Annotated in this window: 65 protein-coding genes, 2 pseudogenes and 2 other annotated features (2 of these 69 cut by a window edge); of the genes and pseudogenes, 17 read left to right on the forward strand and 50 right to left on the reverse strand. The window is 36.8% G+C overall.

What is annotated here, in order from left to right; translation table 11 throughout:
- The 23 genes from era to gpr form a co-directional block, all read right to left on the reverse strand.
- A protein-coding gene (era, locus tag AZF08_RS03105) for a GTPase Era (RefSeq protein WP_033672584.1) crosses the window boundary here: on the reverse strand, positions 1-799 show its 5' portion. 107 nt of this gene lie to the left of the window's left edge; 799 of the gene's 906 nt are visible here — the first part of the coding sequence; the start codon lies at positions 797-799; its stop codon lies beyond the left edge, outside the window.
- On the reverse strand, positions 792-1,190 hold the full coding sequence (locus AZF08_RS03110; RefSeq protein WP_033672585.1) for a cytidine deaminase: 399 nt from the start codon (positions 1,188-1,190) through the stop codon (positions 792-794). The genes era and AZF08_RS03110 overlap by 8 nt, the downstream gene beginning before the upstream one ends.
- A 103-nt stretch (positions 1,191-1,293) precedes the next feature.
- On the reverse strand, positions 1,294-1,647 hold the full coding sequence (locus AZF08_RS03115) for a diacylglycerol kinase family protein (protein ID WP_033672586.1): 354 nt from the start codon (positions 1,645-1,647) through the stop codon (positions 1,294-1,296).
- Positions 1,644-2,114: an rRNA maturation RNase YbeY gene (gene ybeY, locus AZF08_RS03120; RefSeq protein ID WP_033672587.1), complete on the reverse strand. Its 471-nt coding sequence runs from the start codon at positions 2,112-2,114 to the stop codon at positions 1,644-1,646. The genes AZF08_RS03115 and ybeY overlap by 4 nt, the downstream gene beginning before the upstream one ends.
- Positions 2,111-4,255, reverse strand: a complete 2,145-nt coding sequence (locus AZF08_RS03125) for an HD family phosphohydrolase (protein ID WP_033672588.1) — start codon at positions 4,253-4,255, stop codon at positions 2,111-2,113. Before AZF08_RS03125 ends, ybeY begins: the two co-directional genes overlap by 4 nt.
- A gap of 248 nt (positions 4,256-4,503) precedes the next feature.
- Positions 4,504-5,463 (reverse strand): PhoH family protein, encoded by a 960-nt coding sequence (locus tag AZF08_RS03130; protein ID WP_033672589.1) that lies wholly within the window; start codon positions 5,461-5,463, stop codon positions 4,504-4,506.
- Between the two features lie 3 nt (positions 5,464-5,466).
- Positions 5,467-6,666, reverse strand: a complete 1,200-nt coding sequence (gene yqfD, locus AZF08_RS03135) for a sporulation protein YqfD (protein WP_033672590.1) — start codon at positions 6,664-6,666, stop codon at positions 5,467-5,469.
- Positions 6,667-6,785: 119 nt separating this feature from the next.
- Entirely contained in the window at positions 6,786-7,079 is a 294-nt protein-coding gene (gene yqfC, locus AZF08_RS03140; protein WP_033672591.1) for a sporulation protein YqfC, read from the reverse strand.
- Between the two features lie 108 nt (positions 7,080-7,187).
- On the reverse strand, positions 7,188-7,631 hold the full coding sequence (locus AZF08_RS03145; protein WP_033672593.1) for a GatB/YqeY domain-containing protein: 444 nt from the start codon (positions 7,629-7,631) through the stop codon (positions 7,188-7,190).
- Between the two features lie 15 nt (positions 7,632-7,646).
- Entirely contained in the window at positions 7,647-7,820 is a 174-nt protein-coding gene (gene rpsU, locus AZF08_RS03150; protein WP_000048061.1) for a 30S ribosomal protein S21, read from the reverse strand.
- 300 nt (positions 7,821-8,120) lie between these two features.
- Positions 8,121-8,786: a deoxyribose-phosphate aldolase gene (gene deoC / locus AZF08_RS03155; protein WP_033672594.1), complete on the reverse strand. Its 666-nt coding sequence runs from the start codon at positions 8,784-8,786 to the stop codon at positions 8,121-8,123.
- 144 nt (positions 8,787-8,930) lie between these two features.
- Positions 8,931-10,283, reverse strand: coding sequence for a tRNA (N(6)-L-threonylcarbamoyladenosine(37)-C(2))-methylthiotransferase MtaB (gene mtaB / locus AZF08_RS03160; protein WP_033672595.1), 1,353 nt, complete (start codon positions 10,281-10,283; stop codon positions 8,931-8,933).
- Positions 10,284-10,289: 6 nt separating this feature from the next.
- Entirely contained in the window at positions 10,290-11,039 is a 750-nt protein-coding gene (locus AZF08_RS03165; RefSeq protein ID WP_033672596.1) for a 16S rRNA (uracil(1498)-N(3))-methyltransferase, read from the reverse strand.
- A gap of 146 nt (positions 11,040-11,185) precedes the next feature.
- Positions 11,186-12,124, reverse strand: coding sequence for a 50S ribosomal protein L11 methyltransferase (prmA, locus tag AZF08_RS03170; RefSeq protein WP_033672597.1), 939 nt, complete (start codon positions 12,122-12,124; stop codon positions 11,186-11,188).
- A gap of 28 nt (positions 12,125-12,152) precedes the next feature.
- A complete protein-coding gene (gene dnaJ / locus AZF08_RS03175; protein WP_033672599.1) occupies positions 12,153-13,256 on the reverse strand; it encodes a molecular chaperone DnaJ in 1,104 nt (367 codons plus the stop codon).
- 220 nt (positions 13,257-13,476) lie between these two features.
- Positions 13,477-15,315 (reverse strand): chaperone protein DnaK, encoded by a 1,839-nt coding sequence (gene dnaK / locus AZF08_RS03180; protein ID WP_033672600.1) that lies wholly within the window; start codon positions 15,313-15,315, stop codon positions 13,477-13,479.
- Positions 15,316-15,341: 26 nt separating this feature from the next.
- Positions 15,342-15,908, reverse strand: a complete 567-nt coding sequence (gene grpE, locus AZF08_RS03185) for a nucleotide exchange factor GrpE (RefSeq protein ID WP_033672601.1) — start codon at positions 15,906-15,908, stop codon at positions 15,342-15,344.
- Positions 15,909-16,017: 109 nt separating this feature from the next.
- Complete coding sequence (hrcA, locus tag AZF08_RS03190) at positions 16,018-17,049, reverse strand: heat-inducible transcriptional repressor HrcA (protein ID WP_033672602.1); 1,032 nt, start codon at positions 17,047-17,049, stop codon at positions 16,018-16,020.
- Between the two features lie 133 nt (positions 17,050-17,182).
- On the reverse strand, positions 17,183-18,322 hold the full coding sequence (hemW, locus tag AZF08_RS03195; protein WP_033672604.1) for a radical SAM family heme chaperone HemW: 1,140 nt from the start codon (positions 18,320-18,322) through the stop codon (positions 17,183-17,185).
- Between the two features lie 51 nt (positions 18,323-18,373).
- Entirely contained in the window at positions 18,374-18,748 is a 375-nt protein-coding gene (locus AZF08_RS03200; protein ID WP_033672607.1) for a winged helix-turn-helix transcriptional regulator, read from the reverse strand.
- 144 nt (positions 18,749-18,892) lie between these two features.
- Positions 18,893-20,716, reverse strand: a complete 1,824-nt coding sequence (gene lepA, locus AZF08_RS03205) for an elongation factor 4 (protein ID WP_033672609.1) — start codon at positions 20,714-20,716, stop codon at positions 18,893-18,895.
- Between the two features lie 198 nt (positions 20,717-20,914).
- Entirely contained in the window at positions 20,915-21,268 is a 354-nt protein-coding gene (locus AZF08_RS03210) for a YqxA family protein (RefSeq protein ID WP_033672612.1), read from the reverse strand.
- A gap of 18 nt (positions 21,269-21,286) precedes the next feature.
- Positions 21,287-22,390, reverse strand: a complete 1,104-nt coding sequence (gene gpr, locus AZF08_RS03215; RefSeq protein ID WP_033672615.1) for a GPR endopeptidase — start codon at positions 22,388-22,390, stop codon at positions 21,287-21,289.
- Positions 22,391-22,571: 181 nt separating this feature from the next.
- Here gpr and rpsT point away from each other — a divergent pair, with 181 nt between their 5' ends.
- Complete coding sequence (rpsT, locus tag AZF08_RS03220) at positions 22,572-22,829, forward strand: 30S ribosomal protein S20 (protein WP_017150760.1); 258 nt, start codon at positions 22,572-22,574, stop codon at positions 22,827-22,829.
- A gap of 99 nt (positions 22,830-22,928) precedes the next feature.
- Here rpsT and holA read toward each other — a convergent pair whose 3' ends face one another.
- A complete protein-coding gene (holA, locus tag AZF08_RS03225; RefSeq protein WP_033672616.1) occupies positions 22,929-23,942 on the reverse strand; it encodes a DNA polymerase III subunit delta in 1,014 nt (337 codons plus the stop codon).
- 352 nt (positions 23,943-24,294) lie between these two features.
- Here holA and AZF08_RS03230 point away from each other — a divergent pair, with 352 nt between their 5' ends.
- Entirely contained in the window at positions 24,295-24,429 is a 135-nt protein-coding gene (locus tag AZF08_RS03230; RefSeq protein WP_001001652.1) for a YqzM family protein, read from the forward strand.
- Between the two features lie 32 nt (positions 24,430-24,461).
- On the opposite strand, the gene AZF08_RS03235 is transcribed toward AZF08_RS03230, so the two are convergent.
- From AZF08_RS03235 to AZF08_RS03245, 3 genes are all read right to left on the reverse strand, one after another.
- Positions 24,462-26,786 carry a DNA internalization-related competence protein ComEC/Rec2 gene (locus tag AZF08_RS03235; RefSeq protein ID WP_033672619.1) on the reverse strand — a complete coding sequence of 775 codons (2,325 nt, stop codon included), beginning with the start codon at positions 26,784-26,786 and terminating at the stop codon, positions 24,462-24,464.
- Between the two features lie 172 nt (positions 26,787-26,958).
- The gene (locus AZF08_RS03240) at positions 26,959-27,516 is read right to left on the reverse strand and encodes a ComE operon protein 2 (RefSeq protein WP_033672620.1); all 558 of its coding nucleotides are present in this window, start codon (positions 27,514-27,516) and stop codon (positions 26,959-26,961) included.
- 62 nt (positions 27,517-27,578) lie between these two features.
- The gene (locus AZF08_RS03245) at positions 27,579-28,178 is read right to left on the reverse strand and encodes a helix-hairpin-helix domain-containing protein (RefSeq protein WP_033672621.1); all 600 of its coding nucleotides are present in this window, start codon (positions 28,176-28,178) and stop codon (positions 27,579-27,581) included.
- A gap of 78 nt (positions 28,179-28,256) precedes the next feature.
- Between AZF08_RS03245 and comER the strand changes: the two genes are divergently transcribed.
- Positions 28,257-29,084, forward strand: a complete 828-nt coding sequence (gene comER / locus AZF08_RS03250; RefSeq protein ID WP_033672622.1) for a late competence protein ComER — start codon at positions 28,257-28,259, stop codon at positions 29,082-29,084.
- 171 nt (positions 29,085-29,255) lie between these two features.
- Here the strand turns inward: comER and AZF08_RS03255 are convergent, their stop codons facing one another.
- The 8 genes from AZF08_RS03255 to AZF08_RS03290 all read right to left on the reverse strand — a co-directional run bounded on the left by AZF08_RS03255 (position 29,256) and on the right by AZF08_RS03290 (position 34,436).
- Positions 29,256-30,005, reverse strand: coding sequence for a class I SAM-dependent DNA methyltransferase (locus AZF08_RS03255; protein ID WP_033672623.1), 750 nt, complete (start codon positions 30,003-30,005; stop codon positions 29,256-29,258).
- The gene (gene rsfS, locus AZF08_RS03260) at positions 30,005-30,358 is read right to left on the reverse strand and encodes a ribosome silencing factor (protein WP_033672624.1); all 354 of its coding nucleotides are present in this window, start codon (positions 30,356-30,358) and stop codon (positions 30,005-30,007) included. The genes AZF08_RS03255 and rsfS overlap by 1 nt, the downstream gene beginning before the upstream one ends.
- Positions 30,355-30,924 carry a bis(5'-nucleosyl)-tetraphosphatase (symmetrical) YqeK gene (gene yqeK / locus AZF08_RS03265; protein ID WP_033672625.1) on the reverse strand — a complete coding sequence of 190 codons (570 nt, stop codon included), beginning with the start codon at positions 30,922-30,924 and terminating at the stop codon, positions 30,355-30,357. The genes rsfS and yqeK overlap by 4 nt, the downstream gene beginning before the upstream one ends.
- Positions 30,914-31,483 carry a nicotinate-nucleotide adenylyltransferase gene (locus tag AZF08_RS03270; protein WP_033672626.1) on the reverse strand — a complete coding sequence of 190 codons (570 nt, stop codon included), beginning with the start codon at positions 31,481-31,483 and terminating at the stop codon, positions 30,914-30,916. The genes yqeK and AZF08_RS03270 overlap by 11 nt, the downstream gene beginning before the upstream one ends.
- Positions 31,484-31,666: 183 nt before the next feature.
- Positions 31,667-31,960 (reverse strand): ribosome assembly RNA-binding protein YhbY, encoded by a 294-nt coding sequence (gene yhbY / locus AZF08_RS03275; protein ID WP_033672628.1) that lies wholly within the window; start codon positions 31,958-31,960, stop codon positions 31,667-31,669.
- Positions 31,961-31,964: 4 nt separating this feature from the next.
- Positions 31,965-32,798 (reverse strand): shikimate dehydrogenase, encoded by an 834-nt coding sequence (gene aroE / locus AZF08_RS03280; RefSeq protein WP_033672629.1) that lies wholly within the window; start codon positions 32,796-32,798, stop codon positions 31,965-31,967.
- A 15-nt stretch (positions 32,799-32,813) separates the two neighbouring features.
- A complete protein-coding gene (gene yqeH, locus AZF08_RS03285; protein ID WP_033672630.1) occupies positions 32,814-33,920 on the reverse strand; it encodes a ribosome biogenesis GTPase YqeH in 1,107 nt (368 codons plus the stop codon).
- 3 nt (positions 33,921-33,923) lie between these two features.
- Positions 33,924-34,436: a YqeG family HAD IIIA-type phosphatase gene (locus AZF08_RS03290; RefSeq protein ID WP_033672631.1), complete on the reverse strand. Its 513-nt coding sequence runs from the start codon at positions 34,434-34,436 to the stop codon at positions 33,924-33,926.
- A gap of 243 nt (positions 34,437-34,679) precedes the next feature.
- Between AZF08_RS03290 and sda the strand changes: the two genes are divergently transcribed.
- Entirely contained in the window at positions 34,680-34,835 is a 156-nt protein-coding gene (sda, locus tag AZF08_RS03295) for a sporulation histidine kinase inhibitor Sda (RefSeq protein ID WP_000850094.1), read from the forward strand.
- Between the two features lie 148 nt (positions 34,836-34,983).
- Here the strand turns inward: sda and AZF08_RS03300 are convergent, their stop codons facing one another.
- Together AZF08_RS03300 and sigK are read right to left on the reverse strand one after the other, a co-directional pair.
- Positions 34,984-35,781 (reverse strand): phosphatidylserine decarboxylase, encoded by a 798-nt coding sequence (locus AZF08_RS03300; protein WP_033672632.1) that lies wholly within the window; start codon positions 35,779-35,781, stop codon positions 34,984-34,986.
- Between the two features lie 304 nt (positions 35,782-36,085).
- Positions 36,086-36,799 carry an RNA polymerase sporulation sigma factor SigK gene (gene sigK, locus AZF08_RS03305; RefSeq protein WP_033672633.1) on the reverse strand — a complete coding sequence of 238 codons (714 nt, stop codon included), beginning with the start codon at positions 36,797-36,799 and terminating at the stop codon, positions 36,086-36,088.
- A 285-nt stretch (positions 36,800-37,084) separates the two neighbouring features.
- Here sigK and AZF08_RS03315 point away from each other — a divergent pair, with 285 nt between their 5' ends.
- Entirely contained in the window at positions 37,085-37,309 is a 225-nt protein-coding gene (locus tag AZF08_RS03315) for a hypothetical protein (protein WP_033672635.1), read from the forward strand.
- 86 nt (positions 37,310-37,395) lie between these two features.
- On the opposite strand, the gene AZF08_RS03320 is transcribed toward AZF08_RS03315, so the two are convergent.
- Positions 37,396-38,892 (reverse strand): YcdB/YcdC domain-containing protein, encoded by a 1,497-nt coding sequence (locus AZF08_RS03320; protein WP_033672636.1) that lies wholly within the window; start codon positions 38,890-38,892, stop codon positions 37,396-37,398.
- Positions 38,893-38,988: 96 nt separating this feature from the next.
- Positions 38,989-39,138, reverse strand: a complete 150-nt coding sequence (gene rpmG, locus AZF08_RS03325; RefSeq protein WP_001265617.1) for a 50S ribosomal protein L33 — start codon at positions 39,136-39,138, stop codon at positions 38,989-38,991.
- Between the two features lie 356 nt (positions 39,139-39,494).
- Between rpmG and AZF08_RS03330 the strand changes: the two genes are divergently transcribed.
- Positions 39,495-40,145 carry a GTP pyrophosphokinase gene (locus AZF08_RS03330; RefSeq protein ID WP_033672637.1) on the forward strand — a complete coding sequence of 217 codons (651 nt, stop codon included), beginning with the start codon at positions 39,495-39,497 and terminating at the stop codon, positions 40,143-40,145.
- Between the two features lie 29 nt (positions 40,146-40,174).
- Here AZF08_RS03330 and AZF08_RS03335 read toward each other — a convergent pair whose 3' ends face one another.
- Positions 40,175-40,654, reverse strand: a complete 480-nt coding sequence (locus AZF08_RS03335) for a Cif family virulence factor (protein WP_033672638.1) — start codon at positions 40,652-40,654, stop codon at positions 40,175-40,177.
- A gap of 56 nt (positions 40,655-40,710) precedes the next feature.
- Positions 40,711-42,096, reverse strand: coding sequence for an alkaline phosphatase (locus AZF08_RS03340; protein ID WP_033672639.1), 1,386 nt, complete (start codon positions 42,094-42,096; stop codon positions 40,711-40,713).
- A gap of 292 nt (positions 42,097-42,388) precedes the next feature.
- Between AZF08_RS03340 and AZF08_RS03345 the strand changes: the two genes are divergently transcribed.
- Positions 42,389-43,228 (forward strand): GNAT family N-acetyltransferase, encoded by an 840-nt coding sequence (locus AZF08_RS03345; RefSeq protein WP_033672641.1) that lies wholly within the window; start codon positions 42,389-42,391, stop codon positions 43,226-43,228.
- 15 nt (positions 43,229-43,243) lie between these two features.
- A complete protein-coding gene (locus AZF08_RS03350; protein WP_033672642.1) occupies positions 43,244-44,125 on the forward strand; it encodes an alpha/beta fold hydrolase in 882 nt (293 codons plus the stop codon).
- Positions 44,126-44,166: 41 nt separating this feature from the next.
- On the opposite strand, the gene AZF08_RS03355 is transcribed toward AZF08_RS03350, so the two are convergent.
- The 3 genes and pseudogenes from AZF08_RS03355 to AZF08_RS03365 form a co-directional block, all read right to left on the reverse strand.
- Positions 44,167-44,667, reverse strand: coding sequence for a DoxX family protein (locus AZF08_RS03355; RefSeq protein ID WP_033672643.1), 501 nt, complete (start codon positions 44,665-44,667; stop codon positions 44,167-44,169).
- 258 nt (positions 44,668-44,925) lie between these two features.
- Complete coding sequence (locus AZF08_RS03360) at positions 44,926-45,480, reverse strand: delta-aminolevulinic acid dehydratase (protein WP_033672644.1); 555 nt, start codon at positions 45,478-45,480, stop codon at positions 44,926-44,928.
- Positions 45,477-45,966: pseudogene (locus AZF08_RS03365) on the reverse strand (histidine phosphatase family protein). Before AZF08_RS03365 ends, AZF08_RS03360 begins: the two are co-directional and overlap by 4 nt.
- 208 nt (positions 45,967-46,174) lie before the next feature.
- Here AZF08_RS03365 and AZF08_RS03370 point away from each other — a divergent pair.
- Positions 46,175-46,513, forward strand: coding sequence for a hypothetical protein (locus AZF08_RS03370; protein WP_033672645.1), 339 nt, complete (start codon positions 46,175-46,177; stop codon positions 46,511-46,513).
- 224 nt (positions 46,514-46,737) lie between these two features.
- On the forward strand, positions 46,738-46,860 hold the full coding sequence (locus AZF08_RS03375) for a DUF4023 domain-containing protein (protein WP_033672646.1): 123 nt from the start codon (positions 46,738-46,740) through the stop codon (positions 46,858-46,860).
- 57 nt (positions 46,861-46,917) lie between these two features.
- Here the strand turns inward: AZF08_RS03375 and AZF08_RS03380 are convergent, their stop codons facing one another.
- The gene (locus AZF08_RS03380; protein ID WP_033672893.1) at positions 46,918-48,156 is read right to left on the reverse strand and encodes a TolB family protein; all 1,239 of its coding nucleotides are present in this window, start codon (positions 48,154-48,156) and stop codon (positions 46,918-46,920) included.
- Between the two features lie 229 nt (positions 48,157-48,385).
- Here AZF08_RS03380 and AZF08_RS31035 point away from each other — a divergent pair, with 229 nt between their 5' ends.
- From AZF08_RS31035 to AZF08_RS03395, 4 genes and pseudogenes are all read left to right on the forward strand, one after another.
- Entirely contained in the window at positions 48,386-48,556 is a 171-nt protein-coding gene (locus AZF08_RS31035; protein WP_167332912.1) for a hypothetical protein, read from the forward strand.
- A 48-nt stretch (positions 48,557-48,604) separates the two neighbouring features.
- A pseudogene (locus AZF08_RS03385) lies at positions 48,605-51,134 on the forward strand (S8 family serine peptidase).
- Between the two features lie 91 nt (positions 51,135-51,225).
- Positions 51,226-51,454, forward strand: a binding site (T-box leader).
- Positions 51,455-51,506: 52 nt separating this feature from the next.
- Positions 51,507-51,734: a binding site (T-box leader), on the forward strand.
- Positions 51,735-51,898: 164 nt separating this feature from the next.
- The gene (locus AZF08_RS03390) at positions 51,899-53,656 is read left to right on the forward strand and encodes an aromatic amino acid hydroxylase (protein ID WP_033672647.1); all 1,758 of its coding nucleotides are present in this window, start codon (positions 51,899-51,901) and stop codon (positions 53,654-53,656) included.
- Positions 53,634-53,948, forward strand: coding sequence for a 4a-hydroxytetrahydrobiopterin dehydratase (locus AZF08_RS03395; RefSeq protein ID WP_033672648.1), 315 nt, complete (start codon positions 53,634-53,636; stop codon positions 53,946-53,948). The genes AZF08_RS03390 and AZF08_RS03395 overlap by 23 nt, the downstream gene beginning before the upstream one ends.
- A gap of 17 nt (positions 53,949-53,965) precedes the next feature.
- On the opposite strand, the gene AZF08_RS03400 is transcribed toward AZF08_RS03395, so the two are convergent.
- Positions 53,966-54,823: a VOC family protein gene (locus AZF08_RS03400; RefSeq protein WP_033672649.1), complete on the reverse strand. Its 858-nt coding sequence runs from the start codon at positions 54,821-54,823 to the stop codon at positions 53,966-53,968.
- Between the two features lie 21 nt (positions 54,824-54,844).
- Positions 54,845-55,249, reverse strand: a complete 405-nt coding sequence (locus tag AZF08_RS03405) for a DoxX family protein (RefSeq protein WP_033672651.1) — start codon at positions 55,247-55,249, stop codon at positions 54,845-54,847.
- Positions 55,250-55,405: 156 nt separating this feature from the next.
- Here AZF08_RS03405 and AZF08_RS03410 point away from each other — a divergent pair, with 156 nt between their 5' ends.
- Positions 55,406-55,951 carry a helix-turn-helix domain-containing protein gene (locus AZF08_RS03410; RefSeq protein ID WP_033672652.1) on the forward strand — a complete coding sequence of 182 codons (546 nt, stop codon included), beginning with the start codon at positions 55,406-55,408 and terminating at the stop codon, positions 55,949-55,951.
- A gap of 59 nt (positions 55,952-56,010) precedes the next feature.
- Here the strand turns inward: AZF08_RS03410 and AZF08_RS03415 are convergent, their stop codons facing one another.
- Complete coding sequence (locus AZF08_RS03415; RefSeq protein WP_033672654.1) at positions 56,011-56,388, reverse strand: MaoC family dehydratase; 378 nt, start codon at positions 56,386-56,388, stop codon at positions 56,011-56,013.
- A 165-nt stretch (positions 56,389-56,553) separates the two neighbouring features.
- On the opposite strand from AZF08_RS03415, the gene AZF08_RS03420 reads away from it, so the two are divergent.
- Complete coding sequence (locus AZF08_RS03420; RefSeq protein ID WP_033672655.1) at positions 56,554-56,736, forward strand: hypothetical protein; 183 nt, start codon at positions 56,554-56,556, stop codon at positions 56,734-56,736.
- Between the two features lie 45 nt (positions 56,737-56,781).
- On the opposite strand, the gene AZF08_RS03425 is transcribed toward AZF08_RS03420, so the two are convergent.
- Entirely contained in the window at positions 56,782-57,240 is a 459-nt protein-coding gene (locus AZF08_RS03425; RefSeq protein WP_033672656.1) for a GNAT family N-acetyltransferase, read from the reverse strand.
- A gap of 22 nt (positions 57,241-57,262) precedes the next feature.
- Between AZF08_RS03425 and AZF08_RS32085 the strand changes: the two genes are divergently transcribed.
- Positions 57,263-57,445, forward strand: coding sequence for a CPBP family glutamic-type intramembrane protease (locus tag AZF08_RS32085; protein ID WP_369126268.1), 183 nt, complete (start codon positions 57,263-57,265; stop codon positions 57,443-57,445).
- 8 nt (positions 57,446-57,453) lie between these two features.
- On the opposite strand, the gene AZF08_RS03430 is transcribed toward AZF08_RS32085, so the two are convergent.
- Positions 57,454-57,671: the end of a GNAT family N-acetyltransferase gene (locus tag AZF08_RS03430; RefSeq protein WP_033672657.1), read on the reverse strand. The gene runs 289 nt beyond the window's last position; the window shows 218 of its 507 coding nt (coding positions 290-507); its start codon lies off the right edge, out of view; the stop codon is at positions 57,454-57,456.

Consider the following 57,671-nt stretch of genomic DNA (forward strand, 5'->3'; position numbering starts at 1 on the left):
GCGCTTCAATATCAAAGCGAGCTCGCTTCCCAACTTCCTTCAGCATCTTACCTTGTTTCCCAATAATAATTCCTTTTTGCGATGGGCGTTCAACGATGATTGTCGCATTTACATAAACTGCTCCGCCCTCACGTTTTTGAATCGCATCGATAACGACTGCTACCGAGTGCGGTACTTCCTCACGTGTTAAATGAAGTACCTTTTCTCGAATAAGCTCCGCAATAATGAATCTTTCCGGATGATCCGTTACTTGGTTATCCGGATAGTATTGTGGTCCTTCTGGTAAATACTTCTTAATTGCCCCAATTAACGCTTCAACATTATTACCGTCCAATGCGGAAATAGGTACAATTTCTGCAAAATCATGTAACTTACGGTATTGATCAATTAATTCTAGCAATTGTTCTGGATGAACTTGGTCAATTTTATTGATTACTAAAAATACCGGCTGTTTTGTTTCTTGTAACTTTTCAATGATAAATTCCTCACCACGACCGAACCCTTCAGCTGCATTTACCATAAATAGCACAATATCAACTTCTTTTAATGTCGTTTGTGCCATTTTTACCATAAAATCGCCTAATTTATGCTTCGGCTTATGTATCCCTGGTGTATCAATAAAGATAACTTGGGAATCGTTTTCTGTATACACACCTTGAATTTTATTACGAGTTGTTTGTGGTTTATCACTCATAATCGCAATTTTTTGACCGATAATACGATTTAAAAATGTAGACTTCCCAACATTCGGTCTTCCGATAATAGAGACAAAACCTGATTTATAACCTTTTCTATTCATGTAAATCCTCCGCTAAAAATGCTCCTGGCAACAATTCTCCGACTGTTGTTTCCTCGGTGTCACCATGTAAATTTGATAAGTATACTTTCGTATCCTGTTTACATAATTCTATCATAACTTGACGGCACGCTCCACAAGGAGGTACAGGACGTTTCGTATCTGCTACTACTGCAATAGCTTTGAACCTTTTATCACCTTCAGAAATCGCTTTAAATAAAGCTGTTCTTTCTGCACAATTACATAATCCATATGATGCATTTTCTACATTACATCCACGGTATACCTTTCCATCTTCCGTTAATAATGCTGCACCTACTTGAAACTTAGAATATGGTACGTACGCCTGTTTACGCGCTTCGATTGCCTCTTGAATTAAATCTTTGCTGTTCATGCTCTCGCATCCTTTCCATTCACAATTGCGAAAAGATAAAGTGAAACTTTAATTAACGGCACTTTAAGCGCCTCCAAAGCATGATAAATGCTTTGGAATGCAACTATACCATATAAGGTAGAAAGATAATAGCACCAATTATGACCGCTATAACAGTAAATAATAACACCGCACCAGCAGCAACATCCTTGGCAATTTTCGCAAATGGTTGAAATTCTACCGTAACTAGATCAACTGTTTTTTCAATAGCTGTATTCACCATTTCTAAACTTATCACAATCCCAATGGTAAGGAATAGTATAAGCCACTCCATTGTTGTAACATGGAAATAAAGGCCGCAGCATATAACAATAACTGCGGCCAAAAAATGAATTTTCATATTTCGTTCATGACGAAGACAAAAGTATATACCAGCTATAGCATATCCAAAACTGTGTATAAGTTTTCCCTTTTTCATCTACCTAATCCAAACGCCTCTAAAATTTCCTTTTGCTTACCAAACATTTCTTTCTCATCTTCCTCCGTCATGTGGTCATAACCAAGTAAATGCAAGAACCCGTGCAACGCTAAAAATCCTAGTTCACGATCAAAAGAATGCCCATATTCTTCAGCTTGTTCCTTCGTTCTTGGGATAGAAATAATAAGATCCCCTAGCATACGCGGCATTTCTGCTCCAACGATCTCCATTTCTCCTTCTCCCATATCTTCCATCGCAAAAGAGATAACATCTGTCGGCTGATCTTTATCACGATACTCACGATTGATTTCTTGAATTCGTTCATTATTAACAAAAGTAACCGAAAGCTCCGTTCCATCTTCTACGCTTTCCATTTGCGCAGCTTGCTCTAGCAACTCTTGAATCATATTCATATATTCTTCTTGCACTTCTTCTGTTTCATCGAAAAAATCAATTAATAAACTCATTCTTTCCCCTTTTCCTCCGGTGCTTCCGGATATTTAATACGAGAGTGGAAAATACCATTTAATGTTTCACATAATGTTTTTCCAACAATTTGTAATTCTTTAAACGTCAAGTTACACTCACTAAATTGACCATCCTGCAAACGATCTTTAATAATACTTCGCACTAAATTATTAATTTGCTCTGGTGTTGGATGATTCATGGAGCGCACAGCCGCTTCTACACTATCTGCAATTCCGACAATCGCTGATTCTTTAGATGTCGCTTTTGTTCCTGGATAACGGAACATTTCTTCTGTATATTTCTCTTTGTCTTCTTTAATTGCTTTATAGTAAAAATATTTCAGTAATGTCGTACCATGGTGTTGTCCAGCAATATCAATAATCTCTTGCGGAATATGATGTTCTTCTAACATTTTTACTCCGTTTGTTACGTGAGCAATAATAATATCTCGACTCGTTTCAGGATCTAAACGGTCATGTGGATTTTCAATACCCATTTGATTTTCAATAAAGAAATGGGGTTGCAATGTTTTCCCAATATCATGATAATACGCCCCCACGCGTGCTAATACACCATTTGCTCCAACAGCCTCACACGCCGCTTCAGAAAGATTTGCAACCATAACACTATGATGATACGTTCCTGGCGCTTCTAATAAAATTTTACGAAGGAGCGGATGATTCGGACTTGAAAGCTCCATAAGCTTCATACTCGATACAATTCCAAGACCACTTTCTAAATACGGTAAAATCCCCATAGCCAAAACAGACGAGATAATACCCGAAGCAGCGGCCATTAATAATTGCGTACCTATTTCAAGAGGTGAGAAATTACCGTTACGCAGGAGTAACAGTGCAGCTAATACAACTACATTTAAAACAGAAACAAGTATACCTGCCTGCAAAATCATTGTGCGTCGATTTTTTTCTTTCAGAAAGATACTAACCGATAACGAGCTTAGTAAAACATAAATACCAACACTATAATTGAGCGTACTCGTTACCCCTTCATTAAACAGGATACTCCCACATACAGAGAAAATCATGCTTGTCAGAAAAACAAATCGCTCACCAATCATTAATTTTACCAATATTGTTCCCATCGCAACAGGAACAACATACGCGATACCCGCATAGTCCAACTTTTGAAATAAACTAATGATTTTCATCAAAACAACTGTAATAGCTAAAATTGTTGTATAAGCCAAAATATATGGTTTTTCTTCTCTTTTTAATTTCAAAAACAATTCAAATTGTTTATGCATAAAGAATAACAGTACACTAATAACAATTGCCAAACCTACAAATGGTTGGAATGCATTACTTTGTTCAAGAAGTCCAACTAACTTCAATTGCTCGTATACCTCTCTAGTGATCGTATCGCCTTCTTTTACAAGAATTTGACCTTGTAATATGTAAACAGGTGCAATTGCGTCTTCTGCCAATCTTTTTCGATCTTTTGTAGACGTTGGATCATAGAAATAGTTTGCTGTAATTGCGTATTTCCCAAGCACATTAAGCGCTTCTTTTAAATCGCTATTCACATTAATGTTTTTTATTTCATTTACAAAGCGATCTCTCGCATCGTTTTCTTCATTCATTTTAATATGTTCGCTCATTATATTATTAATAGCTGTTACTACTGGGTCTTTTGCTCCTGCTAGTTGATCTGGTTCAGCATTTATAAATTGTAACAATACAGCGTCAGACAAACTTTTTGTTAAATCAGTAGGCAATTTCTTTTTTAACTTTTCCAATCGATCCGCTGGAGACACCTTTTTCTGTTCATCAGGACCAGCAGCTTTTATCTGGTCATCCACTTCTTTTATCGCATCAAAAACCGAATTTACAATATCAACTTTATTTTGCTTATAATCACTTCGATATGTATATTGATCCTCAATCTTTTGAGCAGCTTCTCTCTTCTTTTTATCCGTTGTTACTTTGTCTTCAATTTTGATAGGAGAGTGGATTGTTTGCTTAGAAATAGAGAGCATTTTAACATCTAGTTGCTCTGGTTTCACATTGTTCATCAGCGCAAAGAACAACACAGCTCCTAATAAAATGTAAGAAATCCAGCTTAGTTTTTTCGAATGTTGCATATTACGAAACCACTTAGAAACTTCTTGAGACTTTGACATGATTGAAATACCTTCTCCTCTCCAGACATAAAGTGAAATTTGGGTTAACAGGGATACTTTCCCCTCCCCAATTGGACCTTGTCAGTTACAATTTCTACCTAATTCTTTCGGCCTCTACATCTCACTGTCTGTTCATGCTTCTTAAATTTACTTGTCTATTCTTTAATGATAGTAAAAAACAAATGATTCGCCAACCCCGTCTTTTCTTATCCCTATCACATAAAAAGAAATGACCCTGACAAATAGGATCATTCCATTTTATCATATGCCTCAATAATCCGCTGTACGAGCGGATGCCTTACAACATCTGATTGTTCTAATTTAACAAACGAAAGGCCCGATACACCAGATAGAACGTTCACTGCAATTGAAAGCCCCGACTTAACACCCTTTGGCAAATCAACCTGCGATGGATCGCCAGTAACGACCATTTTCGAACTAAAACCTAAGCGAGTTAAAAACATTTTTATTTGTGCACCAGTCGTATTTTGCGCTTCATCTAAAATGACGAACGCATCATCAAGCGTACGTCCTCTCATATAAGCAAGAGGTGCAATTTCGATCGTCCCTCTTTCCATCATACGTTGTGTATATTCTTGTCCAAGAATATCGTGAAGCGCATCATACAAAGGACGTAAATAAGGATCTACTTTTTCTTTTAAATCACCTGGTAAAAAACCTAAGCTTTCTCCTGCCTCTACAGCTGGTCTTGTTAAAATAATTTTTTTCACATATCCTTGTTTTAAGGCTCGCACAGCCATTACTACGGCTAAATACGTCTTCCCTGTACCAGCAGGACCTATTCCAAATACAACATCATTCTTCTTCATCGCATGAATGTACTGCCTTTGCCCCATCGTCTTCACACGAATTGATTTACCTTTTGCTGTTTTAAAGATTTCCTCTTCATATAACTCCTCAAAATGAGCAATTTTTCCTTGGCGCCCAAGTTGAATTGCATATGCAACATCTCGTTCAGAGATTGATACACCTTTACGAATAACAGCAAGTAATTGCTGTAATATTTTCTCAACAAGTATCACCGCTTCATCTGTTCCTGATACACGAACAGATTCACCCCGGGTTACAATAGATACAGCCAGTTCTCGTTCAATTACTTTTAAATGAGCATCATTTACTCCAAATAGAGCAATTGCTTCGTTATGATTTTCTACTTGCTGGTTCATTTCTACTAATTGTTCTGCCATTACTCAGTCTCCTTGAATATCGGATTCAGATATCGGTTGTGGCTCTGCAATATTTTCAATCACTGTATAATGTAAAATTACTCTTAGCTGATCTGCCTCAACCTCTTTACGCAAAATCTTATCACTTACAATCATAGCATGTTCATCCAATTTTTTCTTTAGTTCTTTTTCCGCCATGTCTTTTGCAACATTCATTGCCTGCTTTTCCGTATACTCACGGTTCGCTTCTTCCTCTTCACGTACGATCTCTTTTTCGTAAGAAACAGGTAATGTAAAGCCAAATAATTTCACATCGTGCTTTACATGTTCAGTACGTGATCGTTTATACTTATCATGCTGAAATCCCCATATTTTTATTTTAATACTTCCAAACCTGATATACTGTTCATTATATGAATTTCCTGTATACACTTGAAATGTTGTCTTCAAAGGAACTGCCACTTCCGATTTATACCACGTTTCCCCATATACAATCCCTTTTGCGGAAACAACCGTTGGATTTTCCTCGTTTCCAAATACCCCCGATACAAGAAGTTGTCCTTTTTCCACATAATCATTTTTCATAACAACCGGTTTCCCTGTTTCTACAAACGTCTTTGTAATAATTGCCTCTTTTTTTGCAATTAAATTTTGTGGTTTTTGTTCTTTTTCCTTCTTCGGTTCATTCTTTTCAACAATTTTAAAACGATACGTCGTCCCCTTTATTTCTAGACCTGCCCACGTAATGGCATTAATATTGTCCGTCAAGTGACGTTGAACATCTTCTACATTCGGCATCTGAAATTGTAATCTACCTTTTTTAATACCCATTTTGTCCAATTCTTTCATCAGTATATATTCTGTTTCTGGTTTCGCACCTGTAATTTCAATTTTCCAAACCATATTTGACAGCGCAATCATACCGAAAAAAAAGATAAGAAAACCGACTAAAAAACCACTATTCTTAAGAATACGTTTATTCCAAAACGGAAAACCGTAGCGACCGATAAAATATAATTTACATTCGTTTTTTCGATAGATTGGTTTCAACCGCTTCACATCACGAAGTAACATACAAAAGACCAATGTGTCCTCCGTAATTTTCTTCACATCCCATACAAGTAAATTTCTACGGACACACTCATTTATAAAACGCTCCACTCCTCTGCCTTCAATTCGAACCTTTACATAACCAAGCCACTTTGTAAACCATTGATTTTTCATCGTTCGCCTCCACTACCTTTCTCAAAAGCATCGATGTTTACGATTCATCAGCTTCTACATTCCGCACAGCTCGTACGTAATGAAACAAGAAGAAAAACTTCACTTATGGAAGTTTCGCTTTACCCTTCTTTTTTATCGTTCTCTAAAAATGTCACTTGTTCAATTATCCCCTCAAGCAACAGCTCTTCAGGAAGAATTGTTTTAATGACAAACGATTTCCCTTTAATTAACAATTGGCCTTGTTTAAGTAGTAATCGTACTTCTTTATCACTAAACACTAATAACCCTTGATGATTTTCTATGTAAATATGCACTTGCCCAACAAGAGTAATCCGAGGCAGATCCATTAGTACATCCACTGGTAGGTCTATTTGCTTCGTTAGCCAATTTTTCATTTGTACTAATTTCTTCATCTCCAAGACCCCCCTCTCATCCCATATGTATGAAAAAAGAGCTTGTAATATCACGTCCAAACAGAAAAAAAGCATAAAAAAACGTCTCATTTCTCATGAGACGTTTTTTTATGCTAATAGCTGGGCAACCAGCTTATTCACTAGTGAGCCTTCTGCTTTACCTTTTACTTTCGGCATAACAGCAGTCATCACTTTACCCATATCCGCTTTAGAAACAGCACCAACTTCAGAAATAACTTGCTTAATTACGTTCGCTAGCTCTTCCTCCGTTAATTGCTCTGGCAAATACGTGTATAAAATCTGAATTTCACTTTGCAGTTTATCAACAAGGTCATCACGACCCGCTTTTTTAAATTCAAGGAGGGAGTCCTTATGCTGTTTTACTTCACGAGTTAAAACTGTTAATTCCTCTTCTTCTGTAAGAGTTCGTTGCAGCTTAATACCTTCATTTTGTAAAGCAGCCTTAACCATACGAATAACGGTTAATTTTTCTTTTTGTTTACTCTTCATCGCTTGTTTCATATCATCGTTTAAACGACCGAGAAGACTCATAACTTACACCCTCTCTTAGAACTTACGCTTTCTTGCCGCTTCAGATTTCTTCTTACGTTTTACACTTGGTTTTTCATAAAACTCGCGCTTTCTTGCTTCAGCAAGTGTACCAGTTTTAGAAACCGATCTTTTAAAACGGCGAAGTGCATCCTCCAAAGACTCGTTTTTACGAACGACTGTTTTTGACATTCTCTTTCCCTCCCTCCGAAACATCACACTTACATACTAACTTCAGCATGCAAAAAGAAACACTTCTTCAGCATGTCTTTTACGATTATAATACATTTTATCACTTCAGGTCAACTATTTGACAGAATAAAAGAAGAGCAGAGGCTCTTCCTTTTTTTCAAACCCTATTAAAATCGCGGATTACAACTGATAATTTTTACCTTTTAAGCACATTGTTTTATCTAATTCTAGTTGTTTTCGCTTTTAAATTATCCAACTACAGTGCCCTCCAATTCTGAACGAGCGGCTTCCACTTTTATATTAATAATCAGTTGTTGCTGTTTTCCCGCTCACTAGCGCAACGCCAGCACTTGTACCAATGCGCGTCGCTCCCGCTTCTACCATCGCATCCATATCTTGTCCGTTACGTACACCACCAGAAGCTTTCACACCAATTTTTGGTCCAACTGTTTTTCTCATTAATGTTACATCCTCCACTGTTGCTCCACCTGTCGAGAAGCCAGTTGATGTTTTCACAAAATCTACACCTGCTTTTACAGATAGTTCACAAGCACGAACTTTTTCTTCTTCTGTTAATAGGCATGTTTCAATAATAATTTTGACAAGTGCTTTTCCTTTCGCAGCTTCTACAACTGCACGAACGTCACGCTCTACTAACTCATCATTTTTATCTTTTAATGCACCAATGTTAATTACCATATCAACTTCTGTTGCACCTTTTGCAATTGCATCTTTTGTTTCAAATGCTTTTGTCTCTGGTGTATTCGCTCCGAGCGGGAAACCAATTACTGTACAAACTTTTACATCCGTACCTTTTAATAATTCAGCCGCCGTTTCAATCCAAGTAGGGTTTACACATACAGACGCGAAATCATGTTTCTTTGCCTCTTCACATAATGTAACAATTGCTGTTTTTTTTGTATCTGGTTTTAATAGTGTGTGGTCAATTAATTTTGCATAGTTCATTTTTCATATGCCCCTTCCTTCACTAAGCGGTTGTCTGACAACCATAACGGTTAGCATTATAGCATGAAATATTACAACTTCATATCTTAACTTCTCCACCAAAGAAAAAAGCATGCAAACCCTTTTCGTTTACATGCTTTCTCCTTACGCACTCGCTGATTCTTTTTTCACTTCTTCTTCAAGAACACGAACAAATTGCGCTTCGTTATATGGATAACCAGCTTTTGTAATTTTCACTTTTACAAGCTTACCAATTAATTCTTCCGATCCTTCAAAGACAACTTTTAAATAATTGTCTGTGTAACCTACATATAAATCTTCACGTTCACCATCTTTAAAAGGCTCTTCAGGGATAATCTCAAGAACTTCACCTTCAAATTGAGAAGCGTATTCTTTCGCTAATTGATTTGATAATTCGATCAAACGATGAACACGATCATTTTTTACATCTTCAGGAATTTGATCTTCCATGCGTGCCGCAGGTGTTCCTGTACGTTTTGAATAAGGGAAAACGTGCAATTCAGAGAAACGATTCTCTTTAATGAAATTATATGTTTCCATAAATTCTTCTTCTGTCTCACCTGGGAAACCAACGATTACGTCTGAAGTAATTGCAAGTCCTGGTAACGCCTCTTTCAAACGATCTAAGCGCTCTTGGAAAAATTCCATCGTATATTTACGTCGCATACGTTTTAATACAGTGTTAGATCCAGATTGCAGAGGAATGTGCAAGTGACGCACAACTACTTCTGATTTATCTAATACTTCAATTACTTCGTCTGAAATTTGACTCGCTTCAATTGAAGAAATACGAAGACGCTTCAAACCATTTACCTGCGCTTCCATATCACGAAGCAATCCAGCTAAATTGTAAGTCTTCATATCTTCTCCGTATCCACCTGTATGGATACCAGTTAAAACAATTTCTTTATATCCTGCATCCACTAATTGTTGTGCTTGGTGAATAACTTCTTTCCCGTCACGGGAACGCATTAAACCACGTGCCCAAGGAATGATACAGAACGTACAGAAGTTATTACAACCTTCTTGTATTTTTAAAGATGCTCGTGTACGGTCCGTGAAGTACGGTACATCTAACTCTTCATACACACGTGTTTTCATAATGTTACGGACAGCATTGATTGGCTGACGTTCTTTACGGAATTCTTCAATATACCCTAACATTTTCTCACGATCTTGCGTACCAACAACGATATCCACACCTGGAATCGCCATAATTTCTGCTGGAGACGTTTGTGCGTAACATCCTGTTACACAAATAACAGCGTCTGGATTTTGACGTACAGCACGCCTAATAACTTGACGGCTTTTTTTATCTCCAGTATTTGTTACTGTACATGTATTAATGACATACACATCAGCTTTCTTTTCATATTCAGTTCTATCATAACCACCTTGTTTAAACAATTGCCAAATCGCTTCTGTTTCATAGTGGTTTACTTTACAACCTAACGTGTGGAACGCAACAGTTGTCATTGATCATCACCCCATCAATTCAAAATGATAAGAAGCGGCACTTAATGCGTAAAGCGGCGCCGTTTCTGTTCTTAAAATCCTCGGTCCTAAACTACATGGTATAAATTTATGTTCACGCAGCGTAGAAATTTCTTCCTCTGATAATCCACCTTCTGGGCCAAATACAATCAATAGTTTTTGACCAAGCTCAATTGTCGATAAAGCTTTCGCAAAATTAGCTTTTTCACCTTGCTTTGCTTCTTCTTCATATGCAACAAGACAAACATCATACTCACTGCTCATTGCAAGCAATTGTTTAAATGATACAGGGGCGTGTACATTTGGAATTTCACTTCTATGCGATTGTTCCGCTGCTTCTTTCACAATTTTTCTCAAACGCTCAACTTTTTTATCTGCTTTTTTTGCATCCCATTTTACGATAGAACGAGACGCTTGAAATGGTAAGAATGCAGCTGCCCCAAGCTCAGTTCCTTTTTGAAAAATTAACTCTAGCTTGTCTCCTTTTGGCAGTCCACTTGCAATCGTCACGAACACTGGCAGTTCACTTGACGTCTCTATCCATTCTACAATAGTACTATCCACAAATTCACTGGTAATTTCAGCAATTGTACACTGCGCTGTTTTTCCGTTTACACAGCAATAAATGTGATCACCAGCTGACATTCGCATCACCCTTGCAATATGATGTACATCATCACCTACAATACGAATACTTGCATCATTTACATATTTCTCTTCTACAAAATAACGTTGCATCTCATCACCTTAGTAGAGTTTCGTTCCTTTCGTAAGTCCTCACTTACGAAAAGAACGAAACGTTATCATTTTAATATAACAAACGGCAAGTCCCTCACTTCCTATAGCGAGAGACTCTTCCGTTCCTTATAAACATAAATTATATATTACGCATTTCGCGCAATGATTGCTACCCAATCTTCCATTCTTAACACTTCTTCAATTGTAAATCCAGCTTTTTCTAGTGCCTCAGAAATCACTTTTTCTTTTGCTTCAATAATACCAGATGTAATAAATAGTCCACCCTGCTTTACAACTCTTGCTGCATCTTCAGGGAACAGAAGGATAATTTCTGCAAGTAAATTCGCTACAATCAAGTCTACTGGGCCTTCAATACCTTCTAATAAACTATTTTGCCCGACAGATACGACATCATCTGTTTTATTTAAACGCACGTTCATTTCGGCACTTTCAACTGCAACTGGATCTAGATCATAAGCCTGAATAGATGCTGCGCCTAACTTCGCCGCAGCAATACTTAATACACCAGAACCTGTTCCAACATCAATTACTGTATCTCCTTGCTGAACTGTTTTCTCTAATGCACGAATACACATTGTTGTTGTAGGATGTGTTCCTGTACCAAATGCCATTCCTGGATCTAATTCAATAATTTTTTCATCTGGAGAAGAAGGTGTGTACTCTTCCCAAGTTGGCACAATTGTGAATGTATCAGAAATTTGAACTGGATGATAATACTTTTTCCAAGCAGTAGCCCAATCTTCTTCATCAACTTCGTTAATGGTAATGTTTCCCGTACCAATTTCGATGTCGTAAGATGGAAGTACATCAATAGATGATTTTACACTTGCAACTGTTTCGTGTAAAGAATCCGTTTGTGGGAAGTATGCTTTTATTAACACGCCATCCTCTGGGTATTCAGCTGGATTAAGCGCATAAATTTCACCATACTGTTGCTCACGCTCTTTTGTTAACTCTGCCGGATCTTCAATTGCTACACCACTAGCGCCTGCTTCGTGCAAAATATGAGAGACTGCCTCTACTGCTTCCTCTGTTGTATGAATACTAATTTCTGACCATTTCACAATTTACCAACTCCATTTTTTATTTCCATTATTCCCCTTTAAAAGCTCGTTTAAGCTTTCCAAATAGGCTATCATCTTGATCTTCTTGTCCCGCAAATTCACGCAATAATTCTTTTTGATGTGACGTTAATTTCTTTGGCACAACAACACGAATCACTACGTATTGATCCCCTTGACCATATCCGCGTACATTTGGAGCCCCTTTTCCTTTTAAGCGGAATTCTGTTCCCGTTTGTGTTCCTGCTGGAATTTTCAATTTCACCTTCCCGTGAACAGTTGGAACTTCCACTTCAGCGCCAAGTGCTACTTGCGTAAACGTTAATGGCATTTCACAAATAATGTGATCACCATCACGCTCAAAGAACTCATGATTTCTAACTTGAACAACAACGTATAAATCACCTGCCGGTCCTCCATTTACACCCGCTTCACCTTTACCAGTAACACGGATTTGTTGACCGTTATCAATACCTGCTGGAATTTTAACGTTAATTTTTTTACGTTTACGCACTTTTCCAGAGCCATGGCATGTTGTACATTTCTCTTTAATCATTTGTCCTGTTCCTGAACAGTGATTACAAGCTTGACGGTTTACAATACGACCAAACGGTGTATTTTGTTCGACACTCACTTGCCCTGTTCCTGAACAATGTTTACATGTTTCTTTTGAAGTTCCTGGTTTCGCACCGTTGCCATGACATGTATCACAAGGGTCTTCTACCGGAATTTCAACGTTTAATTCCTTACCAAAAATAGCTTCTTCAAAATTTAAAGTAACTTGATATTGTAAGTCAGCACCTTGGCGCGGTGCATTTGGATCACGACGTCGACCGCCACCTCCGCCAAAGAACGAGCTAAAGATATCTTCAAATCCGAAGCCACCACCAAAGTCTCCGCCGCCGAATCCTTGATTTGGATCAGCATGACCAAACTGATCGTACTGCGCTCGTTTTTGATCATCACTTAAAACTTCGTATGCTTCTTGTACTTCTTTAAACTTTTCAATTGCATTTGCTTCTTTACTCACGTCTGGATGATATTTCTTAGCCAAACGACGGTATGCTTTTTTAATTTCATCTTTTGAAGCACCCTTGCTAAGACCGAGCACCTCATAATAATCTCGTTTATTCATAAATTTGTAACCCCCGAATCTTTCACATAAACGTAATTTTACCACCGAAAGAAAGTGCTTTGCAACAAAGTTTCCTCACTTATCAGTATGCAAAGTGAAAAACTTAAGACCTCCATATAAAAGCCTTAACCACTACTAGACCTTTCCTCATTCGTGAAAAAAGCCAAAGCCAAGGCACGCTTGACTTTGACTTTTTGTCATCTTACTTATTTCGTTTTACTTATTTCTTATCTTCTTTTACTTCTTCAAACTCAGCGTCAACTACATTATCATTTTTCGCACCAGCGTTACCTTGCGCGCCTTCTGCTTGCCCTGCTCCTGCAGCAGCTTGAGCTTGCTCATACAATTTTACAGTTAATTGTTGCACGATTTCTTGAAGCGCATCTTTTTTCGCACGGATTTCATCAAGCTCATTTTTCTCGATTGCCGCTTGTAATGCTTCTTTCGCTTCAGTTGCTTTTGCTACTTCAGCTGCATCTACTTTGCCTTCTAAGTCTTTTACAACTTTGTCTGTTTGGAATACAAGTTGGTCAGCTTCATTACGAAGTTCAACTTCTTCTTTACGTTTTTGGTCAGAATCAGCATTTGCTTCTGCTTCTTGTACCATACGCTCTACTTCTTCATCAGAAAGACCTGAAGAAGATTGGATTGTAATTGTTTGTTCTTTACTTGTTCCTAAGTCTTTCGCACGTACGTTAACAATACCGTTCGCATCAATATCGAATGTTACTTCGATTTGTGGGATACCACGTGGTGCTGGTGGAAGGTCTGTTAATTGGAAACGACCTAGTGTTTTGTTGTCAGCTGACATTGGACGCTCACCTTGTAATACGTGAATGTCTACCGCAGGTTGGTTATCAGCAGCAGTTGAGAATACTTGTGACTTACTTGTTGGAATCGTTGTGTTACGCTCGATTAATTTTGTGAATACGCCACCCATAGTTTCAATACCTAAAGAAAGTGGAGTTACATCTAATAATAGAACGCCTTTTACATCACCAGTAAGTACACCACCCTGAACTGCAGCACCTAATGCTACAACTTCATCAGGGTTTACACCTTTATATGGTTCTTTACCAGTTTCACGTTTAATCGCTTCTTGTACAGCTGGGATACGAGTAGAACCACCAACAAGAATAACTTTATCTAATTCACTTGGAGCAAATCCAGCATCTTTTAATGCACGACGAGTTGGCTCTAATGTTCTTTCAACAAGGTTAGCTGAAAGTTCTTCGAATTTCGCTCTTGTTAAGTTTAATTCTAAGTGTAATGGACCAGCAGCTCCAGCACTAATGAATGGTAATGAAATTTGTGTTTGCGTTACACCAGAAAGATCTTTTTTCGCTTTTTCAGCTGCATCTTTCAAACGTTGAAGCGCCATTTTATCTTGGCTTAAATCAATGTTGTTTTCTTTTTTGAACTCAGCTACTAAATGATCGATGATAACTTGGTCAAAGTCGTCACCACCAAGACGGTTGTCACCAGCAGTTGAAATAACTTCAAATGTTCCATCTGCTAATTCAAGGATAGATACGTCAAATGTACCGCCACCTAAGTCATATACAAGAACTTTTTGTTCTTCGTCTTGTTTTTCTAAACCGTAAGCAAGTGCTGCTGCTGTTGGTTCGTTAATAATACGTTCTACTTCTAAACCAGCGATGCGACCTGCATCTTTTGTTGCTTGGCGCTCTGCATCGTTGAAGTATGCTGGTACAGTGATAACAGCTTTCGTTACTGTTTCACCTAAGTATGCTTCAGCAGAAGCCTTTAAGTTTTGTAAAATGATTGCAGAAATTTCTTGAGGTGTGTAATCTTTACCCTCAACTTCTACTTTATAGTCTGTACCCATATGACGTTTAACAGACATGATTGTATTTGGGTTCGTGATCGCTTGACGCTTCGCTACTTCCCCAACTTGACGCTCTTCATTTTTGAAAGCTACAACAGAAGGCGTTGTACGGTTCCCTTCTGGATTTGGAATAACCTTTGGTTCTCCACCTTCCATAACAGCTACACAAGAGTTTGTTGTACCTAAGTCAATACCGATAATTTTACTCATGGCGAAACCTCCTACATTTATGTAAATTATTGATTTACTTTTACCATTGATGGGCGAATCACACGGTCTTTCAGCTTATAACCTTTTTGGAATTCTTCCACAACCGCGTTTGATTCAAACTCACTGTCTTCTACTTGCATGACAGCTTGATGTTCATGAGGATCAAACGGTTTTCCAACCGATTCAATTACCTCGACACCTTCTTTTGTCAGCGCTTCTAGCAATTGACGATGTACCATTTCCATCCCTTGTAACAAGGACTTCATCTGCTCATCGCTTGCTTCCACTTGCATCGCTCTTTCAAAATTATCAAGAGCTGGTAAAATATCTGACACAAGACTTTGTGATCTATATTTTTCAGCCGCTTGCTTATCTAGTTGAACGCGGCGCTTATAGTTTTCAAAATCGGCTTGTAGACGTAGTGTGCGACCTTCCGTTTCCGTCAGTTTCGCTTGCAGTTCATCTACTTGTTCTTGTAAAAGAGCCGCTTCACTTTTTTCTACGACAGTTTCTTCACTGTTTTCAGCTTCGACAGTTTCTTCTGTTTGTGCTTCCTTTACTTCTTCAGCCACTTGTTCGTTACGCTCTTCCACAACTTTCACCTCCTTAAAAAGTACCAGGACTCACAAGAAGCATGAGCACCCAAGTATTTTTTTATGTTACACACCCGCAATGAAAATGTTCACCGCTTGGGCGAATTTATTATTTTGATTTATAAAATCCATTTAGACCACCTGTAAATTGTCTTGTAAACAATTGTAACAAACTAATCACCCGAGAGTATTGCATTCTTGTCGGACCTAAAATGGCAATTGTTCCAAGCTGTTCTTCACCAATTGAATATGTTGCAGAAATTAAACTGCAATCTTCCATCGCTGTTGAAGTATTTTCACGACCAATTTTCACTTGAATTCCAACTTGTTTATTACGTAAAATATCGTAAAATTCAGCTTCGTTATCAATCATTGTCAGCAAGGAGCGTACCTTTTGGATGTCATGAAACTCCGGCTGCGAAAGCATATTTGCTTTCCCACCAAAGTATATCTTTTCCGACAAAGGAACTTGAAATGTACCATCCAACATTTTTATCGCACTATCATAATTGTGGACATATTGGCGCAGTACTGTCACAATTTCTTTTAAAATTTTATTATGCAGTTCTGCCATTGGTACACCAGATAACTTCTCGTTTAAAATATTAACCATTTTTTCTAAATCTGATAAATCAACAGATTCCGGAACGGTAATCGTTTTGCTTTGTACATGCCCTGTATCCGTTACAATAATCGCAACCGCTGTTTGCTGATCAAGTGGAACAATCTGTACATTTTTCAATTTATTTGTACCCACCTTCGGCCCAAGAACAATTGCCGTATAGTTTGTGAGTTCTGATAAAATCTGAGCAGATTGCTGTGCAACTTTTTCTGCTTCAAAAATCCTTTCAGCAAATAAATCTTTAATCTGTACAATGTCCTCGTTTGGTAAATGTTGAGGCGCTAAAAGATGGTCCACATAAAATCGATAGCCTTTCTCCGAAGGAACACGTCCAGAAGAACTATGCGTCTTTTCAATAAACCCTAACTCTTCTAAATCAGCCATTTCATTTCGGATAGTAGCTGAACTAAATGTAATTTCATCTTTCTTAGCCAATGTTCTTGATCCAACAGGTTGTGCTGACCCAATAAAGTCATCAATAATTGTTTGTAAAATTAAGAGCTGACGTTCCGTAAGCATCTCATCATCACCTCTGTTAGCACTCTTTGTCTTCGAGTGCTAAATCTATTAATAACTTACCAAAATTGACATTGAATTGTCAACGGAAACGTCACGAAATAGAGAAACTTTTTCATACCTACTAGACATTTAATTAATCCATTAAGAATGATTGGAATACTTCATTCCCCAACAATTTACCTTGCCTTGTCAAACAAACATGCTTTTCTTTATCCTGAAGCAATCCATGTTCCTTATTAGATAACAACTGCTTTGCAAAAATCTCATCCATTTCTACTCCAAATTTCTTTTGAAATTCCAGTTTAGAAACGCCATTTGTTTTCCGAAGCCCTAAAAATAGCTCTTCTTCCATTCTTTCTTTGATCGTCACTTCATGGACATCTAAGTAAGGAAAACCAGTCTCATCAATTTTAGAAAAATATTGTTTTAGCGGACCAACATTTTGAATTCGTTCTCCATTTACATAGCTATGGGCACCAGCTCCAAACCCATAATACTGTTCATTATTCCAGTATGTGAGATTATGTCTACTTTCATAGCCTTCTTTTGAAAAATTACTAATTTCATACTGATGGTAACCATGCTTTTCCATCTCATCCATTACCATTTCATACATTTTCGCTTCATGATCTTCCCCTGGAAGTCTTAATTTTCCTTTGTTCATTAAATTATAAAAAACCGTCTTCGGCTCAACGATCAAGGAGTATGCAGAAAAATGCTGAACACCAAGTGTAAAAGCAATGTCTAATGTTTCTTTCACATCTTCTATCGTTTGCCCTGGCAGTGCATAAATTAAATCCACATTAATATTTGTGAGGCCCACTTCCTGCGCTTCACGAATCGCTACAAATGCATCTTCTCTCGTATGCTTACGTCCAATTTTCTCTAGCAACTCGTCACGGAACGTTTGCACACCGAAACTAATCCGATTTACACCACCTTCTAACAATAGGTTTAGCTTCTCTTTTGGTAAGTCTCCGGGATTTGCTTCAAAAGTTAATTCACAATTTGGAGCAAATGGGCGCAAACGACGATTAATAATAGCAAGCAACTCTTTTGTCTGCTCCATATTTAGCGCCGTTGGTGTTCCGCCCCCAACAAAAATCGTTTTCATATTTTCAAATGGTACCTTTTGCACCGTATTTATTATTTCTTTCTCTAAGTACTGTAAATATTGATCAACAGGCTGACGTTCAATAAATACTTTATTAAAATCACAATAGTGACAAATATGCTGACAAAACGGAATATGAATATATGCAGCTTGTACCAAACTATACTCCTACCTTTCTAAAAAGAAAACCTCCGCACTTCGGAGGCTCCTTTACTTCTGTAACGTGTTACGAATTTGTTCCATTCGCATTTTTCCCCAATCATACATCATTTCGACGATTGGTAAAAGTGTCATGCCTAGTTCCGTCATAAAGTACTCTACACGCGGAGGTACTTCCGGATATACTGTCCGGCCAATGATTCCATCTTCCGCTAACTCTTTCAATTGATTCGATAAAACTTTATGAGAAATGTTCGGGAATAGTCGTTGCAACTCACTAAAACGATGTGGTCCTTCGACCCCTAAATGCCATAGGATTACAACTTTCCACTTCCCACTAAGAATAGAAAGTGTCAGTTCCTTTTCACAATTAAAATTTCCATTTTGTATTTTTTCTTGAATATCTTTTCTAATGTTTTCAGACATCAATAGTCTCCTAACTCTATATCAATGGTTACTGTTGTTTCTAGCAATAAAAAGTTTCTTCACTATTGTAAATGAGAGATGCGAAGATGTCTAAAAAAGTAATCATACACACAAAAAGAAGCCGTACAAACGGCTTCTTTTTTATTAATTATCATCCATTTTCAATACAGCCATGAATGCTTCTTGTGGTACTTCTACAGAACCAACAGACTTCATACGTTTTTTACCTTCTTTTTGTTTATCAAGAAGTTTACGTTTACGAGAAATGTCACCGCCGTAACATTTTGCAAGTACGTTTTTACGCATCGCTTTAATTGTAGAACGCGCTACAACTTTGTTCCCAATTGTCGCCTGGATCGGCACTTCGAATTGTTGTCTCGGAATTAATTCTTTTAATTTTTCTACGATTACTTTACCACGATCATACGCTGAATCACGATGCACAATGAAAGATAAAGCATCGACTTGTTCATTATTTAATAAAATATCCATCTTCACCAGTCTAGATGGTTTGTAGCCGATTAACTCGTAATCAAATGACGCATAGCCTTTCGTATTAGACTTCAATTGATCAAAGAAGTCATATACGATTTCAGAAAGTGGGATCTCATATGTTAACGTAACACGTGTTTCATCTAAGTATTGCATATCAAGGAATGTACCACGTTTACCTTGGCAAATTTCCATTACAGCCCCAACGTAATCATTTGGAACCATAATTGTCGCTTTTACAAATGGTTCTTCCACACGATCGATCGCTTGAGGATCTGGCATATTAGATGGGTTATCTACAATCATATCCTCTCCATTCGTTAAATACACTTTGTAAATAACGCTTGGCGCTGTTGTAATTAAGTCAATCTTAAATTCACGTTCAATACGTTCTTGAATGATTTCCATGTGAAGTAAACCTAGGAATCCACAACGGAAACCGAATCCTAATGCTTGAGATGTTTCAGGTTCAAATTCAAGAGCCGAATCATTTAATTCCAGTTTTTCTAACGCATCGCGTAAATCGTTATAACGTGCAGAATCAATTGGATATAAACCACAGAATACCATTGGATTTAATTTACGATAACCTGGTAACGGTTCTGCTGCTGGACGTTTCGCATGTGTGATTGTATCACCAACACGCGTGTCTCCCACGTTTTTAATAGATGCTGCTAAGAATCCTACATCACCTACTGTTAATTCTTCTCGTTGCGTTGTTTTCGGTGTGAATACACCTACTTCTGTTACTTCAAACTCTTTACCAGTTGCCATCATACGTACTTTATCGCCGACTTTTACTGTACCGTTTACAACACGGATATACGCAATTACGCCGCGGTATGGGTCATATAAAGAGTCAAAAATCATACATTGTAACGGCTCTTCAGAATCTCCTGATGGAGCTGGTACTTTTTCAACGATTTGTTCTAAAATGTCTTCAATACCAATCCCAGCTTTCGCTGAAGCAAGTACAGCTTCTGATGCATCTAAACCAATTACGTCTTCTACTTCTTGACGAACACGTTCTGGGTCAGCACTCGGTAAATCAATTTTATTAATAACCGGTAAAATTTCTAAATTATTATCAAGCGCTAAATATACGTTTGCTAATGTTTGCGCCTCGATTCCTTGTGCTGCATCGACAACAAGGATTGCACCTTCACAAGCCGCTAAACTACGAGATACTTCGTACGTAAAGTCGACATGTCCTGGTGTATCGATTAAATGAAGAGTATATTCTTCGCCGTTTTTTGCTGTATACGTTAATTGAACTGCATTTAATTTAATTGTAATGCCACGCTCACGCTCTAAATCCATAGAGTCAAGTAATTGAGCTTTCATTTCGCGTTGTGTTAACGCGTTTGTTTTCTCCAAAATACGGTCTGCTAACGTTGATTTTCCGTGATCAATGTGAGCAATGATGGAGAAGTTACGAATGTTAGACTGCCTTTTTGCTCTTTCTTCTTTATTCATCTATGTTCTCAACTCCTAATAGTCTCGCCAATATACACTAGCACTGATTATATCAATAGAGCAGCAAAGATTCAATGAAAACTCGTGCCGCTTGCAAGACAAATCATCTTATCTTTATCTTATGCGAGCAAAAAACAAGAGACAAACCTTTTTCTAACAAAAAATAGTTGTCTTAAAAAAACATAAGACAACCATTTTTCATCCTTCTAGTTGGATAAAAATTTCTTTTATTTTCCCAATTACTATATCAGTGCCGAATTTGGCAACGTTTCGAGTGAATTCCGTAATCCCCCTTCCCGCCGCTTCTACAACATTAAAACTTCTAAGATTTTCTAACGTTTTTTGTTTTTCATGAGCGGAAAATGTCTCTCCTAAAATCTCCATCTCAACATTTGAGTTCTTCGTCCCCGTCATATGAGCAATTTGTTCATATGTTGGTTGGCGATATCCCTTCATGCTTTTCAAACCGTGGTTAGCGATCCAAATCCCAATCAACATCATAAACAAAAACAAAATAACACCACTTATACACTGGAGCGCAAATCGACTCAACTGTCTTCGCTCCTCTCATCAATGCGTATACGCCCCTGTATTGTCTTGATCCACTTGATGATGGAGCGCAGCATTTAAACCGCTAGCTATTACATTTGCCATATCTTCAATAAATGTATCGACTTCTTTCGGTGTCACCATTAAGTTATGACCGAGAGGGGCTAGCACTTCATAAATTAATTTCCGCTTTTCTTCATCTTCCAATGTGCCCACTGCCCCTAGAAACATATTACGACTTTTTTCATCTGGCATATCTTCCTCTGTTAATTTTTTCTTCTCTCCAAATGTAAACCCAGCTGGCAATAAAGAACGCGACGGCTTGTCACCTTCTTTCATTTCACGCCCAAAATGTTTTAGGATAAAATCAATCGTATCGCTCGTAATTGAAACGGCATCAACAACCGTTGGAACACCAATAGCGATAACAGGAATTCCTAGTGTTTCTTTACTCAGTTCTTTTCGTTTATTCCCAACTCCAGAACCCGGATGAATCCCTGTATCTGAAATTTGAATCGTACTGTTTACTCGTTCAATTGACCGAGCAGCAAGTGCATCAATCGCAATAACAAAATCAGGCTTTGTTTTTTCAATGATTCCATAAATCACATCGCTTGTTTCAATCCCTGTAATCCCCATTACTCCCGGACGGATAGCACTAACAGGACGAAAGCCTTCCTCTACACTTTCAGGTTGTAATTTAAACAGATGACGGGTTACAAGTACATTCTCTACGACAATTGGTCCCAGTGCATCTGGTGTTACATTCCAGTTTCCGAGTCCTACGATTAAACAACTCGCCTCTTTATCAATTCCAATTTCTTCTAATAAATATGAAAATTCTTTTGCAAAAATTCGTTCCACTTTTTGCTGCAGTTCCGTGTCTTGTTGACGAATCCCTTGCACTTCAAGCGTTAAATAATTCCCTGGTTTTTTACCCATTGATTCAGAAGCACTTTCATCGATTATAACTTTTGTAATCGTAACCCCCTCTTCTTCACGCTCTTTTACAATAACGCCGTTAATACTTTTTTTCTCTTGTTGACGCTCTTGTAACATTTGATGCGCCTCTACTGCAAGGTCTGTCCTAACACTATATTTACTTAAATCTAATGGTTCTTTCATCGTATCTCCTCCGCAATTCATAGTAAATATAGTTAGATTCCCCAAAAATATATAAGGTCATTCTTTCCTTTACATGAAATTTCATTGATCTCGCTATTGCAATTCTCTTCTCCGTTTGATAGAATATCACTTGTTCTATGTAAGTATCGAGTCACTCGATCGCACCAGGGAGGTGAAAAGTATGGCAAACATTAAATCTGCTATCAAACGCGCTAAACTTAGCGAAGAGCGTCGTGCACATAACGCTTCTATCAAGTCTGACATGCGTTCAGCTGTTAAAACTGTAGAAGCTTTAGTTACTAATAACGATCTTGAAAATGCTAAAGAAGCTTTCAAAACTGCTTCTAAAAAACTTGACAAAGCAGCTCGTAAAGGTCTTATCCACCAAAACGCTGCAGCTCGTCAAAAATCTCGCTTAGCGAAAAAAGTAAACGCGTAAGGCGTTTAAAAAACGATCCATTCGGATCGTTTTTTTATATACCAAAAAGTTCATGCGGAAAATCGCACGAACTTTTTTCTATCTATCTTCATTTTTACTTTATCCAATGTGATTCAATCGCATTAAGAAAAATTCTAAAACAAGCTTCTTATCCATCTTCCCTGTCTTCATACTATAATCAGCTTCAGCTAACTCTAAAATAACCTTTTTTAATTCTTCAAATGAAAAAAACTTCGTTTGGTTCATCGCTAACTTCACCCTGTACGGATGAACACCAATATGCGAAGCAATTTGATTCTGTCCATATCCACGCTGTTGTAACTCTTTTACTTGGTAAAGCAAGCGGAATTGACTAACTAATAATGCTAACAATTTAATAGGCTCCTCTTGTTGCGTAAATAAGCCATGTAAAATTTGCATCGCTCCAGCAATATCTTTTTTCACTACTTTTTCTGTCAATGCAAATACATTTTGCTCAACCGATTTAGGAACTAACTCTGCTACAAGGTTGGTTGTAATCTCTTCCCCCATACCAACATAAAGCGTCAGCTTGTCCATTTCCTGTGCTAGCATCGTTACATTACTTCCTACAAGATCTAACAGTAAGCTGACAGCTTCCTCTCCAATATGAATATGCGCTTCTTCTGCACGGGCCACAACCCATTTACGAACGTCCTGTACTTGCATTGCATTTGCTTCTACTACATCCGCTGTTTTCTTTAGTAACTTCGTAATTTTTTTCCGTTCATCTAACTTTTCATAAGGAGCCACAAATACAATAATCGAAAACGGTGACGGCTCCGTAATATATTCTTCTAGAATTTTTATATTTTGCTCTAATTTTTCTTTTTGTGACGTTAAAAATAATGGAGATTTAATTAATAATACTTTACGTTCCCCAAAAAAAGGAAGCGTTCGTGCATCTTCAATTACCTCTTCTAAATACGCCTCTTCTAAATCATATGTTACAACATTAAACTCGCGATCTTCCTCGGCTAATGCTTCCGTTGTTATAAGCTTTATTGTTTCATTTATAAAATAGGCTTCCGTTCCATATAGTAAATAAAGCGGTACAAACTGTTTCTTTTTAATTTTCTTATGTATATCACTCATACTTTTTCCTACTCCCTAACTTGACAATATACCTTAATACTAATGCGGTATCTTTGGTTTTACAAGTACAAAGGAACAGGTGCAGTTAACCTGTCCCTTTATCTATATAAAACGCCACGCAATAAGCCCCGGGATTCTTATTGGTGTGCGGTAACCACTTTACTTTTATTATTTACAACTGCCGTTTAAGTATAGCTACCAACTGTTAACATGCTTGGAAATCGAATTTTTCTAGAGAATTGTAAATGAGGAAAAATATAAAACCACAATCTATATTATCTTCATATGGAAATTGTAGATTTTTTTCTGACAATATTTTATACTAATATGGAATGTTGGGGAGGGATTCTAAATGAATGAATTTGAACAAAACGTTCAAAGTAAACGCAATGACGCTATTGATTCAGGGGTAGGTTTTATCGTCTCATTTGGTTTTTTCGCAACACTTTTCATCATCGCAACAATTATTAAATTTATTGGTTCTTAAAGGCTGCTACTCGCGGCCTTCCTTTTTTCACTTTATCTTTTCCGTATCTCATCATATGTTAATTTACTCCGAAACGTTCCACTTTCTCCTTCAAAAACATAGAGAATAGCCCCTTGCACATCTGTCCGCCATATTTCAATATTCAATTCTCGAAAACGTTCTAGCACTTCTTGGTGCGGATGCCCATATCGATTGTATTCTCCAGCAGAAATAATTGCTTTTTTCGGCTGAATGAGATGTAGAAAAGCAGATGAGGATGACGTCTTACTACCATGATGCCCAGCTTTTAAAATATCCGCTTGTAACCCTGGATACTTCTCTACAATACGCCGCTCACCTTTTTCTTCTAAATCTCCAGTAAACAACCATTTCATCCCCCCTAGTTTTGCCCATAATACAATAGACGCATCGTTATCTCCCTTCTCTCCTCCCTCTGGTGATAATACAGTAAATACCGCTTCATCTACTTGCCATCTATCCCCTTCTCCTACAACCTTTATTCGCATATTTTTTTGCTTTGCAATTTGTTTCAATTCTTTTTCTAACATGGTATCTTCTCGTTTCTTTCCAAATACGACTTCTTCCACAGCAATAGAGGATATCAATTCTTTAGCCGATCCCATATGATCTGCATCACCATGCGTCACAATCAACTTATCAATTTTTCGAATACCTTCCTTTTGTAAAAATGGCAGAAGAACATCATGTCCAACAGAAAACTCATGTTTTTTCTTCTGCCAAGGTTCTTTTTTGATCGGAATCGTTCCTCCTGTATCAACAAGATAAACCCCTTTGTCGTACGGAAGGCGAATTAATATTGCATCTCCTTGTCCAACATCAATAAATGTAACACTTCCGCTTGCACGAAAATACGGAGAAACATAATGACAAGTACATACTAAAAGGAGAAATCCAACAGTTAAGAACAAAAACTTTTTTCTAGCCGCTCTTTCCCACACAATAAATACACTAATTATGCTAAAAGAATATAGCACTACAAGAAATGCAGGTGTTTGCCCAAAGGTAAAGCGCAGAAACGGGAGGTTTTCACAATACTGAAGAATAGCATTAGAAAACGTTAAACATGCCGATAATCCATATGCAATCCATTTCGCTATGAAAGGAATAAATAGCATACATGTAAAAATCACAATGCTACATGGTAATACGACACATGATAAAAACGGGACATATATGAGATTGAGGAAGATGCTATATGGAGAAAAATAACCGAAATGATATAACAAAATAGGAATGCTAGCAAGCTGTGAAATAACCGAGAGATAAACCGCATTTCGAACAAGTCCTTGCTCACGCTGCAATAAAAAATTCACAGATAGTAGTAGCGCTAAACTACCAATAAACGAGAATTGAAATCCAATATCAAAAAGCATATAAGGATCATATAAAAGCATCAATATAGCCGTCATACTGAGCGCATCTAAACTTGATACACGGATAGAGTGTATTAGCGCCACTAATAGCATAACACCCGTTATAGAAGCTCTCATGACAGATGGAGAGCTTCCAGCAAAAAACATATAAAGCGGAATACAAACAACGAGACATATTGTTGTCATTTCCCTTGTCAATCCAATCCGAAGCAAAATAAAGTAGCCAATTGCCATTAACAGCACAATATGCGATCCCGAAATCGCCAAAAGATGAATGAGTCCAAACTGTTGATATTGTTCTTCCACCTCAAATGTCATCTGTTTCCTATCTCCAAACAATAATGAATTCATAAATGCCCCCGATTGCCCAGGAAACATTTCCGCAATCGCTGAAACTGCGTTTTGTCTTAATAAATAAATCCATTGTACAAATGAAAAAGAGCTTTTCGTGCAGTTCGATATCTCCGTTACTTCAAATAAATAATGAATTTTTTGTTTATATAAGTAATCTCGATAATCAAACCCATGAAAATTCCGAGCTTCTGATGGCTCTCTCAGTTCCCCTTTAAATGTACACCTCATACCAGCATACAATTGCTGCAACTGTTCTTTTTGCTTAGCCGATTGTATTTTGTAAAACAATTGCACCACGTATTTACCATTTGTTTCCACCGAAAAAGAAAGACGATCACCATTTATAAGAGGGGTGCTTTGAATGATACCATTTGTCACTTTATAATTTAATTCTTTAGAAGGATGATTTTCCTGTTCAATGTATGAAGTATAAAGAAAGCTACTAAAACATGTCAGTATGCAAAAAACGAGGACTTGACGCGAAGTACGATATATACAAAATAAAACATAACAACCGAACAAACTAGCATACAACAGCTGAAACGAGGAACAGGCAATTGCAATCCCAATAACAAATGAGATTGCAACATAGCCCCATTGTCCACGCAACTCATACTCCCCCCTTATAACGGATGTTCAAACAGTTCAGTAACGATAGCTGTCACATTCCTTCATTATGTCGCCAAGAGGATACTCATGTAGTTCCAGCTACATGAGTATCCTCTTGGCTTCCGCACCTCGAACTGCTTGGCTCTCTTTATTCTTCTTTTTGAACACGCACTTATAACATCTTTTTTGCTGTAGCGAATACTTGTTGTAACTCATTCATTGTTAAATCATCTTTTTCTAAAGATGAAAACAGTTCTTTTAATTGCACATGACGATCTTGCTGTTCTAACGATGTAATATCATATTCAAGTGGAACATGTTTTACTTTCACATTTGCTTGTTCAAATAACTCCACCGCATACGGATGATTTTTATAATCCCGCGCATAATACACGGCCGTAATACCACTTTGAATAATCGCTTTACAGCACTGTAAACAAGGAAAATGCGTGACATAGATTTCTGCCTCGTCTGTTTTCGCACCAAATTTAGCACATTGCAGCAACGCATTCATTTCCGCGTGGATTGTGCGAACACAATGGTTATCGATGACGTAACATCCATCATCTATACAATGCACACCACCTTTGATTGAACCGTTATATCCCCCCGCAATAATTCTCTTATCACGGACAATTGTCGCTCCTACCGCAAGCCTTGTACACGTGCTACGCAGTGATAATAGATGGCTTTGCGTCATAAAATATTGATCCCAAGAAATTCGTTCCATATCTTCACCTACTTTTTTATCTACTTGTAGTGTAGCGAAAGAAGAAAAAGTTCGTCAATCTTTTACGGTATAATTATTTGATCTTTTATTTTTTCTAAAAACTTCTCTCCAATACCATCCACTTCTAATAAGTCCTCTATTTTTTGAAACGGTCCGTGCGCTTCTCTGTATTTCAAAATACTTTCTGCTTTTCTAGGACCAACCCCAGTTATTTTTTCAAGCTGCTCTTTCGAGGCAGCATTAATTTGAACTTTTCCGCTTTGGTGCGACGATACCTCTGCCCCTTGTACTTGTTCTCCTTTTCTCGGAATATTAAGAAGCATTTGATCTTGCACAATTTGTGCCAAATTCACCTTCGCTACATCCGCTTCTGGCAAAAAACCTCCCGCTTTTTCAATACCATCTTTTACGCGAGCTCCCTCTCTCATCTCATACACACCTTCCCGTTTTACAGCACCTTTTATATCAATCATAATCACTTTCTTCTGTTCTTTTGATTCTGCTAATTTCAATTTTCCTTTCTTCTCATCACTTTTTACATTCGTATCAACTTTAACAATTGGCTGCTCAGCTTGATACTTCGTCTGCCATATAAAAAGGACCACCACAACTCCAACAGCCCCTAACAAGGCAAACCACTTCTTTTGAAAATTTCGTATCATTTTACACCTCCAATTCATAATTTCACAACATGGTTCATATTGTTTAGGAGAAAGATGTTACGAAGGAGGGGTGAAACATTGAACATAGGAATTATAGGGACAGGAAACATGGGGAATATACTAATCGATGCATTTTTAGAAACCCGTGCTGTCAAGCCTTCGTGCCTTACTATTGTTAATCGGACGCCTGCCAAAGCATATCATATAAAAGAGAAGTATCCTTCTGTTCATATAGCAAAGACAATACAAGACGTAATAGAGCGCTCTCAACTGATTTTCATTTGCGTTAAACCTTTAGACATATATCCGATTTTAGCAAAACATGCCGCTCACTTTACAGATGATCAATGTTTAATTTCTATTACAAGTCCCATATCAGCTTCTCAGTTAGAAAAGGTTGTATCTTGTCATGTCGCACGTATTATCCCAAGCATCACAAACCGTGCATTCTCTGGCGCCTCACTATTTACATTCGGACAAAATTGTTCGGAGGAATGGAAACAAACATTACTTCGTTTATTCAAAAACATTTCTACGCCAATTGTAATCGGAGAAGATATTACACGAGTTTCATCTGATATTGCGAGCTGCGGGCCAGCATTCTTCAGTTATTTATTACAATGTTTCATTGACGCAGCTGCAGAAAAAACGAATATTACTCATGAAGAAGCAACTACTTTAGCAAGTGAAATGATTATCGGGATGGGGAAGTTACTAGAAAAAGAAATATTTACATTACCAACTTTACAAGAGAAAGTATGTGTAAAAGGCGGTGTTACAGGAGAGGGGATTCGTATTTTGGAGGGGCACGTCGGAGATATGTTCCATAAATTATTTGAGCGGACACATGAAAAATACGATGAAGATTTAGAAGGCGTTGAACAACAATTTAATACGCACACGTAAAGAATACGCCATTATGATACAAAATCCTTTTATAAATTCTTATCTTTTCCACATGATCTTTTCATCACAACTCTTATTACTCTAGTTTACACACATTACTTTTCGATTTTTCTATAAAGAAAACAACATATTATCTATAAAACAAAAGCAACCTTGTCGGTTGCTTTTGTTTTATCCATTCTTTTTTGCCATAAAAAAGATACGTTCTGTTTGTTCCGTTACTTCCATACGCTCAAAATCACCTGTGACACGAAGCACTGTAAATCCAGCCTCTTCAAGCCATTTTGTTAACAATTCAATTGAATATGCACGTTGCACGTGACATTCATCAAAACGATGATATACATCTTCCTCTTGATCTTGTACAAAAAATGTCAAATCATGCTCTACACTATCGGATTCTTCCCCAGGGAAGCAATTCCAAATTAAAGCAATTTCATCTCCATTCACTGTGTACGTTTCATTTTGAAATACGTGATGAATTTTGTAGAGAGAATGTACATCAAACAAAAGTAGACCATCTTGACGTAAATGATGAAATACTCTTCTAAACGTTTCCTGTACACCTTCTTCTTGCAACACATAATTCAATGAATCACAAAAGATGGTTACACAATCAAATTCACCTGGAACATCCAATTCTCTCATGTCTTGTTGATAAAAAGGAATCAGATACCCTTCTCCCCCAAGCTTTTGCTGGGCAACCGTTAACATTTCTTCCGAAAGATCAACACCAATCATGTCATAGCCTTTTTGCATAAGCGGAAGCGTTACATTACCAGTTCCGCAGGCTACATCAAGAATCTTCGCTTCTTTCATTCCTGCCTGCTGCAAACTCTCCTCTGTGAATTCTACCCATTTATCGTATGGGACATCATTCATAAGTTCATCGTACAGCATTGCAAATTGCTCGTATCTCATTAGCTTAACTCTTCTGTAATATCTTCACGTGGTACATCGCCCCATAGACGTTCTAAATTATAATGATCACGCTCATCCTTATGGAATACATGTGCAACTACATCACCAAGGTCCACTAACACCCAGCGCGCCTCATCGAACCCTTCCATGCGTTGTACATCAACTTGTAACTCATGTGCCTTCGCTTTAATTTCACGTGCAATTGCTTGTACTTGTTTATCTGAATTCCCGTGACAAATAATAAAATAATCCGCAATTGGTGAAATACCTTGCATATTTAATACAACCATATCTTCTGCTCTTTTATCATCAGCTGCTTTTGCTGCTAATACTAATAATTCTCTATCTTTCATTCAGTAATTTCCTCCTTGATAACCGCATTGTATGTTTGAAATGTTAACGGATAGATCGTTTGATCCTTTTCCATTAAAAATTGAATTGTTCGCTTTAATGCAAATAATAAAGCTTTATTTATATCTTCCTGAGCTAATTCTCGCGCCAATTCTACACCTGGAAACTTACGACTAGGTTCAATATAATCCGCTACATAAATAACTTTATCGAGCATTGTCATCCGTTCGTGACCACTTGTATGATATGTAATTGCTTGCAGAATTTCAGAATCTGTAATACCGACTTCTTTTTCTACTAAGTATGCCCCAACCGGCGCATGCCATAACTCTTTGTTATATTGTAGTAAATCCTTTGGCAACCCTTCCTGCTTAATAACACTTTCCATTTCTTGGATAGGTCGACATTTTGCATAATCATGAAAAATAGCAGCCATTTCTGCTTTTTTCTCATCAACACCATATATTTTTGCAAGTTCAATTGCAGTTTCCATTACACCGATCGTGTGTATATAACGTTTTTCATGCATTTGTTGTTTCACAATTTCAAGTGCTTGCTCACGATTCATACAACCCATTCCTCTCAATATATGACTGCACCTGTTCTGGAAGCAAATATTTACAAGTTCTCTTCTCTTTATATCGCTCTCTTAATAACGAAGAAGAAACAGCAAACTCCGGAATTTCTACTGTAACAATTTTATACGGCGTACGTAATGTATATCCAGGTCGCGCAACTCCAACAAAAGTTACAAGCTGAAGTAAGTTATCAATGTTATACCACTTCGATAAATACTCCACCATATCTCCGCCAATAATAAAGTGAAATTTCACATCCGGATGCTTCTTAGTTAATTGTAACATAGTATCATATGTATAAGATGGGCCCTCCCTGTTTAGCTCTTCTAAACAAATGGTAAAACGCTCTTCTTGTTCAGTTGCTAACTCTAGCATCTTCAATCGACTTTCTACACTTGTAATCATGCGATCCTGTTTATGCGGCGGGATTTGATTAGGTAAAAACCATATCTCATCAAGCCCTAATGCATCATGCACTTCATTCGCAATCAGTAAATGCCCATAATGAGGCGGATCAAATGTACCACCAATAATTCCGATTTTTTTCAAAGGAAACGCCTCCTTTACTTTACATGCAGTAAGCCTCCTCAAAAAATATACGGAGAACCTACTACCCGTAAAAGCTCAATTGGTCCAACTCTTATTAGTGAGAACGACTTCTCACTAATAAAAGTTACATTTCACCCCGTACAGCCCCGGAAATGATTTATACACATCCAGTTCTGCAAACTACTATTGTGGAAGCTTGATTTGTTTATTTTCTCTTGACTCTTTATATAAAATAATTGTGCTTCCAATTACTTGAACGATTTCTGCTCTTGCACCTTTCGCAAGTTCTTCCGCAACTTCACGACGATCAAATTCACAGTTTTGTAACACGCTCACTTTAAACAATTCACGAACTTCTAGCGCCTCTGCAATTTGTTTTACCATATTTTCATTTACTCCACCTTTTCCAACTTGAAAAATCGGTGTTAAGTGATGTGCCTTTGCACGTAAAAATCTTTTTTGTTTTCCTGTTAACATATAATTAGCCTCCAAGCTTTTTCATTACTAATTGTTTCATTCTTTCAACATCAGGCATACGCCCTGTCCACATTTCAAATGCAAGTGCCCCTTGATAAACAAACATGTCAATTCCATTTTGGACAATTGCACCTTTTTCTCTCGCATCTTGCAGAAGCTTTGTCTCAAATGGGTTATAAATAATATCCGAAACAATTGCCGCTGGTTTTAAAGAACGAATTTGCAAAGGTGTATGCTGTATACGCGGATGCATACCTATCGTTGTTGTATGAATAATAATATCATAATTCCCTTGTTCTTCTGTTGCTTGCTCTAACGAGAGAGCATGTGATGTAATCTTCGATTGCCCCCCAGCAATAAGCTGCTCTGCTTTTTCTACTGTTCGATTGGCAATATCAATTTCATTTACACCTGCGTCTGCAAGTGAAAAATAGATAGCACGACAGGCACCACCTGCACCAAGTAATAAAATCCGCTTTCGATTCAGCGGTTCTTTACTAATTGATTGTAAAGAACGAACGTAACCAATTCCATCTGTATTATAACCAATCAGTTTTCCATCTCGATGAACTACCGTATTCACAGCCCCAATTTGTTTTGCTAACGGGTCAATTTCATCTAAGTGTTTCATAATGGAAACTTTGTGCGGAGTCGTTACATTAAATCCTGAGACCCCTAATGCCTTTAAACCTTTCACCGCTTCCCCCAGCGTCTCTTCTTCTACAAGAAATGCATGATAGTGAGCATCTATACTCAAGTGCTCAAATGCATCGTTATGCATGAGTGGTGACAATGAATGTCCAATTGGATTTCCGATTACACCATATAATTGTTTCATAAATCCCTCTCCGTATTAAATTAAAGATTTACGTAATGAAACACTAACTCCTTTTGGTACATGAGCAACAATCTTTGCACCTGGCTCATTTACTGTAACCCAGCCTAATCCAGAGAATACAACGTCTGTTTTTGGCTCACGAATATTAAATTCGTATTTCACAAGCGCAGGCATATTTTCTAGCTCTTCTGGAGTTGGTGGATTTAATAATGCCCCAGCATGATTTTCATATAATTCATCTGCTTTTTCAAGTTTCGTGCGATGAATTGGTAGACGATTTGATAAATGACAAGTGAATGCACGGCGGCCACCACTAATATAATCAAATCTTGCTAATCCGCCAAAGAACAATGTTTGTTCTTCGTTTAATTGGAATACCATCGGCTTAATTTCTTTCGTTGGCGTAATAAGCTTTAAGCTTTGTTTCCCAACGTAATGTGCCATTTGGTGGTGATTAATAATCCCCGGTGTATCGTATAAAGAAGATGTTTCATCTAATGGAATATCAATTAAATCAAGCGTTGTTCCTGGGAAATGGGACGTTGTAATCACATTCTCAGTTTCGTCACTAAATTCTTTGATCATACGATTAATAAATGTAGATTTTCCAACATTCGTACATCCTACAACGTATACATCTTTACCACCACGGTACTCTTCAATTGCTTCAGCTAGTTCACCAATCCCTTGTCCTTTTGCCGCACTAATTAAAAAGACATCTTCTGGCTTTAATCCAAGTTGCTTTGCACTATAACGCATCCAGTGTCTTACCTTATCAGGTTTTACCGACTTTGGAATTAAATCTGCTTTGTTTCCAACAAGTAATACTTTGTTGTTCCCTACAAAACGATGTAATCCTGGCAGCCAGCTCCCATTAAAGTCAAAGATATCTACAATTTTGACAACAAGTGCATCTGAATGCCCAATTCCATTTAAAATACGCAAAAAATCATCATCTGTTAAAGACACATCTTGAATTTCATTATAGTTCTTTAAGCGAAAACACCGCTGGCAAATTACTTGTTCTTTTTCTAAAGACGAAGCTGGTGCATACCCGACTTCATTTTTATTTTCTGTTTGAATTTCTACACCGCAACCAATACATTTAATTGTTTCAGTCAAACTTTATTCCTCCCAATTAATTAAACCTTTTTTCTTCATATTTCTCATAATTCTGCGTTCAATCTTCCGATTAAAGCGCGTCACTAAACCATCTGTTTGTGCTACTGGTACAACTAAAATCGTATGAAGACCAACACGATTTCCGCCCAATACATCTGTTAGCAATTGATCTCCAATTACGACTACTTCATCGGCTCTTAAATTCATTTCTTGCATTGCACGTTTGAAGGCACGAACAAACGGCTTACGTGCACTATGAATAAATGGAATTCCAAGTGGATCTGCAAAGTCCTTTACACGTTGTTCATTATTATTCGAAACGACCGTCACCTGAATGCCCTGTTCTTTCATTTTCAAGAACCACTGTTCAAGCTTCGGCGTTGCATTTGGACGGTCCCATTCAATTAAAGTATTATCTAAGTCAGTAATAATCCCTTTAATCCCGCGTTCTTTTAAATCTTTTGGTTGAACATGATATACGTTTTTCACGTATTCATTTGGTAAAAATAATTTCAATTTCTTTCACCTCTTTGAGGAGTATTCATAAAATTTTTCGACAACATTTTTCGCTAGACAGCTTGTGGATAAAATTGTACACATTTTCCACATTAATATTTCAGTTAATTTAGAATTTATCAACACTTCATGCACATCTTATCCACTGCGATCTGTGGATAAATACCCATTTGTGACTGTCATATTTTTTTGATACAGTAGATGCAACAAAGAACCTATTCTTATTACCGGAGGTGACTCACCTTGAAAACGAAACATATGGAACAATTATCTACTGAGTTACTCACTGAGTCTTATTATAAAGCAAAAGAACTAAAATTAAATCCCGACTTCATTTTACTTATAAAACAAGAAATTATAAGGCGCTCATTAGAGGACAAGCTTGTAAAATCGTCTTGAGTACATATAGATCATTGCTCTACCTGTAAAAAGAGCCATCTGTAAGATGGCTCTTTAATAAAATGAAACTTCCATCCTTGAAAACTCTTCATTAGGCACATCAGCCTATCTCGCTTCTTTGAGCCCTCACAAGTTTGTGGTAAAACTTTTACTTCTCGTTCTCATGAGATAATCGAGTTGCAATTTTTTCACCAACACGAAGTTCTTGGCCACTCTTTAATGTTGAAACAGCTTCAATCATTCCTTTTTCAAACAATAACACAACTGTTGAACCAAATGTAAAGTATGCCATCTCTTCACCTTTTTGAACAGCATTTCTTTCATGAAGAAGCTCGATACTGTTTACAAACATAGCACCTACTTTTACAAGGGCCATATGTTGCCCTTCACTGTCCACTTCTGTTACAGAACGATAATTCTTTGACAAAGGCTCTTTTCCATATTCCATGCCTGCTGCATTTACTGGATATGATTTTCTTCCAAGTATAAATCTCTCTGTCACAACACCTGAAAGTGGGCTATGAATGCGATGATAATGACTCGGACTTAAATAAATAACCATATATGTACCGCCGGCATAACGCTTTGCTCGCTCTTCATTACCTAGCATATCCACAACTGAATAACGCTTGCCCTTAATATCAAATGTTTTCGTTTCTTCAATAGGACCATAATCAGCAAAAACCCCATCAACAGGACTAACAATACTTGATGCCTCTGCATCAATTTCTCGCTTTCCTTCCTTCAACTTACGTGTAAACAATTCATGCAGCGTTCGATACTCCTTTAAATCCTTTTCCATCTCATCTTGATTTAATTGAAATACTTTTGCATAAGATGAGATAATAATGGAACTTAAACGAGACTGTGCAAATTTACGTAGTATATAAGAAGTAAAACGTCCATTCGTAAGTTCGATCATAAGTCGATATAATGTACGTCGCAAACCACGAAACCTCCTAATCAGTCTTCATGTAACAATTAAGTTTAGTTTCCCCTTCTTTTCTTTCTCTATCATACAGTGAAACTGTTAAAAATGGTTTTTATTACCACTTATAATCAAACAATCACTCGCTCAAAAAAAAGAATAAGTACTATTACCGTCTTAAATTCGTTAGCACCTTCTAATATTACAGATAGAACCCATCATTTTCAACAGTGAACGTATATTTCCTCCTCGAGTTTCTTGTTTTATCCCCTTTTCATCAAAAGAAAAACGGCTGCACTTAAACCGCAGCCGTATCACTCATTTATGCTTTTCCTTTCTTCTCCTTCTCTGCCCGCACAAATTCATGAAACATTTTCATTAGTGCTCTCTTCTCAATTCTCGATACATAACTTCTTGAAATTCCTAGCGCTTTCGCAATTTCCCTCTGCGTTTTTTCTTTATCAAGACCAAGGCCAAAGCGCTTTACAATCACTTCTTTTTCTCGTTCATCTAAAATATCGATATATTCCTTAATCTTTTCTAACTCCATACTAAGCTGAATCATATCAATTACATCTTCTGCTTCAGATTTCAAAATATCGATAAGTGATATTTCATTTCCTTCCTTGTCCTGTCCAATCGGGTCATGAAGTGAGACATCTTTTTTCGTTTTCTTCAATACACGTAAGTGCATTAAAATTTCATTTTCAATACAGCGAGCTGCATATGTTGCGAGTTTCGTCCCTTTCCCTGCTGAATAACTTTCAATCGCTTTAATGAGCCCAATCGTTCCGATAGAAATTAAATCTTCCGCATCTTCACCCGTGTTTTCAAATTTCTTAACAATATGCGCCACAAGCCGTAAATTATGTTCAATTAACATATTTCTTGCTTGAGCATCCCCTTGCTCCATTAACTCTAAGTACTTTTTTTCATCATCTGATGACAACGGCTGTGGAAATGCGTTGTTTTTAACATAAGAAACAAATACAAACACTTCACGAACCATGTATCCAATTGCGGCGAATAGACTCAAACCCTTCACCCCCGCCAAAATAGTGGTCTTTACTATATGTATGTGGGCGGGTGGTTGTTTGTGTCTGTACGATATTGTTCGTGCATGTTTTTTAAATTACCTATTCGTTTATTATTAGTTCTATTAAAAATTGCCACAACCCGCTTCCTTCCATATACTAAAAATGAAAGATAGGAGTGTGGAATATGTATAATTTCACTAGTCCCTTGTTCATAAGTAGCTTGTAAGAGACACATTCCTTGTATCCTCTTGCAAGCTGCTTGTCTTACAAGGAGGGATTGCGAAATGAAATTAGAAAGAACACGAGCCTATACTCATCATCAACGTATCATCAATAAAAAAATGAGTATCGCAAAATATATTTTAGACTATACCCCTAAGAAACCTGGTATCTTCGCAAAAGGAAAAGTACACTGCTCTTGCGGAATGTGTGCCACTAAATGGATAAAAGATGGACCACCTGCTAGCGCACAACGTTGGTTATACAAATTTGACACATATAAAGAGTAAAAGTTTTTTTCGTAAAAGGTCTTCAATTGAAGACCTTTTTCCCTATATGTAATTCATAAAAATTTTGCAACCTTTTAGAACTCACCTTATTTACTCCAAATTACTTCCCCAGTATGGGCATCAATATAACGAATTTCTCGTCTCATAACAAAATTAATATGATACGCTTCACTACTCTCAACTGTCGTTTGTTTATAAATCAGTTCATATTTTGATAGATCTATATCATGATTTTCATGCCACTGTAATTCAACGCGCAGAGCATCTCTATATGTTTCTAAAGCCTGCTCTTTTCCTATCTTTGCATTTGTTTCATAAGTACGTAACTCTTCTATTACACCCAGAGCTATCCCACTATACATAATAACGTTTCCCGTTTCTGTATCTATGTTCATCATAACCAATGAGCAATCAACTGGAATGCCATTTACATACACATCAAAGTAAAATCTACCTGGGCTTTCCGCTTCATCATAGTTGTCCCAAAGATGAAGATACTCTGTCGCATTCGGAATGACTTGTTCTAAAAACTGAAGTGCTTTCTTTAAACATTCTTCTCGCGATAATATTACTTTTCCTTCTCTCTCAGGGACCAGATTAAAATAATGAAGCAATATGTTTGACTCTTTATCAATTCCAATTACCATAGGGTTTTCATATCGCAACATAGGAGAATGTTTTTTATAAAAATCATCCATTAAATAAGTCTGATTCTCTTCCTGCTCACTTTCCAATTCTTCTCTTGGAACAAATTTCATTCTTATTTCATTGTCATACTCTGCTTCAGATATTTTCACAAACTCTTCCTCATCTAAGGCCAGCAAACGAAACATATCTGTTTCTTGTTTATCATTCATTTGCGGCGCACTTACCGCTACTGCAGGCGCTGGTTGATAATGCTCTGGTTCATGTAAATCTTTCCCTGTACAGGCATCAATAAACCTTACCCTTGGCACCGGTTCATATACAAGGCGATATCCACCTGCTTCTTTTCCATTCTCATATTCACATAGGTCAGGAGATAATTGCGCAAACACAAGTCGCATATCTTGTCTATCTTTCAATTCTTTCAAGACAATTTCCTTATCTGCAATTGAATCTGGCCATACTGGTTTTTCTTTCAATCCATTATGATTCCGAAATGCTACAACATTTCCTGATGGATGAACTCGTACAATACAACCTGTATTCGGCAATGGATATCCATTTACTTCTTGTACATAATGGACCGCATGCATTCCGCACCAATCTTCTACATAAATATATGTAGAAGCCTCGTATTCATTTGGTATATATTTCTTTACAAACAAATGCGCAATTTCTTTCGCTTTTTCTTCATTTATTTCTTCATCATTACTTTGGAAATACTCTTCATCATCTATATCCAATTCTATCAGTTCACCTGTATGTCTATTTAAAGTAATACGTATATTCTTCTCTTCGTCATCTTGATGCTCCCAAAACAATACATGCAAAGGCTCATCTACTGTTTTTTGATCGTCTACAACAAGATGGTATTCATTTGGGATTTCAATAATATGCGCTACTTGCTTTTTTCTTTCTTCATTCTTTGTATTCATCATGTCCTCTCCCTATCTCTAAATATATTAATCATATCATTCTTTCCAGAAAAAGGTTTTAGAATCTATAGAAAAAACAGCTAGATTTCTCTAGCTGTTTTACTTCGTTTCACGATGTAACGTCACTCGTTTTAATCGTGGACAATATTTTTTTAGTTCAATACGTTCCGGGTTATTTCGTTTATTCTTCTTCGAGATATAATTGCGATCCCCACACTCTGTACAAGCTAACGTAATATTTACACGCATATGATCATCACCTTTCTTTTAAAGATTGCAACTAAAACGTAATGATTACGATTTATATATTAAATGCTATTTTATACTTTGTCAATTCTTTCTTTTAACAATCACTCTAAAAAGACAAAAAACTGAAACAATTAGTTCATACGAAATTCACATCAATCTATTACTATTAGAATTGTACATAATCAACTTACTAACAATCCAGTTTATTGATATATAAAATTCAATTAGAAAGGAGTTACAGTCATGAAAGCCAAATATCGTTTTATGATCTCATCATTTGCAGCATGTGCTTATATGATTTGGTATTTAGTATGATAAGCAACCTTATTTGCAAATATGAAAAGGTGTGTATATAAATGGAATATAATCAATCAACCGTTAACTATTGGAAAGCATTTGTATTACCTTATACATTCGCTTTAGAAGAGTTAAAAACAAAATTCGAAATTATGAACCGGGAAGCTCAATTTTTAGAGGACTATAACCCGTTTGAACATATAAAAACAAGATTAAAACAACCTGAAAGCATTATTAAAAAGCTGGAACGAAAAAATTTATCTCCAACAATCGAGAATGCACAAACACAGTTACAAGATATTATCGGTATACGAATTACATGTTGCTTTGTGGAAGATATTTACCATTTAAAACAAGTCATTGAAAAGCGTGAAGATATGCAAATTGTAGAGATAAAAGACTACATTGCTAATCCAAAGCAAAACGGCTATAAAAGTTTGCATATGATTATTAAGTACCCATTATCATTGAATTCTGGTACAAAAGATGTCTTTGCAGAAATTCAATTAAGAACACTTGCGATGGACTTCTGGGCAAGTTTAGAGCACAAGCTCTATTATAAATATGAAGGGAATATTCCTGATTATTTAAAAGATGAACTTCATGATGCTGCTATGAAAGCAGAAGAACTTGATAATAAAATGGCAACGATTCGTCAAGATATTGATGAGATTGAAGCCTGTTCAAATCAAATTTTACTCCCATTATAAAAAAGGTTCTCCTGACATGAGAACCTTTTTTATTTCTTTTCTATCGTCCAAACCTCTTCAATTTTCCAGTGCTCCTCTTCTTTTCCAAGCGCATACTGTACTTTTTTCTGAAGAGACTTTCCACTATCTATTTCTTTTTCTTCTGTTTCCACAATAACAAAGTCCCCTTTTGCATCTTTCACTTGAACATGATCTAGCTCAATTTTTTTACTCCCTCTTTGAAATGCCGCTTCTTTTTGCGTTCGTAAATCCTCAGCCCCAACAATTTTGTCCGAAAACAGCGCCATATGTTGATCGAAATTTTTTTCATTCGTCGTTTGGACAAATGCTTCAATCACACTTCGAATTTCTTTTTCTTCTTCCGGCGTTACATGCACCTTATTTTCTTTTTTCACCGTGACTTCTTTCTTCTCTACCTCTTTTTTCTGCGTTTCCTGCTCAGATTGACATCCTATTAACAATAATCCGACTATCATAACAGTTCCTATTTTCTTAGTGAAATTTTGCATTTAATATTCCTCCAAAAAAGAAAAAGCGAGACGAAATGCCTCGCTTTTCTTCACAATTAGCGTCTACCTTTATTAGGGTCACCGCCACCAACAATATCGAAGACACGTTTTGCTAAGTTTGTATTTTCTTGAACGCCAGAGAATAGATATTTACCTGGTCCAAATGCATATACATTCACATCTTCGCCAGTATGTCCACCTGTTGTCCAACCTGTAACTGAACGTTTATTAAAGATCTCTTCAATTGCATTATCAATTTTGGTTACATCTTTTGATGGAGCTATATCATTTACAGCTTTAATTTCTTCTGGAGTTAATTCTAAATCAATATATTTTTTCAATGTTTCTTCTACATTTGCACCTTTTGCAATTTCATTTGCCATAAAGTCTGGTGTACGTTTCGCAGCTTTAATTGCATCAACTTTAAAGTTATATTCACCGTTCGCACCTAGAGAGAAACCACCTGTAGAATGGTCAGCGGTTGCAACAACTAATGTATGCTTATCCTTTTTCGCAAATTCAATTGCTGCTTTAAATGCTCTTTCAAAGTCTTCCATTTCACTCATAGCACCAACAACATCATTATCATGTCCAGCCCAGTCAATCTGGCTACCTTCTACCATTAAGAAGAAACCTTTATCGTTTTTATTTAAACGATCGATTGCTGCATTTGTCATCTCTTCTAGTAAAGGCGTTTTTTCATTGCGATCAATCATTTTATCTAAACCACCCGGTGCAAACAAACCAAGAACTTGATCATTTTTATCATTTAATAATTGCTCACGATCTGTTACATAGCTATAACCAGACTTCTTAAATTCTTCTGTAAGATTGCGATCTTTTCTCACGAAGTTCTTTACACCACCGCCAAGAAGAACATCTACTTTATGTTTGCCATTAATTTTTTCATCAAAGTAATCATTCGCAATTGCATCCATATTTTTACGACTAATATCGTGAGCGCCAAAAGCAGCTGGCGTTGCATGTGTGATTTCAGAAGTTGCAACTAGTCCTGTTGATTTTCCTTTTTCTTTTGCTTGTTCAAGTACTGTTTTTACTTCTGTCTTATCATTATCGACCGAAATTGCTGCATTATATGTTTTTACACCTGCTGCCATCGCTGTTGCCGCTGATGCAGAGTCCGTAATATTTTCATGTTCATCTTCCGGATATGTCTTTTGTGTCCCTACAAGATGCTTATCAAACTCTGTTGACTCCATTTCAAATGTTTTTGGATTATCTTTCATATAGCGATGAGCTGTCATATAAGAAGGTCCCATACCATCGCCAATTAAAACAATAACGTTCTTAATTTTTTGATCGCTCGCTTTTCCATCTGCTTTAATCACATCTGAACGCGTTACGCCCCACGTTACTACTGAAGTTAGTGCTAACGATGTCACAACCGCAAATGGCCATGCTTTCTTCATAAACTTTTTCACTTTTTTGTCCCCCTAATAGGTTATTCAGTTCCCATTACCAAATTTAACGGAAGACTATTAAGGAAAAGTTAGTTATATGTAAACTTTTTGTTAAGTTATGTAAATTCTCGTTATAATTTGTATATCTTTGTCTTATGACATCACGGTTGATCCACTTTACAAAATACTTGTCAGGAGATGTGGAGTTCTTTAAATTGAAAAAAGTAAATTTACATTCTACCTATCAAAAACCGAATATTTACTTTTTTTATGATAAAATATTTTTACCAAATTAGAAATGTGGTGACTCCCTATGAAAATAGAACAACTAAATGAATCTAGTATTCCTAATCTCTTTTCTCTTTGCGAAGCTGTTGGATGGTTACAACATAAATCATTTATGAAAAAACAATTTGAAATGTATCTCTCAGTAGGAACACTATTTGGATGTATACATAATAAAATGCTAATTGCTGCTGGCGGGGTATTCCCTTTTGAGTCTGGTTTTTCCTCCATCGGCATGTTAATCGTCCATCCTAACTTTCAGAGACAGGGGCTTGGTCGTACCTTACTAGATAACTGCCTACAGCTAGCCCAGCCTTCTCTTCCTATTATCCTCATCGCAACAGAAGCTGGTGTGCCTTTATATCAATCGTACGGTTTTACGACAATGACAACGATTCATCGCTTTGAAAGGTTTGTTACGAATACATCTACAAATCTCTCCTATGTAAAGCAAATTAGGCAACATGATCTCGTCTCTCTCATTAACCTTGATCAACTAGCAACAGGCGCTTGCCGAGCACAACCCTATTCACTATTACTAGCGAGAGCCACATTCACATTCAAAATAGAAAGAAACGGTAGAATAGAAGCTTTCGCATTATGCATGCAAAAAGACGATATATTATGCGTGACTCCTCTTATCGCAAAGCAAGAAGAAGATGCTATACAGTTATTACAGATGCTTTGTAAAGCTTGGAACGGAACTGTTCGTATTGATGTTCCGCATTCACAATTTACATTTCGCGAATACCTTCGAACAACAAATTTCCAGGAAACACTTCTTTCACCTCTAATGATAAAAAATGGAAGTCAACTTTCTGGAAATCGTAATATATTGTTTGCTATGATGGATACAGCATTATGTTAGAAAGGGGATACCTATTTGAAGCGACTTAACTATTATATGGTGAGTTGCCTTACGCTTACACTATTAGTGGGTTGCAATGCAACAGAAAAACCAGCAGAAACAGTAAAACAAGTTAAAAATACAATTACCACAAAGCTAACGACCGATGAAAAAATGGTTGAAATAGATGGACAAACCATTTACTTCAAACAAATTGGTAAAAAGAAACCACCATTACTTATGCTTCATGGATTTGGCGGATCATCCAATGGCTTTCATGATATTTATTCAGAATTAGCCAAAGATCATACCATTATTTCTGTTGATGTTTTAGGATTTGGTCGTTCTTCCAAACCGATGGATTTTCCATATTCTTTCCCAAATCACGCCAACCTTTATTATAAGTTAATGAAAAAACTAGGTTATGATACATTTTCCATACTGGGTCACTCCATGGGAGGAGAAATTTCGCTTAATTTAACATACTTATACCCAGATGCAGTTACTCATCTCATTTTAACGGACGCTACAGGGGCCATATCATTAACAAATAGGAAAGGCTCACCTAAGCCACAGTTATCGAATGATTTGCATACTGTTTCTTCTATTACAGATTATGATGAAAGCAAAGTGAAATTTAAGCGTGATGATACAGAACATTATAACCAGATGAAAATGTGGCCTAGACGCCTTAAGATTAATGCTAGTGAAATCAAACTTCCCACTTTAATTATTTGGGGCAGAAATGACAGTAGCGTTTCATGGAAAGAAGGCGAATCTTATCATCAGTTCTTAAAAAATAGTACTTTCCATGTTATAGAAAAAGGTTATCACGCACCCTTTCGCCAAGAACCGAAAGAATTTATAGGATATGTAAAAGAATTCTTTGAAAAAAATCCAGTCGAAACAACGAAGTAACAAAAACGGGTATCTCACCTTTGAGATACCCGTTTCATATATTAAGCAGCTTGCTTTTGTCGTTTTTGACCTTTCGATCCTAATAATTTTGCTACAACCCATCCATCTACTCCAAGTTTCCCTGCATTCATACCAGCGACAAGAACGAACATAGATAAAATAACCATTTGTGGATTCACACCTAGAGACCCACTAAACATATAGGAAAAGTTCATTACAAGGCCAAAAAATACAGCTGTTTTTGTTAAACAACCTACGATTAAACCTATTCCAACTAGAATTTCTCCCCATGTTACAAGTGTGTTAAACATATCAACATTCGGAATTGCAAAGTCTTGCAAGAATGATGCCCACCAAGACTGCACTGCTGGTTGTGCTCCTTTTGACTTTTCAATGGCCCCTTGTAAATACCCTGTAGCGTCAAATCCATTACCTTTTAGTTTACCGATTCCAGCCATCAGCCACGTGTATCCGAGATAAACACGGATAACCGCTAACACAAAAGAAACTGCTTTGTTTTCTCTTAAAAATTGAATAACCATATATTCCTCCTAAAGATGTAATTAAGTTAGTTACAGTTAATATAATAACAGTAGTTACTTATTTTTCAAATGTTAATTATGAATACTTTGTGACAATCATTTAAAACGTTCGAAACTAATATTTATATAGTTACTTTTATTAACTGTAAAAACTTGAAAATATCATAACACAGTTGATAACGATTTTCATTAAAAAAATATAAAAAAATTGTGTGATAAATGTGAAACGTGCTTATCCTATATTCGGATAAATACGTTTTATTCTTTGTATAATTGAAATGTAAAAGTCTCATCATCTAATAATTTCGCATCTTGAAATGCCTCATCTATTGTTTTTTGGTGATTAATAACCCCATAAAATAAGCGTATTGTAAACAGCAATGCTGCATTTCCATCTACATAATCTATGGAGCCAATATAAGTTTTTACGCCGCTCTTTAAGAATGCTGTTGCGAGTTTTTGGTCACCTAACGTACATCCACTATTGATAATATGTTTATTATGCAATTTTGCATATTGATTACTTTCCGTTACACCAAAGTTCCCTCTCGGTTCATTTTCTTCATATACCTCTTCTCCTAATTCTCCTATTACAAATTCACCTTCGTCACCATGAAAACAAAAAATAATATAATTCATATCTTCATACAAACTTTTTCCTGAAAGAACATCGATCAAATCACTTGGTCGACCAATCCAATATGTAACAACTCTTGCCCCGAAATACTCAAGGGTTGCTCGAAGTGATTGTGCTTCTAAATCAGAATTATCGCCAACTACTAATGCAATATTCAAATGAAATCCTCCATTCATAAGTTCATTTCATATACACCTGTTTCTTTTAAAAAGTCCTCTCTAGTTAGCACCTGCTGTTGTAAATGCTGTCTATACGCTGTAATCGTTCCATCATGTGAAACAATACAAATTCTTTCTGCCTTTAATGTATAGCACCAATTAATGAATTCATCTGCTTTATTTTGAAATTCTTTCTCTGAAATCGTATTGATCCCCTCTTTCCATAACACATTATTTTTACTTTCTCCTAAAGAAAAACTAGGAAATAAACCTTCAATCACCTTTTTTCTTAACAATTGGTCACATGGTAATGTTCTTACTCCTTCACGATAAGGAAAAATACGAGGAGAAATATATGGATTTGTTATTTTATGGAAAACTACTTTGAAGTAACAATGCTTGTTTTCTCCCTTCTTTTGTCAAAGATAGATTCTCTAATTGCAAATTCATTGGTAAACCTTTTGTATGCTTTTCTTCACCATGTCTTATGTAAATAAGTTTCATCGTTTTACTCCTTTCTTCGAAAATAAATACACCTCCCAATTGTTCCACTTTCTTCTTTCCCTTCTAGATTCCTCCCGCAATCTTTTCTAACTACAATAATGAACGTATTATGTAAAAAACATTTGACACCAAACTCAGGAATTATTAAAACGAAATATGTAAAATACTTTTTACAACACTTATATATTTTAGGGAGGGGTTCACAAATATGAAATGGCTTATTGCCCTTATTGGAATGATAATATGGGGCTACATAAACGGATTTTTTAGTAGTGATAAAACTGCTAATCCTTGGATAAAAGATGATGAGCGAGAACAACAAATTAAGCATAAAGCAATCATAGCAAGTTGGTCAGGTATTTTTATGTTTTGTATGATTAGCCTTTTTAATAAATTATTAGGTTTAGGTGGAGGAGAAAAATCCCCTTACTTACCAGATCCTTTAGCAACCATTTTAAAAGAAAATGTGGAATTACAAGTTTTACTCACACTATTTATCCTGTATGGAGTGTTTTATTTATATTACAGAAAAAAGATGAGTGTATAAGTTGCACAGGAATTATACGAGATAAAGCAAATACATTAATTTATATCCATAAAGGAATGTACGATATGTATGATTCTTGAAATGAAAGAAACTGATGCCGCATCATTTTTAGCATTATGCCAAGCTATAGATGGCGAAACAAACTTTATGCTTTTTAACTTATGATTCCTTCCTAAATGGATATAGTAAAAAAGATATAACGAAACCTATAGGAGGATTCATCAATGAGCAACTCAAACGATTTTTTAGAAACGCTACACGAGAAACAAGCAAAAGATGAACAAAATAGAAAGCACCAAGGTAAAGGAAACCCTGGAAAAAAGAAACCGAATAAAACGCACAAATAACCGTTCATTATTTACAATGAAATGGAGCCACCTAAAATCATTTTTAGGTGGCTCTTTTTAGCATTCTTTTATAGCAATAACATCCTCCCAATTCCATTTCTCATAATACCACTCGGGCACATCTATATTGCCAATCCATTTCTTTGCATGTTTTCCATCACTATCAGCAACCCACAGCTCTGCTTTCTTACGATCCGACCGTAACCATGTCAATTCCTTACTGCTCCTCATATAAACCGGACTATAATCACCATATGTTTTTGGTGGTTTTGTAATTTGCTCTTGCTGATTGGTTGTAATATTTACTCTATATAAAGAAGGGAATGGTCTTTTTTCTGGGACAGTCGATATATCTGCCTCCTTTGCCCTTGAAGTTGTAATCACCTTATCGTTATGCCATGTAAAATCCCAGTCAACATACCCTTTTGGAGTGAATTTTTCTTGCTGGAGAACAGGTAATTCTTTTATTTTCAAATGTTTATTTTCTAATGCAAACCTCCCGCTCCCTTCAATATAAGCGAGTATATTTTTCGATGGAGCCCATTGAAACCACTGGCTTTTTAATAGCATTTCATCTACTTTTTCAAAATGACTTCCATCTGCTTTTAGAAGGCATAATGTATTACTATCCGCTGACCACGAAGCGGTTGGAACAGCTAAAAATGCAATCCACTTTTGATTTGGAGACCACTTAAAATCACTTGCAACATAAGCTAAGAAATCATCATGCTGACTTGGTAATGAATATAGATGCTTCATTTTATGTGGATTCATCTTCGCATCCCTTTGCACTTCATATAGTTGCGCTCCGGTCCACCCTGTCGGGAGTAAATATGCTGTAGAAGATACAAGAAATTTTCTTCCATCCGGATACCATGCATAATCCCCCACACCTGCTGATACACCTTCCGCCACCGGATTCTTTTTTTCTACATCAAATATGTTTAACAGATCTGTAAATTCAAATGCAATTATATTATCTATCGGTGACCATTGGTAGTTACTCATCTCATCTTCAAACGGAATAACCTTTTTTTCATCCTCGATTCTGTACAGCTCCAGATGTTGTTTTTCTTTCCCTTTCGCATATGCAACCCATTTACCATCGTGTGACCATTTTGGTTTTGTAACATATTCCCCTTTTGTTATTTGCTTCTCTTTCCCGTGAACTTTTATCCAAAGGTTATGATTGCGAATAAAAGCGACTTTTATTCCTTTAGTCTCTGCACTACCAACAGAAAGCATGCTAGAAAATAGCAACACAGCTATACAACAACTCGATATTAGCTTTTTCAAAATGGAACCACACCCCCTTTCTTTTTTTCCTAGCATCCCTCACATCTCATGTGCTATATACAAAACCCTTAAATATCCGACAAAACGTTCTATTAAAGATCTTAATTCTCTAAGGTTTTTTCAGAATATTCAATTCCTAGAGGATTACCATGAATTATGTCGAATTCATGGTGTATCCAACATCCATTTTGTTTTTGCTGAAAAAATACGAGAAGGTTAGCGATGCATTTTGAGAGAGTTGGCATATTTTATTAGGGGGAGTTTCAGTGAAAAAACTACATCTGCATTACTAAGTATGGCACTCGTTTTTTCAAGCTTCGGGGCATTAAGTGCCCATGCCGAGACATTGCAACAAGAAAAACAATTTAGCCCGCAATTGAAAGCAAATATTGAGCAATAGAGAGAAAATAAAATCGCGGCAGACGTCGACACAAAGACAGCAAAAGAAATATCCGTCATTGTTGAATTACAGCATGCTCCAGACTTACAAAATAGTAATGCAAAGTCCTATCATACAGAGTTAAAAAAGGCACAAGAAAATACTACGAAAAAGATACAAGAAAAAGCACCACAAGCAAAAATAAAAGAAACCTATAATACGTTATTTTTCGGATTCTCTATTTCTGTTCCTGGAGAGCAAATTGCCACCCTTGCTTCTTTACCAGAAGTAAAAGCAATTTATCCAAATTTGACATATAAGCTTCCTACCCCAGCTAAAAGTCAAGCTGTTCCGAAAAAACCAAACATTGGTGGCCCTACAATTGGTGCCCCGGAAGCTTAGAATTTAAAAGACCCAACTGGTAAACCTTTGGACGGAAAGGGAATGAAAGTAGCAGTTATTGATTCTGGCGTTGACTATACACACCCTGATTTAAAGGCGAATTATCTCGGTGGATACGATGCTGTTGACGAAGATAATGATCCAATGGATGGGAATGAGCACGGAACCCATGTCGCTGGTATTATTGCTGCTAATGGAAATATAAAAGGAATTGCCCCAAATGCTTCTATTCTAGCTTATCGTATTATGAATGATAGAGGAATCGGCTCGACAGAAGATATTATTCAAGGAATTGAACGAGCAATTCAAGATGGAGCTGATGTCCTTAATTTATCACTTGGTCAAGATTTAAATGTCCCTGATCACCCCGTAACATTAACGTTAGAACGGGCGGCAAAACTAGGGGTTACTTCCGTTATTTCAAATGGGAATGATGGCCCGCGCCCTTGGTCTATTGATGCGCCAGCTAACGCAAGTAGCGTCATTTCTGTTGGGGCTTCCACTACTTCTATTCCGTTTCCAACATTCCAAGTAGCGGGTTCCAATAAAGCATATCAAGGACTACCACTATCAACATCTGACTTTCAAACAGGAACAGGCGCTCCTCTTGTCTATGTAGGTTATGGCTCGCCAAGTGATTATGCAAAACAAGATGTAAACGGGAAATTCGTTCTTGTACTACAAGGAACTTCTAGTACTTTAGTAAAAGCAGAACAAGCAAAACAAGCTGGTGCACTCGGAGTATTATTCATTTCTAATGAAAAAGAAATTACGAGTATGCCAGAATATTTCTCTCGCGAAGAAACAGCTATTCCAGTGATGCAACTCTCTAATAAAAATGGTGAAGAATTAAAAAGTTTAATTACAAAGCGTAAGAAAAACATAACGATTGAACAACCAAATCAAACCGAGCTCATTGGTAACTTTAGCTCTCGCGGACCATCACAAGGAAGTTGGCTTGTAAAACCCGATATTGTTGCACCTGGTGTAAAAATTACAAGTACAGTCCCTCGAGGCGGATATGAATCTTATGACGGGACAAGTATGGCTGCACCACAAGTTGCCGGAGCAGTCGCTCTCCTTCGGCAACTGCATCCAGACTGGACAGTAGAACAATTGAAAGCTTCGCTTGCAAATACAGCAAAAACATTAAAAGATGTAAACGAAAATACATACCCTGTTATGACACAAGGTTCCGGTTTAATTAACATTCCAAAAGCAGTGCAAACAGAGACATTTGTTACACCGAATAATGTGAGCTTTGGTCTTATTAAACCAAATAGTGGAAAAGTAAAATTAACACACAATATTACATTACAAAATCGTTCTAACAAAAAGAAAACATACTCCACTCGCACTGAGTTGTTAGAAGCAAAAACTGGAGTTCGTACTTCTTTCCCGTCTTCTATTAGTGTAAAACCTAACAGCAATATAGAAAAACCATTTACAATTACGGTAGACAGCTCTTTACCGCAAGGTGTATACACAGGAAATGTATATGTAAAAGAACGTGGGAGCGATGAAGAAATCCGTATCCCATTTACATTTAGCATTAATCCAAAAGAATATAAACGTATCGATGGCCTAGAAATTATTAATTCTACCTTTAGTCCAAACGGTGATCACATACTAGATGACAACCTCATTCATTACTATTTAGTTACACCAGTAGATGATGTAACATTACATGCCAACTTAATTATAAAAGATCGTGTAACATATCAAGGAATTATTTATGAAGGGAAAATGAAACACCGGATACAAACCATTAAAATGGAGTGGCACAAAAGCTGACGGTTCACAATTACCTGATGGTCTATATCAAATCGAAGCTGTTGCCTTTAACTCGGGCGGAGAAACAAAACAAACAGCAGCCGTGTTTATCGACCGAACTACGCCAAAATTATCAGCAGAAGTAGATAGGGAAAATCTTGTAATTAAAGGAAAAGTTGATGATATATTATTAGATTGGATGACCGAATCATGTTGGATTGCTCCAGGACTTCCTGTTACAATGCAGTATGAAATCAATGGAAATGGAGCATGGGAATCTGCCTTGGTGAATCATTGGGAAAAGAACTTTAGTATTTATTTTGAGCGTGAACAATTGCAGCAAGGAAAAAATACTATTCACATTGTTGCAACTGATGCTGCTGGAAACAAATCCGACTTAAACGTTGATTTAGATGTGAATTAGAAATCGGATTTACTATTTCAAAAAAATTATTGTTGACAACTTTTCAAATATAGTTTTATAATACAAAACATAGTTTAGTTGAACGAATTATATATCGGCTTTGAAGGAATCCTAGTAGCGACTTATATCCCTGTCTCAGAGAACTGATGGTGGTGCGAATCAGTACATATACAAGCGTGAATTACAATTCTGGAGCTTCTTTCCCGTAGTGCACTATTGCATGAAGAGAAAGACGGATCTTTCCGTTATCTTAAAGTGAGTGGTAAACAATTTTTTCTGTTTACAAGTAGGGTGGTACCGCGATTTCTATCGTCCCTATCGGATTTTCCGATAGGGGCTTTTTTGCGTCCGCTCCTTTTAAACAATTTCATATATTATGCGTTGAAAGAATCGCAGTAGTAACTTATATCCCTGTTGCAGAGAGCTGATGGTTGGTGTGAATCAGTACATATACAAGTGCGAATTACAATTCTGGAGCTTCTTTTTCGTAGTGCTGTGCGAGCATGAAGGAAAAGACGGATTTTTCCGTTATTAGCAACTGAGAAGTAAGCATATTTTTGCTTACAAATAGGGTGGTACCGCGATTTTTTCGCCCCTATCGGATTTTTCCGATAGGGGATTTTTCTGTTTCTCACGAAAAGAACTGTTAAATAATTCCGAATCTTGTGATAAAATTTTATAAGCGCTTACAATTATTGAAAGGTGGTGATACATGCAAAAGTAACCGCAACAATTTTTACAGATAAAAAAGGAGGATGTCTTTCATGACAAAGAAAACAGAAATTCCATCACATTTAAAACCATTTGTATCGACGCAGCATTACGACCAGTACACACCGGTGAACCACGCTGTGTGGCGTTACATTATGAGACAAAATCATAGCTTTCTAAAAGATGTTGCTCATCCAGCCTATGTAAACGGACTCCAATCATCCGGTATTAATATAGATGCGATTCCAAAGGTTGAAGAAATGAATGAATGCTTAGCACCAAGTGGCTGGGGAGCAGTAACAATTGACGGTCTTATTCCTGGCGTAGCATTCTTTGATTTCCAAGGTCACGGATTATTACCAATCGCAACAGATATTCGTAAAGTGGAAAACATCGAGTATACACCCGCACCTGATATTGTTCATGAAGCTGCTGGTCATGCACCGATTTTACTTGATCCTACATACGCAAAGTATGTAAAACGTTTCGGACAAATTGGAGCAAAAGCTTTCTCAACAAAAGAAGAACATGATGCTTTTGAAGCTGTGCGTACTTTAACAATTGTGAAAGAAAGTCCAACTTCTACACAAGAAGAAGTTGCAGCTGCCGAAAAAGAAGTTGTTGAAAAGCAAAAACTTGTTTCTGGCTTATCAGAAGCAGAACAAATTTCTCGTCTCTTCTGGTGGACAGTCGAGTACGGTTTAATTGGTGATATAAATAACCCGAAAATTTACGGAGCTGGTCTTCTTTCTTCGGTTGGTGAAAGTAAACATTGCTTAACAGACGCTGTAGAAAAAGTTCCCTTCTCAATTGAAGCTTGTACAAAAACAACCTATGACGTTACAAAAATGCAACCTCAGCTATTTGTATGCCAATCATTTGAAGAGCTAACAGAGGCGCTTGAAAACTTCTCTGAAACAATGGCTTTCAAGACAGGTGGCACAAAAGGATTAGAAAAAGCAATTCGCTCTGAAAACAACGCAACTGCTGAATTAAGTAGCGGCTTACAAATTACAGGTACATTTGCAGAAACAATTCAAAATGATGCTGGTGAAATCATTTACATGAAAACAAATACACCAACAGCATTAGCGCTAAATAATAAACAATTAGCGACTCATTCTACAGCTGTACACCAAGATGGATTTGGTACACCTGTTGGTTTACTGAAAGGTAATGTGACATTAGAGGACTGTACAGAAGAAGAGTTGCAATCATTAGGCGTCATCATTGGTAATAGTGCTGAACTTTCCTTTGCAAGCGGTGTTCATGTAAAAGGAACAGTCACAGACATTGTAAAAAACGAGGAGAAAATCGCTCTTATCTCGTTTACAGATTGCACAGTGACTTGCAAAGATCGTTTACTATTTGACGCTTCATGGGGAGCGTTTGATATGGCAGTTGGTAGTATCATTACTTCTGTATTCCCAGGAGCAGCAGATGCAGCTGCATTCTTCGGGATCGATGAAGAAATAGAAGAAAAACCAGCACCACTTACATTAACGGAACTTGATCGTATGTATCAAACAGTTCGAGATATTCGCAATGAAGGTATATTGCAAGATGCACATGTAGAGCAATTAACAGCAATTCAACAAGTGCTGAATAAATTCTACGCAAAAGAATGGTTACTTCGTCTTGAAATTTTAGAATTACTTTTAGAGCATAACAAAGGACATGAAGCATCTGCTGCACTACAAGAGCAGCTCTCTACTTTTACAGAAAACGAATCTGTAACGCGCCTAATTAACAATGGTCTTGCCTTACTCCCAATAAAGGATGTGAAAAATAATGCAACGACTAACAGATGAGGAAGTTCAAGAGGAATTAATGAAGTTGGATAAATGGACAGTGAAAGATGAAAAATGGATTGAAAGAAAATATATGTTTTCCGACTACTTAAAAGGTGTCGAATTTGTCTCTGAAGCCGCCAAACTATCAGAAGAACATAATCACCACCCATTTATCCTTATTCAGTATAAAGCAGTCATTATTACTTTGTCATCATGGAATGCAAAAGGTTTAACAAAGCTTGATTTTGAGCTCGCGAGACAGTTTAATGAACTCTTTTTACAAAATGAAAAAGCAGTTATAAGAAAATAAAAAAGAGAAGCCTTTATTTAGGCTTCTCCTTTTATAATGAAATGAATACAGTGACCAAATGGATCCTCTACTTGCAATATTCCATCTTTGTACGTAGCAGCTTTGCCAATATATTTTAAGCTTTCACACACTTGCTCTTTTTGTTTTTCATCTGCCAGTACAATCGTGAAATATTTCAAGCCAACGGAATTCGGCATTTGCGGTGGTACACCTTCACCTTGCCATGTGTTTAAACCGATATGGTGATGATAACCGCCTGCTGAAACAAACAATGCGCCATTACGAGCTGGAATTGTTACTTCAAATCCAAGACCATCCACATAAAAGCGTCTTGCCTCTTCTAAATCGGCTACATGGAAATGAACATGCCCCATTACTGTACCACTTGGGAATCCACTCCATGTACTTCCTTGTTGTAATAATCCTTCACCATCTAATGGGTTACTAACAAATGGAAGCTCTCCCTTTTCATCACGCCATACTTCTCTTTGTCGATCGTGATAAATCTCAATACCATTTCCATCTGGATCAGATAAATAAATTGCTTCACTAAAGTAATGATCCGCTCCGCCATGTAACGGATACACTTTCTCTACAAGGTGACGAAGAATATTTGCTAAATCTTGTCTACTTGGTAATAAGATTGCGTAGTGATATAAACCCGTGCGGCTTCTTTGTTTTGGAAGAACCTCTTCCTTCTCTTCTATTATAAGAAGCGGTTCATTATTTTCATTACCAAGCGTAACGATCGTTCCTTCTTCTTGTATCACATTCAATCGTAGTACATCTGTGTAAAACGCCAGCGACGTCTTTACATTCGATACGTGTAGATGCACAACGCCAAGTGTTGTACTGGGATGAAGTTGAAAGCTCATTTTGTTATACCCCCATTGAAATTAGTCTTTTTTAAACACAGTTGCTTTTAAGAAATTATCTACAAAACCATCAGCTTTCGCAACAAATAAGTAAAGACCCATCGCTAATAATGCAAGATCTAATTCGTAACCAGGATTCTTTCCATCTCCTAACAAACCAGCAGACCACTTCACTTTCACAATTGCTCCAACTAAAATCAGTGCGAATAATAATCCAACGTATCTTACACCTAAACCGATGATCAATAATAGACCACCAACTAATTCTACCGTTGCTACGCCGTATGCAAGAGCACCCGGTAAACCAATACTTGTAAACCATCCTGCAATATTATCAATGCCTGATTGGAACTTTGCCAAACCATGCATAAAGAATGTTACCCCTAATACGATACGAATAATTAAATTACCAATATGTTGATTCATTTCTTTCTCTCCTTTATAGTTTTGTTATATAAAACTTTTATTCACATTACAAAACATACAATATATTTTTTTATTCGTCAATTCATTTTTCTTGAGAAAAAATATATTTTTTTTGCTATGATACAAATAGTTGTTTACAAAAAGGAGCTTGATTTTATGAACATTGGTTCTGCAATACGTGAAATTCGTCAACGCAGAGGCATCACAATCGCCCAGATTTGTGAAGGGACAGGGCTTTCTAAAGGATTTATGAGTCAGGTGGAGAATAATAAAACCTCGCCATCCATTTCAACTTTAGAAACTATTTCTAACTTTTTAAACGTTCCCCTCCCTTACTTATTACTTGAACAAAAAGATCGCATGAAAATTGTTAAAAAAGAAGAACGAAAATACAGTGTGTATGGAAAAGATGAACAAAGGATTGAACATGTCGCTGAACAAGGCGGTCTTCGTTTATCCTTAGTTGAAATCCCTGTTGGCTTCCCAAAAGAAAATGTACCGAATGCTCATGAAGGTGAAGAATGTCATCTTGTTTTACGTGGAAAATTAGAAGTGCAACACGGGGAAGATGTTGCGATTGTCGAAGAAGGAGATTCTTTTTCTTGGAGTGCATGTGTACCACATATTGTGCGTAACATCGGTGAAGAATCCGCATTATTACTTATTTCTAGCCATGCTGAAAATCGAAAACGTGTATACTAAAAAGCATTGCAAACATATTGTTTGCAATGCTTTTTATTTTTATATGAACAATATAAAAGTTATCCTCGTATAATTCCATAACTTGTTCCGACTAATACTTCTTTTCCTTTTTGATTTCGGTACACTGACTGTATGGCTACTTTTTTATATCCTTCCATTTCTTCAACACTTGTCAGAGTTAAATCACAAGTAATTGTATCTCCAGTAAAAACAGGTCTGATAAATTCACTTACTAATTCTCTTGCTATGTAATGCAAATCCCCGCCAATTTTTGTCCCTATACTCGCTGTCAATAAACCATGCACCATTAAACGCCCTTGCTCATCATGTTCCATATGATGCCTACCCTTATCACCTGTAAGACCCGCAAACTCAAGAACTTCTTCTTCTGTAAAGGTCCTTTCATACTGAAACGTATCGCCTACTTTAATATTCATTTTTATCCCCCTTTTTAAATTTCTGAATTTTCTCTATTATTTTATCACAAAATGAATGGTTATTCATTTTAATTAATAAAAGTGCCCTCTAATATTGTTAATAATTAACATTTCTATGTTATCATTTGATATATATTAAACTTTCTTTCATTGGAGGTCTTAACAATGTCATTTGGAATAGTTGGTGGAGTATTATTAGCCGGTTCATTACTCTTCTACTCCACATTAGAAATTTGGCTCACTCCTAATAACGGCTCCATATCTAAAGATTTAAAAAAGAAACTGATGTTCATGCTCCCCTTGTTTACTCTCTCGTTCGCAATTCACTATTTCTTTTTTGTACAGTAAAAAGGATTGCCTTCACCTAGCAATCCTTTTACATTCTTTCTGTTGTTATCGATGTCCCTCTTTTTTCGCTTCATTATAACCATAATAAGCACATGTCCCATTTTTTGATAAATCTCGCACCTCAAATCCACAACTCCGATAAAAATCAAAGTTATTAGCAGATGTATGAGCAAACCAATCACCGTGCGGGAGTTTCTGCAAACAAAGAGAAACAAGTTTCTTTCCTAGTCCCTTCCCTCTATATTCACACTTCACAACTAGATCCATAATATTTGCAGCCATTATTTGGTCCGAAATGACACGAACCATCGCAATCATTTCTTCCTCATCCCAAATCGTAAAAGCCCACGTTGAATTCTCGAATGCGATCGTAAATTTTTCAATTTGCCAAGATGGAATGATACTGTTACTCCAGCCTGCATCTTCAAATAAACTTTTAATTGCGTAAGCTGGTACACCTGTCGTTCCTTCTCGAATAATGAGTCCGTTATGATAAATATACAATCCCATTCCCCCTTTTATTGTTATATACTATTCTTTAAGAGTTAAATATCACCTTTTTAAAAGGAGAAAAAATGGAGAAATTTTTATTATTACTTTCTTTTTAGCTGGTATATTTTACGGAGGAATTGTTGTGAAATCAAACAGCATCATTCCGGCTATTATATGGCATGTAGTACTGAATATATTAATGGTATTTAGTGGCTAGAACAGAGCTTATCCAGCTCTTTTAATCGCATACACAAGAACATCTATGCCATGAAACGATACTGTTTTTTCATACATGAGCCCTGTTTTTCTAGCTACAAAAATAGAAGCAGGGTGATCCGGGTTAATAAGAGAGATGAGTTTATTTAGTCTTAATGCTTGGAAGCCATAATCCCGGAACGCTGTTGCTGCTTCTTTTGCATAGCCTTTCCCCCAATGTTCAGGAA

Origin of the sequence: Bacillus gaemokensis (genome assembly GCF_001590835.1) — a bacterium.
In the GTDB taxonomy this organism is placed as follows: Bacteria; Bacillota; Bacilli; order Bacillales; family Bacillaceae_G; genus Bacillus_A; species Bacillus_A gaemokensis.

Coding starts and splice junctions, on each gene's coding strand:
- AZF08_RS03110 (WP_033672585.1), bottom strand. CDS start 1,190: ATGAACAGCAAAGATTTAATTCAAGAGGCAATCGAAGCGCGTAAACAG.
- AZF08_RS03115 (WP_033672586.1), bottom strand. CDS start 1,647: ATGAAAAAGGGAAAACTTATACACAGTTTTGGATATGCTATAGCTGGT.
- ybeY (WP_033672587.1), bottom strand. CDS start 2,114: ATGAGTTTATTAATTGATTTTTTCGATGAAACAGAAGAAGTGCAAGAA.
- AZF08_RS03125 (WP_033672588.1), bottom strand. CDS start 4,255: ATGTCAAAGTCTCAAGAAGTTTCTAAGTGGTTTCGTAATATGCAACAT.
- AZF08_RS03130 (WP_033672589.1), bottom strand. CDS start 5,463: ATGGCAGAACAATTAGTAGAAATGAACCAGCAAGTAGAAAATCATAAC.
- yqfD (WP_033672590.1), bottom strand. CDS start 6,666: ATGAAAAATCAATGGTTTACAAAGTGGCTTGGTTATGTAAAGGTTCGA.
- yqfC (WP_033672591.1), bottom strand. CDS start 7,079: ATGAAGAAATTAGTACAAATGAAAAATTGGCTAACGAAGCAAATAGAC.
- AZF08_RS03145 (WP_033672593.1), bottom strand. CDS start 7,631: ATGAGTCTTCTCGGTCGTTTAAACGATGATATGAAACAAGCGATGAAG.
- rpsU (WP_000048061.1), bottom strand. CDS start 7,820: ATGTCAAAAACAGTCGTTCGTAAAAACGAGTCTTTGGAGGATGCACTT.
- deoC (WP_033672594.1), bottom strand. CDS start 8,786: ATGAACTATGCAAAATTAATTGACCACACACTATTAAAACCAGATACA.
- mtaB (WP_033672595.1), bottom strand. CDS start 10,283: ATGACAACTGTTGCGTTCCACACGTTAGGTTGTAAAGTAAACCACTAT.
- AZF08_RS03165 (WP_033672596.1), bottom strand. CDS start 11,039: ATGCAACGTTATTTTGTAGAAGAGAAATATGTAAATGATGCAAGTATT.
- dnaJ (WP_033672599.1), bottom strand. CDS start 13,256: ATGAATAAACGAGATTATTATGAGGTGCTCGGTCTTAGCAAGGGTGCT.
- dnaK (WP_033672600.1), bottom strand. CDS start 15,315: ATGAGTAAAATTATCGGTATTGACTTAGGTACAACAAACTCTTGTGTA.
- hrcA (WP_033672602.1), bottom strand. CDS start 17,049: ATGCTTACGGAACGTCAGCTCTTAATTTTACAAACAATTATTGATGAC.
- AZF08_RS03200 (WP_033672607.1), bottom strand. CDS start 18,748: ATGTCTGAAAACATTAGAAAAGATATTCAAGAAAAAATACAAAATGGA.
- lepA (WP_033672609.1), bottom strand. CDS start 20,716: ATGAATAAAGAAGAAAGAGCAAAAAGGCAGTCTAACATTCGTAACTTC.
- gpr (WP_033672615.1), bottom strand. CDS start 22,390: ATGAAAGAACCATTAGATTTAAGTAAATATAGTGTTAGGACAGACCTT.
- rpsT (WP_017150760.1), top strand. CDS start 22,572: ATGGCAAACATTAAATCTGCTATCAAACGCGCTAAACTTAGCGAAGAG.
- holA (WP_033672616.1), bottom strand. CDS start 23,942: ATGAGTGATATACATAAGAAAATTAAAAAGAAACAGTTTGTACCGCTT.
- AZF08_RS03230 (WP_001001652.1), top strand. CDS start 24,295: ATGAATGAATTTGAACAAAACGTTCAAAGTAAACGCAATGACGCTATT.
- AZF08_RS03240 (WP_033672620.1), bottom strand. CDS start 27,516: ATGGAACGAATTTCTTGGGATCAATATTTTATGACGCAAAGCCATCTA.
- AZF08_RS03245 (WP_033672621.1), bottom strand. CDS start 28,178: ATGATACGAAATTTTCAAAAGAAGTGGTTTGCCTTGTTAGGGGCTGTT.
- AZF08_RS03255 (WP_033672623.1), bottom strand. CDS start 30,005: ATGAGATACGAGCAATTTGCAATGCTGTACGATGAACTTATGAATGAT.
- rsfS (WP_033672624.1), bottom strand. CDS start 30,358: ATGAAAGATAGAGAATTATTAGTATTAGCAGCAAAAGCAGCTGATGAT.
- yqeK (WP_033672625.1), bottom strand. CDS start 30,924: ATGAATCGTGAGCAAGCACTTGAAATTGTGAAACAACAAATGCATGAA.
- yhbY (WP_033672628.1), bottom strand. CDS start 31,960: ATGTTAACAGGAAAACAAAAAAGATTTTTACGTGCAAAGGCACATCAC.
- aroE (WP_033672629.1), bottom strand. CDS start 32,798: ATGAAACAATTATATGGTGTAATCGGAAATCCAATTGGACATTCATTG.
- AZF08_RS03315 (WP_033672635.1), top strand. CDS start 37,085: ATGAAATTAGAAAGAACACGAGCCTATACTCATCATCAACGTATCATC.
- AZF08_RS03320 (WP_033672636.1), bottom strand. CDS start 38,892: ATGATGAATACAAAGAATGAAGAAAGAAAAAAGCAAGTAGCGCATATT.
- rpmG (WP_001265617.1), bottom strand. CDS start 39,138: ATGCGTGTAAATATTACGTTAGCTTGTACAGAGTGTGGGGATCGCAAT.
- AZF08_RS03330 (WP_033672637.1), top strand. CDS start 39,495: ATGGAATATAATCAATCAACCGTTAACTATTGGAAAGCATTTGTATTA.
- AZF08_RS03335 (WP_033672638.1), bottom strand. CDS start 40,654: ATGCAAAATTTCACTAAGAAAATAGGAACTGTTATGATAGTCGGATTA.
- AZF08_RS03345 (WP_033672641.1), top strand. CDS start 42,389: ATGAAAATAGAACAACTAAATGAATCTAGTATTCCTAATCTCTTTTCT.
- AZF08_RS03355 (WP_033672643.1), bottom strand. CDS start 44,667: ATGGTTATTCAATTTTTAAGAGAAAACAAAGCAGTTTCTTTTGTGTTA.
- AZF08_RS03360 (WP_033672644.1), bottom strand. CDS start 45,480: ATGAATGGAGGATTTCATTTGAATATTGCATTAGTAGTTGGCGATAAT.
- AZF08_RS03370 (WP_033672645.1), top strand. CDS start 46,175: ATGAAATGGCTTATTGCCCTTATTGGAATGATAATATGGGGCTACATA.
- AZF08_RS03375 (WP_033672646.1), top strand. CDS start 46,738: ATGAGCAACTCAAACGATTTTTTAGAAACGCTACACGAGAAACAAGCA.
- AZF08_RS03390 (WP_033672647.1), top strand. CDS start 51,899: ATGACAAAGAAAACAGAAATTCCATCACATTTAAAACCATTTGTATCG.
- AZF08_RS03400 (WP_033672649.1), bottom strand. CDS start 54,823: ATGAGCTTTCAACTTCATCCCAGTACAACACTTGGCGTTGTGCATCTA.
- AZF08_RS03405 (WP_033672651.1), bottom strand. CDS start 55,249: ATGAATCAACATATTGGTAATTTAATTATTCGTATCGTATTAGGGGTA.
- AZF08_RS03410 (WP_033672652.1), top strand. CDS start 55,406: ATGAACATTGGTTCTGCAATACGTGAAATTCGTCAACGCAGAGGCATC.
- AZF08_RS03415 (WP_033672654.1), bottom strand. CDS start 56,388: ATGAATATTAAAGTAGGCGATACGTTTCAGTATGAAAGGACCTTTACA.
- AZF08_RS03420 (WP_033672655.1), top strand. CDS start 56,554: ATGTCATTTGGAATAGTTGGTGGAGTATTATTAGCCGGTTCATTACTC.